Raw genomic sequence first — 57,671 nt, forward strand, 5'->3', positions numbered from 1 at the left:
ATCAATTCCTTCGATTCTCACCTCTGGTTATCTCATCGATGAGCAGGTGATCCCGCCCTCGACGATTTGTCTGCATAAGCCTTACACGCTGGATCAGTTAGAGACGGCCATCGCCACAGCTCTTCAAATGCAATGCCATTCCAGGAATTTCATAATCTAGACACGCGCGGACCTTGGGTGGATGAGATGCCACTATTCATCTGACCAGCATTCCAGCTGTAAAGCCCATGAAACAACAACTTACAGGCGAGAAACTAAATACTGGATATTTAGCAAATCGTACCTACGCTCTTCGCGGGGGATCCAATTTTTAAGGACGGTCGGGGGCTCGTCTCAGGGTACTCACGCAAGTACGCAGGAGCTCGACATGAACCGGACAAAGTTATCAACGGCGTTCGCTGTATCAGTACTGTTGTCTGCAATGGTTTTCCCCGGCCTCTCTCAAGCAGCCGACAAAACAGTCCCCAACATTGTGGTCATCATGGGTGACGATATTGGCTGGTCCAACATCGGTGTCTACAACCAGGGCATGATGGCCGGTCGAACACCCAACCTCGACCAGCTCGCGGCCGAAGGCATGCGTTTCACCGACTATTACGCCGAGGCCAGTTGCACCGCAGGGCGGGCCAACTTCATTACCGGCGAACTGCCGATCCGTACCGGGATGACCACTGTCGGGCAGGCCGGTTCTCCCATTGGTATTCCCGCCGAAGCGGTCACCATCGCCACCACACTCAAGTCCATGGGTTACGCCACCGGTCAGTTCGGCAAGAACCACTTGGGTGACTTGAACGAATTCCTGCCGACCGTGCATGGTTTCGATGAGTTCTTCGGTTATCTCTATCACCTCGACGCCATGGAAGATCCGGCGCACCCCAATTATCCGCAAGATCTTCTACCCACCGTCGGCCCGCGGAACATGGTTCACAGCTGGGCCACGACGACTGACGATACGACCGTGATGCCGCGCTGGGGCAAGGTCGGCAAACAGAAAATCGAAGACGCCGGCACCCTCTATCCGGACCGGATGAAAACCGTCGACGACGAGATTCGCGACAAGGCCTTCACCTTCATCGACAAGGCCAAGCAGGACAACAAACCGTTCTTCCTCTGGCTCAACCCGACCCGCATGCACATCGTCACGCACCTCTCCGACAAGTACCAAGCCATGCGCAACGCGCAAAATGGCTGGTCGGAACAGGAAGCCGGCATGGCACAGCTCGACGACATCGTCGGCGACGTGATGGCCAAGCTGAAAAAAGACGGCATGGATGACAACACCATCGTGATTTTCACCACCGACAACGGCGCTGAAAACTTTACCTGGCCGGATGGCGGCACCACGCCGTTTGCCATGGGTAAAGGCACGGTGATGGAAGGCGGTTTCCGGGCTCCGGCGATCATTCGCTGGCCGGGCAAAGTGCCTGCAAACCAGGTGGCCAACGGCATCATGTCAGGCATGGACTGGTTCCCGACCCTGGTCGCGGCGGCGGGCAACCCGAACATCACCGCCGAATTGCTCAAGGGCAAACAACTGGGCGATACCACTTACAAAGTGCACCTCGACGGCTATGACCAGACACCGATGATTACCGGCAAAGGTCCGTCCAATCGCCATGAGATTTTCTACTTCGGCGAGAGCACGCTGGGCGCAATCCGTATCGATGACTTCAAGTACCGCTTCATTGACCAGCCTGGTGGCTGGCTAGGGGCAAAAACCACGCTGGACATGCCGATCCTGACCAACCTGCGCCTCGACCCGTTCGAACGCGCCGGATGGCCGCAGAACATGGCGGCCAATGGCTCGCTGGAGTATTTCGAGTGGTTCAAATTCCAGTTCTGGCGATTTGTTTTTGTGCAGCAGCAGGTGGTCAAACTGGCTGAAACAGCGGTTGAGTTCCCGCCCATGCAAAAAGGCGCGAGCTTCAACCTCGAAGCAGTCAAAGCCAAGATCGAAGCGGCCCGGGCGGCCATGGGCAAATAAGCAGTTGAATTCGCGGGTGGCCAGCGCTCGCCACCCGTGTTTATGACGGACATTTGCTGAGGTGACCCCATGCAGATAAAAACATCCGCCCTGCCGGCCATTACCCTGTGTGCCCTGTGCAGTCAGCAAGCTTACGCCGGCGGCATCATGCTCTATGAAATCGGCACCGATAACGCCGGCCTGGCCAACGCCGGTGCCGCCGCCCGTGCTCAAGGTCCCTCGACCATCGCCAGTAACCCGGCGGGCATGAGTTATCTGCACGACACACAGATCACCGGTGGTTTGCAGATTCTCTACGGCGACCTGAGCTTCGATCGTGACTCAAACACCAACGGCACCGGCACTGGCAACGCCCTCGACCCGATTCCCGGTGGCAGCTTCTTCATCAGCCATCAATTCGACGACCACTGGAGCATTGGCTTCGGCCAGTACGCTGACTTTGGCCTGGCGGCCAATTACGACAACGACTGGTCCGGGCGCTACTTCGCACAAAACGCCAGCCTCGCCGGTTTGTCGTTTGTGCCCAGCGTGGCTTACCGCTTCAACGAGCAATGGTCGGTGGGCGTCGGCGTGAAAGCCATGTACGGCATGCTGCAAGCCCAAACCGCGATAGACCGCGAGCCTTTCGGCTTCGCCGACCGCAGCGACGGCCAGTTCAAGTACAAAGACAACGATTGGGGTTTTGGCGCGAACGTGGGGCTGATCTATGCCCCGCAACCCGGTACCCGTATCGGCCTGGCCTATACCAGCAAAGTTGATCTGGACTTCGAGGACGGGCTGGACGTCAAAGGCGACGGGCCTGCGCTGGAACGCCTGGACGGCCTGAACACCCAACTCGACATGACCGTGCCGCAAACTGCAACGCTGAGTCTGTTCCAGCAACTCGACCCGCAATGGGCCTTGCTGGCCTCGGTCAACTGGCAGGACTGGTCAGCGTTCGGCGAGATCGCGGTGCAAGTCGACACCACAGCGTTTGGCGCTCAAGCGACTACGATCGACGCCCATTTCAAAGACACCTGGCAACTGGCGCTCGGCGCGCAGTATCAGGCCACGCCGCAACTGCTGTGGAACGTCGGTGTGGCGTACGACAGCAGCGCCGTTTCGGATGGCAACCGAACGTTTACTGTGCCCATGGGCGAATCCTGGCGCGTTGCGACGGGAGCCACCTATGCGCTGAACAAAGTCACCGACATCAACGTCAGCTGGGCCATGGTCTGGCTCGGCGACATGCCGGTGGACCAGACCAAATCCACCTCAGGCACGCGAACTTCCGGTCAGTTCGACAATGCCTGGATTCAAGCTGTTACCGGCAACATGACCTGGCGTTTCTGATGCCTTACTACCGAAAAAACGACTTAATCCATGGAGCACACACCACCATGAACCTGTCCCGAAAACTGTTTATCGGCGCTGCATTGATCGGACTTCTGCTTGGAGGTTGCACCTCGAAAGTTACGGAACGAGACCAATACTCTGGCTTTCTACCCAACTACAACAACCTGGAAGAAGTGACCACCACCAGCGGCGAGAAGGCCATGCGCTGGGTGAGTCCGTCGTGGAACGCAAATGCGTACGACACGGTGGTGTTCAACAAGCTGGAACTCTATCCGGCGCCCAAACCCAACGAGCGGGTCAATCAGCAGACGCTGGACGAATTGCAGAACTACATGACCAGCAAGGCCAAAGGCGTGCTGGGCCAGAAATACCGGGTGGTATCCAATCAGTCCGCAGCACCGGCCGGGTCAAAACCTCTGATCCTGCGCGCAGCAATCACCGGAGTGAGTGCCTCCAACGAAGGCATGAAGTGGTATGAAGTGGTGCCGGTCGCGGCCGTGGTCGGGGCGACGCAGGCAGCCACCGGTCACCGGGATCAGGACACTAACCTGTTCATCGAAGCCGAGTTCATCGACGCGAAAACCAATCAGACCGTGGCCAAAGTCGTACGCAAGGTATTTGGCAGTCAGCTGTCGAACGAGAGCCAGAAAATCACCACGAAAGACTTTAAGGCCGCCATCGACAAATTGAATGCCGATCTCTGGGCGTTCATCCGCAGCTGAGCCCTGTTTCAACCGCCGACACACGTTGGCGGTTGAACAAGCCTCAAGCAGAGGGCAACTGACATGTGGACCTGTTCATCACTTCTATTCTCAAGATTGCAAATGCCGTTACTCGCCGCAGCGCTCATCACCAGCGTGCTGATGCTGAGTGCATGCGCGACGGTCGATGCCCAGACGACTGCGTACGTCGGGGTTGAGCATCCCGCGCCGACCCTGCCCAGCGAAGTCCAGGTACTGCGCGTAGAACCTACGCGATCCAATGTGCAACTGGGCGAAATCCTGATCGATGCCAGTGTCGACCCGGCGCCGCCCATCACTCAGGTCGAACAGAAACTGCGTGAAGAAGCGGCCAAGCTTGGCGCAGACGCGGTGGTCGTCGTTTACGACCACATTCAGCCCGTCGCCGCCTACGTGACTGGCCCGCTGTGGAGCCGTGACATTGAAACGATCCAGGGACGCAAGCTCAAAGGCATTGCCATCAAATACCGATAACGAGGTGAACAGCAATGAAAGCAATCCTGTCCTGGCTGACGCTCACGTTGGCGACTGTGCTGATCAGTGCCTGCTCCGCCGTGGGATCAACCGATGGCGGTGCCGGTGAAACCGAGATTCGCTCAGGGAAGATCGAGCAGATATCGCTGTCCCAGATGCAGACTAATCACGACAGTGGCGTCGGCGCCGTACTCGGTGGCCTCGGCGGACTCGGTATCGGTAGCCTGATCGGTCGCGGCACCGGGCGCGATGTCGCCATGGTTGCCGGCGCGCTCGCCGGTGCTGTTGGCGGGAATTACGCAGAGAAGAAAAAGTACGACCAACCGATAGAGGCGCAACAGATCATCGTGCGGGTCAAAAGTGGCGTGCTGGTATCGGTTACCCAGCCGATCAATCCATCCCTGGGTAAAGGCATGAATGTTTATATCCAAGGCTCAGGTAATGACGCTCGAGTGGTACCGCAAGGCGGTTAAGTTTCACTTAGGTGTTTGGTATTACTCCGAACAGTATGCTTTCAACAGTTACACTTGGAAATCACCGCATAAGTACCATGACAAGCAACCTCCGAAGACAAGAGATCGACAGGCCGACAACTGATGGGCATGGAAGGTTTGGCGCTGAAATCGCACTACACTCCACCAGAGCAGTAAACGATTTATAGGCGCCGCTCGCAACGCGGTTCGAACGGACTGCTTACCAAGGCCGACTCGCTACTCGCATGCGGCGCGAGCCTTCCTCACGACGGCAGGAATTCCAAGGTGATTCGATGCGCAATTTTCTCTCATGAACCATGTCGCTATCGGACTCATCGCCTTCGTCGCTATCTTCGGCGGCGCTCTTATTGGCATCTTTGCTGCGCGGACGTTGCCCGACCATCACCTCAGCAATGAGTCGCGCAATGCGATCTCCGTTTCAGCGGCGATTGTCGGCACGATTTCGGCCTTGGTGATCGGCCTGATGATCTCGACGGCGAACAGTTCGTTCTCGACACGGTCGAGTGAAGTATCCAAGATCGCCGTCGACATCGTCCGCATTAACCGAATGATGCTGCGTTACGGACCAGAGGCGGAGGATGCCCGCGTTAACCTGCGCAACTACGCGAGGGCGAAAATGCAGGAGTTGTTCCCGGCCGCGGGTGAACCGTCACAGTCAACCGAAGCGACTGTCGGGATGATGGAGGCGACACAAGAATCGATTCTATTGCTTGTTCCGACTGATCCGAGACAGCGCTGGCTGCGCTCGCAGGCGCTCACACTCTCAGACGATGTTTTACAGGCGCGCTGGCTGCTGGCGGAACAGCGTGCCAGCAACATTCCGATGCCGTTCCTGATCCTGTTGATCTTTTGGCTTAGCCTGGTTTTCGCCAGCTTCGGTTTGTTCGCACCTCGCAATGCCACGACTATCGCCGTTTTCTGCCTCTGTTCGGTTGCGGTTTCGGGAGGCATCACAATGATTCTGGAGCTGGACTCGCCCTTCTCCGGCCTCGTCCATGTCTCCGGTGAGCCGATGCGCCAAGCGCTGGCCGAGATCATCCGTTGATCAAATGCCGTCGCGGCAAACATCGTTGTACGAATGCTGTGGTTCATATTGAGCTCCTTCGCACTGCGTGAGTGTTCGAGAAGTTCTCTTAAACTTCCTTCCCGAAATCCGGATGCCCCCGCAGAAAGCGTAGGTATGAACAGCGAAAAATCCAGCAACAATTTTGATGTGAATTTGCAGCGGTTATTTCTAAAAGAAACTTTGAGGAAGGTGCTAAAAAGCCAGAGTGGCCGGATTGATCCAATCTATCCGGGCACTTTTATATCAACTGATCTTTCGTGCGAAACCTTGCCAGTACTTTTCCTTCACGTGTCGGCGCGACACTTTGCCGAGTTCCGAAGTCGGAAGTTTATTGACAAATATCAATGTTTTCGGCGCCTTATTAACCGCCGAGCCTGTTTTTGGCAGTATCAGGGTTGAGCATCGAATGGATAGATGTGACTCCACTCTCCGGCCATGTCGACCACCGTCCAGCCCTTGGAATTTGCTTCATCCAGCGCCTTATCGAGCCTGCCGATATTGGATTGGCGATCGTACGCCCACTCACGCTTGCTGTCGGTATGGTGCACCAGGCCCATGAAGCGCTTGCCCTTGCCGGCGGCGGTCCATTGCAGCATCTGCAGGTCGCCGTCGGAGTTGCCAAAGGCCAGCGCCGGACGCCGGCCGATGATCGAGTCGATGCTCTCCGGCTTGCCCGGGCCATCGTCGTTGTGCGCAAGCTTGGGGGTACGCAGGATAGAGGGATTGCCGTCACCAGGCTGGAACCGGGTCAGAAATGTGGTGCCGATCACCTGCTCTGGGGGGATGCCGTAGACCTCTTCGGCGAAGGCGCGCATGAACACTGTTTCGCCGCCGGAGACGATATAGGTCTTGAAACCATTGGCGCGCAGGTAGTCGAGCAGTTCCAGCATCGGCTGGAAAACCATCTCTGTGTATGGCTTGTCGGACTTGGGGTGGCGCGCCTTGGCCAGCCAGGCCTTGACGCTGGCGGTGAAGGCTTCGGTGGTCATTCCGGTGTTGGTGGTGCCGATGATTTTCAGCAAGCCGTCCATGCCGCTGGCGGCCAGTGCCTGGTGATCGTTTTCGAGCACGGCCTTGAAAGGCTGTTGCTCCTTCCACTCGGGGTGCTGCGGGGCCATACGCTTGACTTCTTCGAAGGAGAACAGGACCTGAAAATACATCGGTTGCTCGCTCCACAGCGTGCCGTCGTTGTCGAAGACGGCGATCCGTTCGGCCAGCGGCAGATAATCCTTGCTGCCATCCTTGGTCACGGCTTCGACAAAGGTGGTGATGGCCGCTTTCGACGGGCCTTCCTTCCAGGACGCCAAAGGCTCTGCGGCTTGCGCGAGTACGGGTAAAAGCAGGGCCATGGTCAGGCCGTAGAGCCAGTGGCCGGCAGAAGGTGCTCGTTTCATGTTCGGTCCTTGCGGATTGTCGTGGAATCCGGGTTGAGAGGGCGTAAACCATTCGCGGGCGGGCGCGGGATTTGAGCCTGTCGAACACTCTTGCGCAGCGCCGACAATACCTGCTTGCAATGTTGCAGCGCAGACTCCTGAGTGACTGTCGTTCCATAACGCATGTTGAAGAAGCCTAGCAGGCGTTTGGCCAATGCCGCAGACAACGGTAATTGCAGCAAACCCAGCGCCTGCTGTTTGCGTCGAGCCCATAGGTTAGGCCCCGAGAGCGGCGCAGGGTGGAAGTCGAGCTGGCCAGGTATTTGCCGGCCGAGGCCCAGCCAGCGCGCCTGGCGCTGGGCTCGGCGCTGCCAGTCCGTGCGCAGGCTGTGGCTCTTATTTGGACATCGACGGCTGAAACGAGCGTGACGAACGTCCAGTCGGACTGACTGCTCTTGGCCGCTCTCTGCCGGTCATGACAGGCGGGAGTCGGCCAGAAGCGGACTTGACTGACTTCCTCAGAGCGTGAAGTGGAACTACGTTTAAGTAAAATGGAGTTTTGTCGGATGGATAATCCCCACAGGGTGAACATTGCGGGTTTCACCCGCAGTACCTGGCTCAACCTGCCGGAAGGATTTCCGGAGTTGGCGAGCAGTTGAGCGCGCTACCGCCCGTCGAATAAGGGCCAGCCCGAATTACCGGCGCGGATTCCGCGGCTACGCTTCACTGCTAATGCTACCTACGCCCCGCAGTTCTGAGCGTGCCCATCGAACTTAAGCAGTTCCGAATGGAGCAAAGAGCTATGCGCCCCTTCAAGTTGATCGCGTTCCTTCCCATTGCGATTGTCGGCGCCTTCCTGGTATCGGCATCCGTGTTTGCCGAGCAAGTTACCAGCACGCTGGGTACGCCCAGTGCCACCATCAGTATCAGCGGTGCGCAACTGCCACCACCCGATCCCAAGTTTGGCGGCGTCATTCAGGACGACGCCCTGCATTCCAAACCGTGGTGGGCGCCGCGCGTGGTTCCGCCGAAAGGGGCGCCCAACGTGCTGTTGATCATCACCGACGACGCCGGCTTTGGCGTGCCCAGCACCTTCGGTGGCGTCATTCCGACGCCGACAATGGATCGCATCGCGCAGCAAGGGCTGCGCTTCAACCGGGTCTTCTCCACGGCGCTGTGCTCGCCGACTCGGGCCGCGCTGATCACCGGGCGCAATCACCACTCGGCAGGCTTCGGTGTGATCTCGGAGCAGTCGACCGGCTTCCCGGGCTACAACAGCATCATCGACCGGGACAAGGCGACGATCGGGCGCATCCTGCTTGACAACGGCTACTCGACTTCCTGGTTCGGCAAGGACCACAACACGCCAGTCTTCGCTGCCAGCCAGGCCGGACCATTCGATCAATGGCCAACTGGCATGGGCTTTGAGTACTTCTACGGCTTCGTCGGCGGTGATGCCAATCAATGGGAGCCAAACCTGTTCCGCAATACGACCCAGATCTATCCGTTTCTTGGCAAGTCGCCCGGCACCTGGAACCTGGTCACGGCCATGGCCGATGATGCGATCGACTGGATGACGCGTATCCATCAGATCGCCCCCAACAAACCGTTTTTCATCAAGTACGCGCCCGGCGCCACGCACGCGCCGCACCACCCAACCAAGGAGTGGGTAGACAAAATCAGCCAGATGAAGCTCTTCGACGAGGGGTGGAACAAAGTGCGCGAGCGCATCTTCGAAAACCAGAAGCGCCTGGGGGTGGTGCCAAAAATTGCCCAGTTGCCACCGTGGCCGAAAGAGGTGCTGAAGGAGTGGGACCAACTGACGGCCGAGGAGCAGAAGCTCTATATCCGTCAGGTTGAGGTCTTCGCCGCCTATGTCGCCTACAGCGACAGTGAGATCGGCCGCGTCGTCCAGGCGGTCGAGGATCTGGGCAAGCTCGACAATACGTTGATCATCTATATCAATGGCGACAACGGCACCAGTGCCGAGGGTGGACCACTTGGCACACCCAACGAAGTCGCCTTTTTCAACGGCATCAGTGTGCCGGTTGCGGAACAAATGAAGTACTACGACGTGTGGGGCACCGATAAAACCTATAACCACATGTCGGCCGGTTGGTCCTGGACCTTCGACACACCGTTTTCCTGGTTCAAGCAAAATGCCTCGCAGCTCGGCGGCATCAATCAGAACATGGTGGTGTCATGGCCCGCGCGGATCAAGGACAAGGGAGGCCTGCGCGAGCAGTTCGTGCATGTGATCGATGTGGTGCCAACGATCCTTGAGGCAGCCGCGATCCGAGCGCCCGACACGGTGGATGGCATCCAGCAGATACCGATCGAAGGGACGAGCTTTGCCTACACCTTCGACGCGAAGAATGCCAAGGTGCCGTCGCAGCACACGACGCAATACTTCGAAATGATGGGCCAGTGGGCCCTGTACAAGGATGGCTGGTTTCTGAGCACTAAGGTCAATCGTGCGCCGTGGGAAGCCTTTGGCCCGGCCAACGCGGATCCGTTGAACAACCAGGAGCTTGAGCTCTTTAACCTGAACACCGACTTCAACCAGACCAATAACCTCGCGGCCGGGAACCAGGAGAAGGTCAAAGAGATGAAGCAGATGTTCATCGCCGAAGCCAAGAAGTACCAGGTTTTGCCGCTGGACGCCTCCGTGGCTGCGCGCATCATTGCGCCGCGCCCAAACATCACCGCCGGACGCACGGAGTTCGTCTATACGAAGCCGATGACCGGATTGCCCCAGGGTGACTCGCCGCTGTTGCTAAACACCTCCTACACGATCAGCGCCGACATTGAAGTGCCGCAGGGTGGTGCCGAGGGCATGATCCTAACGTCTGGAGGACGGTTCTCGGGGTATGGTTTCTACCTGCTGAAGGGTAAACCAGTGTTCTTGTGGAATCTGATTGATCTGCAACGCCTGAAGTGGGAAGGCACTGAGGCGCTACCGCCGGGCCGGCACACGATTGAGTTTGACTTCAAGTACGACGGGGTGGGTGTGGGCACGCTCGAGTTCAACGACTTCAGTGGACTCGCCCAGCCCGGCACTGGCACGCTCAAGGTGGATGACAAGGTGGTCGCCACACAACGTATGGAGCGCACGCTGCCGATGATCCTGCAGTGGGACGAGGCGTTCGACATCGGTTCCGACACACTGACCGGCGTGAATGATGCGGACTACCAGCCGCCGTTCCCTCTGACGGCCAAACTGAACCAGTTGACGATCAAGGTCGATCGCCCGCAGTTGTCACCCGAGGACATCAAGAAGTTGCAGGCGGCAATGGAGGAGAAGGCAAAGCAAGATTGAGCCCGCTTCGGATGTGAGGAGCCCAGACCGTACCTGCCTGGGCGCGGATTTCACCCGTGGCCAAAGGGTTAGAAATGGTCACAACCTACAGAACCCAAGGGGGCGCAAATGCTTATCAGGAATCGGCGATTGGGCATCGCTTTAGTCGCAGTCGGGATGGTGTCTGCCGGCCTGGCTTTTGCGGCGTACCAGCACATTCGCGGTCCGTCGCCTTTGACCCTCGGTGATGGGGAAAATGGCCCCGTGGGTATGGTCTGGCTGCCTGCGGGTGAATTTTTGATGGGCAGCGACCATAAGCAGGCGCGACCTAACGAGGGGCCGGCCCACAAGGTTCGACTCGACGGCTACTGGATCGACCGCTACGACGTCACCAATGCCGATTTCGCCCGCTTCATTGCTGAAACCCATTATGTCACCACCGCCGAACGCAAACCCGAATGGGACGATCTGAAAGTCCAGCTGCCGCCAGGGACACCTGAGCCCGACGACAGTGTCATGGTGCCCGGGGCATTGGTTTTCGCGGGCACCGAAAGGCCTGTCGCCCTAAATGATTTCAGTCAGTGGTGGGCATTTGTCCCCGGAGCTGACTGGCGCCACCCATTGGGCCCCGACAGTTCAATTGAGGGCAAGGAAGCCCATCCCGTAGTGCAGGTTTCACTTGAAGATGCGCAGGCGTATGCAAAGTGGGCAAATAAGCGCCTGCTGACTGAAGCTGAATGGGAGTACGCCGCAAGAGGCGGACTGGAACAAGCGACCTATGCATGGGGGAATGATTTCGCACCCAATGGGGAAAAAATGGCGAACACTTGGGATGAGGTACAACCGTTTCCCGTGACCGGGTCCAGCAATAAATTCAAGATCGGCACCAAACCGGTAGGCAGTTACAGACCTAACGCCTACGGGCTATACGACATGTCCGGGAACGTTTGGCAGTGGGTCGCCGATTGGTATCGTGCCGATGCGTTTAGAGTCGGGCATCAGCCGGCAAGTGCGGTGGCTGTGAACCCGGTGGGGCCATCCGATAGCTATGATCCCGAACTCGGGGTTACCGCCAACGCACCGCAGCGTGTGATCCGAGGTGGTTCTTTTCTTTGTAGCGACAGCTACTGTACGAGCTTTCGAACCAGTGCCAGGCAGGGTGCAGATCCTATGAATTCCATGTCCCATCTCGGGTTTCGCTTAGCGATGAACAATGAGCAATGGGAAAAGAACCGCTGAATAAACACGTAGGTGGGTGCCATTCTCTACCGACAAGATTTGACGTAGCTGCGTGCAAAATAGAAGTTTTCACCAATCAATACAGAGACCGTCAGGCTGGGGCGACTTTTTTCTACACAATCGGCCATTTGTAGTCGTTGGCGAATGTCTGCAATGGGTCGATTCTGTTGAAAAAGTAGCTCCCCTGACTGGCCTCCGGCAAAATCTCTTCATTGGCCGGAGGGGGATCACACAGCATGATGGGACAGTTATCGAGTGGGCAGGAGCGACTGTTTTACTCGTTCAACCTTGAAGATCACATCCCAGCGAATCACCTTCTGCGCAGCATTGATCGGTGTCTCGATCTGAGCGACCTGCGCCATTATCTCGCCGATTTCTATAGCCCGATTGGGCGTCCGTCGATTGATCCCGAACTGATGATTCGCATGCTGATCGTGGGCTATTGCTACGGCATTCGCTCAGAGCGGCGGTTGTGCGAAGAGGCCCATTTGAACCTGGCGTATCGCTGGTTCTGCCGGTTGAGCCTTGAAGATGAAGTACCCAATCACTCGACGTTTTCCAAAAATCGACACGGCCGTTTTCGGGACAGTGATCTGTTTCGCTGGTTGTTCAATGAAGTACTGCGTCGCTGCATGGACGCCGGTCTGGTCAAGGGCGAAGGATTTGCCGTGGACGCCAGCATCATTAAAGCGGATGCCAGTCGCCAGCGCGGCGTACCGGGTGATGAACAGGTCAACTGGAGCGATCCGTCCCTGAGCACCCGCGCCGTGCGTGAGTACCTTGAAGCGCTCGATGAGGAGGCCCTGGCTGAAACACTGCCGAAGCGCCTATCGCTGACTGATCCTCAAGCCCGATGGACCGCTGCTCCGGGAGGTCCAGCGTTCTTCGCCTATTCCACAAACTATCTGATCGATACCGAGCACGGCGTCATCGTGGATGTGGAACCCACACCGGCTCATCGAACGGCCGAGGTCGAGAGCACCAAGACCATGATCGAGCGTGTCGAAGCGCAGTTCGACATCAAGCCGGAGCGCCTCATCGGCGACACCGCTTACGGTACAGCGCCGATGCTGGCCTGGATGGTGGAGGAAAAAGACATCGAACCGCATGTGCCGGTGTGGGACAAAACCGAGCGCAAGAACGACAGTTTATCGAGCAACGATTTCCACTGGAATGAAGAGGCTGAGGAATACCGCTGCCCGGCCGGCAACCCATTGCGCAGCGAATGGCGAGCCTTCAAGAATGAGCGTTCACACGTCACCAAAGCCCACACCATCATCTTCCGATCCCGGCAGACCGACTGCGCTACGTGTCCGATGAAAGCCAAGTGCTGCCCGAACACTGCGTTCCGCAAGATCGCTCGCAGCGTCCATGAAGCCGCTCGCGATGTGGCTCGACGCATTGCAGCAACGCCGGCATATCAGCGCTCTCGCCACGAACGTAAAAAGGTCGAAATGTTGTTTGCCCACCTCAAGCGCATCCTGAAATTGGATCGCCTGCGGCTACGTGGCATGAGTGGCGCGACGGATGAATTCACGCTGGCCGCTGCGGTGCAGAACCTGCGACGGCTGGCCAAATTTTCATCTCAAGGGCCACCAGTCACGGGATAGGTGCGCCTGCACCAAGCGAAAAACCTCAAATCAACCCAATAACAGAGCAGCAAAGGTCAACGAAGGGCCGAGAAACCACTCAATGTGGTGAGGAGGTTCTCCGAAGGTGGTCGTGCCTGAGTTCAGGCCAACTGAAAATCTGACTTTTTCAACGGAATCGGTCGGTTTCAGCCCTTCGCGACGGGCAGTAATCGGCCACGAGCAGCCGGTCGGCCAGCATCGCATCGACGCCACGTTCGCCAGCCATTAAGGGATGGGGGCGAAAATAGAAGCCTCGGAGGGCCAACCTTCGGGGCTTTGCATTTCTGCACTGGAACAGAATTACACCGCGATTCTAAAGGGGTAAGGCACCGTACTCAGGGCCAATGAAACCGGGCACTTCCTTACTTTGGAATACCCGGTTTTAACCTGCTTTACACGGTCAGTGGTACAAAAATTGGTACAAGCTTCATTCCCTCCCTAGGCGCCGCTCAAACTGCCTAGAGAGGACTGTCACCTTCTCGATTTTTTACGCGCTGCTCAACGAAGAACTCCACATGCCCTCTGGGGCTGCTCGGCAATGGCCAAGCATCGACCTGTCGGGCGATTGCCAGAAATGCTTGGGCGCACTTGGAGCGTGGAAAGTGTTCGTAGACGGCTCGCCGCTTCTGCACGGCCCTACGCACGCACTCATCGTACGGAACCGCTCCCACATACCGCAGGGCTACGTCGAGGAAGTGATCGGTGACCTTGGTCAATTTAGCGAACGAGGCGCGACCTTCCTGCGGGCTCTGCGCCATGTTGACTAGCACCCGGAAACGGTACATTCCGTAATCACGATTAAGCAATTTGATCAGTGCGTAGGCATCACTGATCGAGGCAGGTTCGTCACAGACCACCAGTAAGACTTCGTGGGCCGCCCGGACAAGACTGACCACCGACGAGCCGATGCCCGAAGCGGTGTCGATCACCAGCACATCGAGACTGTTATCGATTTCACTGAAGGCCTGGATCAGGCCTGCGTGCTGAGCCAGAGATAAATGCACCATGCTCTGGATGCCTGAAGCCGCGGGGACGATTCGCACCCCGCCCGGACCCTGCATCAGTACATCAGATAGCTCACAGCGACCTTCAATTAAATCGGCAAGCGTGTACTGCGGGGAAAGCCCCAACAGGTCATCGATATTCGCCAAGCCAAGATCGCCATCTAGCAATACTACGCGCCTTCCAAGTTCCGCAAGCGCCAATGAAAGGTTCAAAGCCACAGTCGTCTTGCCGACGCCACCCTTTCCGCCGGTCACGGCGATGACTTGTACAGTATGCACACCATCCATGTTATCGATTCCCTTCCGTGTGCAACGCGTGCGAGTTGTCGCTATCCATCCCAAGATATGCAATGGTAACTGAAAAATGCAGACTCTTGGCTCCTAGCTATCGCATGACCGCCGACTTGATGCTTCCCGGATGGCAGGCAAGCGGAGTCAAATATGGTTGTACTGAGTGCGAAAATCACGTTTTCCTGGCGCCTGAAATCAATTGTTGGCCGTTAATTCTCAGCCACCTGCCCGCGATGCTTGCGTGATCACAGCATCGGCACGCTCAACTTTGAGGCGGTTAAGGTCGCAGGGCATTGCAACACCTGCATGCCGATCTTTAATGTCGACCAGCAGCTGGCGATTCAGGATCTGCATACCAGCAAACCGGAAAATTCGAGCACCTGCACGACTGACCCACCCTCACCTATTGCGCTGAGCGTCGGCGGACAGCAATTAGCTGTCGCGCCGAATCCATCTGGAGGCCAGCTCGATACCGCGTTGCCTGGCTTCGCCAAATGTGCTCCAGGTGCCTATTTCCTCGCCGAGCTTTATCGGCTTATCCCTGCCCTTCAGCAAAATAACGATCCCGATGGGGGCTGCGTTTGAGGTCTCACCCCAAAAGAAATCGATCGTCGCCTGCTCCCCGCTGGAATGGACGTAATCCACCGGTTCTGGCCGGTCAGTCACCAAGCGCATATCTATCTCCCTGATGCCCGGATCTGGGCAATCAAGCAATAGCCCATAAATTCAGATGACGCCAATCGCCTGACCCACCCTCACCTATGGCGCTAAGAGCTTATCCATTACCTCGGTCATACCAATTGTTGGCCAGCTCAATCCCGCACATTTTTGCATCGTCAATGCTCTGGAATGGGCCGTCAGACTCACCTATCAGGCATTCGCCCCTTGGGTCTAGTTGCGCCACCACCCGCACGCCGACGGGTACGGGATCGTTATCAGCGCCCCATTTGAAGCGCACAAGTGCCTGGTTGCCGCTGGCGTGTGAGTGAAAGAACCCCGGCGACCTATCGATAGCCATAGATGAACCCTCTTTGATCCGGACTGATTACGGATCATCAACCAATAGCCCACTTAAACGAATCATGCCAGCCGGCAGGGCATGACCCGGCATAGGACGCCCCATGTGGCGCCGAACCATCGCTGCGATGTAGTTGGCACTTCAGCGGGGCGAAATAAGAAACCCATCTATTCCGACGTTACCGGTTTACCAGAACGACTCGGCAAGTGGTCAGATCGCTCTTTAGTGACACGATGTAATAAAGAAACGTTGTAGTCGTAGGTCGATATCAACGGTGCGGGTCCCTCGTGCCGAGCCATCTCGAGCCATTGTCTTGTTCGTTCAACATCAAAGAATTCGTTCTTGAACTTCATCTTCGCAACCAGGTTCGCTGAGACCCTAAAGTGTCCACACCCAGACGAGCATCTGACCTCTGACCAGCTGCTAGTGATGTGGGCAGTTTTAGAGGCTGCCTGGCAAATTAAACATTGCATGTTCGATCTCCTTTTCGATGACCAACTCACTGTAGCCGAACACCGGCCAAGGTTCCTCCATGCCCACAGAATACAAAATCGCTGAGCCACTGAAGGTTGTGCGCTCGACGGTGACGAAGCTGGTGATCACCGGCGCGCCGCGGCTCGACTCGATCACCGTGTTCCTCGAGGACTTCGGCAGACGCGACTGCCCGACCGAGTCCAATCCGAACTACCAGACTGCCCAAGGCAAGATCACGATCAACTGCCGGGACAAGAGTTGGAATGCTTATTGGGGTGGCATGGGGCCGCGCACCGTCGCGGAGTTTGTTGCCGATTGTGGTTGGGACTACGTCCTGAACTGCCTGGATCGAGGCATCGTTGACCTTGGCGGAGGCAACTACGTTTATGAAAAGGAGGATGCGATGGCCTATAACGGTAGCTCAGTGAAGGTAGAAATACTGAAAGAGTCTGCTGCGTTTTGTAAACATCAAGGCAAGCAACTTTTTGTACAAAGCTCCACTGCCAGACCGTATAACCCCTACTCTTCGTTTGCTGGTGCCGAAGTTCAATTCAGCTGTAAATAAACAGTTTGCCTTGCCGAACAAACACTTCGAGTGGGACTGGACGGAAGCTGTTTTGCCACATACCGGCCAGTCCCTCAATCACGGCGTGAGTCAGTGTCCGAAACGGGTCGTTCACTGCCGGTCATGTTTGCAAAGGGGGCGGGTCAAATCCGGCGCAGATGGCTGGTTAGGTCGAATGCAAATGGGTGGTCAAGTCAGTGTAATTGCCCAGGCGTCAGCGGATCTGGAGAAGTGGCTCGAGCCAGCGGCGAGTTCAGCTAGTCTTCCCGCACCAGTTACTCAAGGACGATACCCATGTCAGATAACTCTGAAGCCAACATAGCCACAGCAGACGCACTCACACTGGTCCTGCACAACCAGCACGCCATATGTGCGGCCATTGAGGAGGTGACCAAGTGGCTTTCTGAGAATGGAGTGGGGAGCGTTGCCGCTAACGCAATTGCGGCCATGGAAACGCTGGACCGGAATGCTCAAGACATCACAGGCGCCATCATGCGACTACGGCAGTTATAGGTATGCCTGAGCTGATACGCGCAAATGCGAATTTATTTGCGCTTTCCGCTTGATAAGTAACACCCATAGTGCAACAGTATTAGTAGGACACCCTAACTGATACAGGCACCCATCATGTTCATCCGCGCATACCTCCGAGCATCCACCGAAGAACAAGACGCCAGCCGCGCCCAGACCTCACTTGAGCAGTTCGCCAGCGACCATAAAAAGGTCATCGCGAGCGTGTATCTGGAGAATGCCAGCGGCGCCTCCGCAGACCGGCCCGAGTTGCTGCGTCTTCTCAAAGATGCGCACAAGGGTGACGTGCTGCTGGTGGAGTCGATAGACCGGCTCTCCCGCTTGCCAGTGGAGGACTGGCAGAAGCTCAAGGCCACGATTGATTCCAAGGGCCTGCGCATCGTCGCGCTCGATCTGCCGACCAGTCACCAGGGAATGCAGGATACGAAGGACGACGAGTTCACCGGGCGGATGCTGGGCGCGATCAACTCGATGCTGGTGGAGATGATGGCCGCCATTGCGCGCAAGGATTACGAGCAACGCCGCGAGCGCCAAGCCCAAGGTATTGAGAAGGCCAAAGTTGCCGGTAAGTATCAGGGCCGGCCGATCGATGAAGATCTGCACAAGCGCGTTACGGAACTGCTCGGTGCAGGCCTTGGCATCCGCGCAACAGCCAGGCACGCCAACTGCTCAACCACCACAGTCCTCAGGATCAGGGACTTGGCCAGCGCCTGAAAACACTAGTAAAAAGGCTTTGCGGTCATCTGTGGCGACCTAAAAGCCAGCACTGCGCTGGCAGCTCCGATCTGCGTTGGCGATATGACAACAGACCCGATGGAGTCGCCCCACGAGGGAATCATCACAATTTCCCAGCGGGACGATAAGACACCATCGCAATGGGGGAACCCGCATGGCACTCACTCCGGAGTGCCTAAGCGCCGCCGTGCTGATCACTTTCAAGAGAAGCTTGAGCATGACATGGTTCGAATCCAGAACCATTCAGCTGTTTTCAGCAGTCGCTACAAAGAAATCGATGATTTCGGAGCCCCTAAAGGGCGAGAAGATTTCATAGTTTCTTAAACAGTACGCGCGTGGATCATCACCAGGAGGCCCGTCTACGGCATAGCCAGTTGGACGGACCGGCCTATTACCAAAAAATTGGTTTGGTGCTGACCATCGTTTACACCCAGATTGACGAATGCACCCAAATAGAGGGACCGGCAGAGAGCGGCCAAGAGCGGACGTATACATCGAGCCGACCATTTGCTGTCATTAACGACTGAGCCAAACACGTGACGCAGAATCCCCCGGACCATCGGGTGACCGGATTCATGATCATGACCGGGCGCAGGTCCTGGATGAAAAAGTACTCCTAGTCGGCATAGCGTGCAGGCAACTGACTTTTACTACCCCAACACCAGTAAGCCTTACCCAGAGAGTTGGCTTTCAGACGCAGGCAACATCAGCCCAATTGAGCCTGGATCTGTTTCACTACGCCCTGCATCGCCGGCAAGTAGCGACGAGCGGCTTCCTCAATGGGCATCGCTTTAGCGATGTACACCAGATTCAGGCAGCCCATCACCTGTTCCTCGTGCATGACCGGGATGGCAATGGCGGCGATCTTGCGTTCCAGGCCCCAGTGCGAGTTGTTTTCGCCATACCCCTTGGCCAGGGTGTGCTCCACCAGCCGATCGACAAAACGACGATCCGCGGCCAGCACCGATTGTTCATCTTCGCGGCTGATCATCAATTCGATCAGCTCTTCCCGCTCGGCGGGTGGGCAGAACGCAAAGTACGCACGCCCGGTCGCGGTCATTAGCAAGGGCAGGCGCCGGCCAACCATGGAGCGGTGAAACGACAGGCGGCTGAAGCGATGAGTGGTCTCGCGAATGACCATGGCATCGCCGTCCAGCGTGCACAGGTCGGTGGGCCAGATGACTTCCTGCAACAACTCTCCGAGCAAGGGCGCGGCGATGGAGGAAATCCATTGCTCATCGCGAAAACCTTCACTGAGTTCGCGCACTTTCAACGTCAGACGATAACTGTCATCCGACTCGCTACGCCGCACATAACCTTCAGCCTGCAAGGTCTCCAACAGCCTGCGCACGGTGGTGCGATGCAGCCCGCTCTGCTCAGCCAGTTGCGCGGTGCTGGCGCCGCCGTCGAAGCGGTTCAAGCCATTAATCAGTGCCAAACCTCGCATCAGGCCACGTACGGCTTTGTATTCGGTCTCGCTCATGGCTGGATCCTTTATCGTTGTAAATCAATCATGTGCACTCAGCGCACACCAACAAGAGTTGTCGTTGTCGACCAGCCTTGTGATTTCCATACTACGCCCAATAAGAAATCCAAAAGCGCTGTACGGAGATGACCATGAGTTCTGCACCCACTCCTTCCTCATTGGACCTGACCACCGATGTCGCGATTGTCGGCGCCGGCCCGGTTGGCCTGATGATCGCCAACTATCTGGGTCAATGTGGCGTGAACGTCACCTTGGTGGAAAAGCTCGAGAGCCTGATCGACTATCCCCGCGCCATCGGTCTGGACGACGAAAGCCTGCGTACTTTTCAAGCAGTCGGCTTGGCCGACAACGTGCTGCCGCACACCACGCCGTGGCACGCCATGCGCTTCCTGACTCCCAAGGGTCGCTGCTTTGCCGATATTCAGCCGAAAACCGACGAGTTCGGCTGGTCACGCCGCAACGCGTTCATTCAACCCTTGGCCGACCGTGTTTTGTTCAAAGGTCTGGCGCGTTTTGCCAACGTCAAGGTGTTATTCAGTCGCGAACTCGAAGGCTTCGAACAAAGCGACAGTGGTGTGGCGCTCACCCTCAAAAATTCAGAGGGTCGCGGCGAACGCTTGCAGGCCAAGTACCTGATTGGCTGCGACGGCGGCAACAGCCTGGTGCGGCGCAGCCTGGACATCAGTTTCGAAGGCAAGACCGCACCCAATCAGTGGATCGTGGTCGACATTGCCAACGACCCGCTGGCCACGCCCCATGTTTATCTATGCTGTGACCCCGTGCGTCCTTACGTGTCCGCCGCCCTGCCCCATGGCGTGCGTCGATTCGAGTTCATGGTGATGCCCGGCGAAACAGAGGCAGAGCTGAGCAAGCCCGAGAACATGCGCAAGCTACTGGCCAAGGTGTTGCCGAACCCGGACCACATCGAGTTGATCCGCAGCCGCGTCTATACCCATAACGCTCGTCTGGCCGGTCGGTTCCGTCAGGGCCGGGTGCTGCTGGCGGGCGATGCCGCGCATATCATGCCGGTGTGGCAAGGCCAGGGGTACAACAGCGGCATGCGCGATGCCTCGAACCTGGCGTGGAAGCTGTCGCTGGTGATCAAGGGGCTGGCGGCCGACAGCCTGCTCGACAGCTACGAACAGGAGCGCCGCGACCACGCCAAGGCAATGATCAATCTTTCCGTGCTCGCCGGCCACGTGTTGGCACCGCCGAAACGCTGGCAAGGCACCCTGCGCGATGGCGTGTCGTGGCTGCTCAACTACCTGCCGCCGGTCAAACGCTACTTCGTGGAAATGCGCTTCAAACCGATGCCGCAATACACCCGGGGCGCCTTGATCGTGCCGAGTGAAAGGGGCTCGCCGGTAGGCAAGATGTTCATTCAGCCGAAGGTGTTGACTGACGCCGGCAACACTGTGTTGCTGGATGAAGTGATCGGCGAAAACTTTGCGATTATCGCCTGGGGCTGCGATCCGACCTGGGGCCTGACGCCGGCGCAAATTACGCAATGGAAAGCCCTGGGCACACGCTTTATTCAAGTGTTGCCGGATGTCCAGCTCAGAGCACCGAGTGATGCCGGCCCCGACGTGATCCGCGTCGGAGACAGCACCGGTCGTCTCAAGGAATGGTTCGCTCGCGGCACTTCGTCCATCGCCCTGGTGCGTCCAGACCGCTTCCTCGCCGGCCTGGCCATCCCCCAAACCGTTGACCATGCCTGCGATGAATTGGCCCGGGCGCTCAAAGTCCTGCCGCAACCGGCTGCGAAAGCTGTTGTCAGCAAGGTGGCTTGACATGAGCGCTTATTTGCACTGCTTGTCGCACACCCCCCTAGTGGGCTACGTCGATCCGACGCCCGACGTGCTGGCCGAGGTCGATGGGGTAATCGCTGATGCCCGTGAGCGCATCGCCCGCTTTGAGCCGGAGCTGATCGTGCTGTTCGGCCCCGACCACTACAACGGCTTTTTCTACGACGTGATGCCGGCCTTCTGCATCGGCATGGCGGCCCACGCCATCGGCGATTTCGATACGGCCGCCGGCCCGTTGGACGTGCCCAAAGCACTGGCCGAATCCTGCGCCCAGGCTGTGTTGGATGCCGGTGTCGACGCCGCTGTGTCTTATCGCATGCAGGTCGACCATGCGTTCGCCCAACCGCTGGAACTATTGCTGGGTGGCTTACAAGGCTGCCCGGTGATCCCGGTGTTCATCAACTCTGTCGCCGTGCCCCTGCCGGGCTTCAAGCGTGCCCGTCTGCTCGGTGAATCAATTGGCCAGTGGGCGCAGTCGCTGAACAAACGCGTGCTGTTCCTGGCTTCCGGAGGGTTGTCCCATCAACCTCCGGTGCCGGAACTGGCCAAAGTCGATGCGCGCATGGCCGATCGGCTGATGGGCAGCGGTCGCCAATTGCCGGCTAATGAGCGACAGGCGCGCCAGGAACGAGTCATCCAGGCTGCCCGGGACTTCGTTGAAGACCAACGCAGTCTGCACCCGCTTAATCCGGTTTGGGACCAGCAGTTTCTCGACACCCTTGATCAGGGCCGCCTGAGCGACCTCGATGCGCTGGGTAATGACGAGCTGTCGGCATTGGCCGGCAAGTCCACACATGAAGTGAAAACCTGGGTCGCCGCCTTCGCCGCCCTTAGTGCCTTCGGCCCGTATCAAACCGAAGGTCGCTATTACCGTCCGATTCCCGAGTGGATTGCAGGCTTCGGCACCCTCGGCGCACAGCCGCTGAGCAACCATCATTGAATTCAAGGAACACTGCCATGACAGCCACTGCATTCACCGAAGCTTCCACCAGCCGCTTTGCCCGTATCAAGGAAGGCGACCTGGACCTGCAACTGCACTACAACGACGTTGGCGAAGGTGCCGAAACCGTGGTCATGCTGCACGGCTCCGGCCCGGGCGCCAGCGGCTGGGCCAACTTCCATCGCAATATCGAGCCGCTGCTGAATGCCGGTTACCGCGTGATCCTGATGGATTGCCCAGGCTGGAGCAAAAGCGACACGATCGTCAGCGAAGGCTCGCGCTCGAACCTCAATGCGCAAGCGCTCAAGGGCCTGCTCGATGTGCTGGATCTGGACCGCGTACACATCATCGGCAACTCGATGGGTGCCCACAGCACCGTCGCCTTCGCCCTGGAATATCCTGAGCGGATCGGCAAACTGATCCTGATGGGCGGCGGTACCGGCGGCCCAAGCGCGTTTGTTCCCCAGCCCACTGAAGGCATCAAGCTGATCGGCGCGCTGTACCGCGAGCCGACCATCGAGAACCTGAAGAAGATGATGAACGTCTTCGTTTTCGATGCCAGTGGCCTGACCGACGAACTGTTCCAGACCCGCCTGGACAACATTCTGGCGCGCCGCGATCACCTGGAAAACTTCGTCAAGAGCAGCACTCTCAACCCCAAGCAATTTCCGGATTTCAGCCACCGCCTACACGAAATCACCGCCGACACCTTGCTCGTCTGGGGCCGCGAGGACCGCTTCGTGCCCATGGACACTGGCTTGCGCCTGCTGGCCGGCCTGCCCAAGGCGCAGCTGCACGTGTTCAACCGTTGCGGCCACTGGGCGCAGTGGGAACACGCCGAGAAGTTCAACCGCTTGGTCCTGGACTTCCTGAACCACTGATCACCGAGGCTGACATGAATCTGACTCAAGACACACTGCAACAGCTCGCCGCCGACCTGCGTCAGGCCGAAGCCCATGGCGAAGCCATCGGGCCGCTGCGCGAGCAGATCGGTGAAGACAACGCAGCCGCCGCGTACACCATCCAGCGCCTCAACGTCGACCACGGCGTGGCCAACGGGCGCCGCGTGATTGGGCGCAAAATCGGCCTGACCAACCCCAAGGTCCAAGCCCAGTTGGGCGTGGACCAGCCAGACTTCGGCACGCTGTTCGCCGACATGTGCTACGGCGACAACGAAACCGTGCCCGTAGGTCGCGTATTGCAGCCCAAGATCGAGGCTGAAATCGCCTTGATCCTCGAACGTGATCTGCCCCGCGCCGACACCAGCTTTGCTGAAGTAATGGCGGCCACCGGCTGGGTGGTCCCGGCGCTGGAGATCGTTGGCAGCCGAGTACAGAACTGGAACATCCGCTTCGTCGATACCGTGGCGGACAACGCCTCCAGCGGCTGCTTTGTGCTGGGCGGTCCGGCCCGGCGCATCGACGGGCTCGACCTGCGTCAGGCCAACATGCGCATGACCCGCAACGGCGAAGAAGTGTCCAGCGGCAGTGGCGCCGAATGCCTCGGGCATCCGCTCAACGCGGCCGTCTGGCTGGCCCGGACCATGGCTCGCCTCGGCGATCCGCTGCGGGCGGGCGACATCATTCTGACCGGCGCACTCGGGCCGATGGTGGCGGTGGCCGGTGGTGATCGTTTCGAAGCTGAAATTGAAGGCATCGGCCGAGTCGGTGTGGACTTCACGGTAGACAGTAGCGCCGAGTGATCGGCGACTTGCGTGCACATGAGGCAATAACAATGAATAAACTCAAAGTCGCCATCATCGGTTCCGGCAACATCGGCACCGACCTGATGATCAAGATACTGCGTAACGCCAAGCATTTGGAAATGGCGGTCATGGTCGGCATCGACCCGGCCTCCGACGGCCTGGCGCGCGCCCAGCGCATGGGCGTGGCCACCACCCACGAAGGCGTTGAAGGCCTGACCCGCATGGACGTGTTCAAAAACATCGACTTCGTCTTCGATGCTACTTCGGCCGGCGCCCATGTGAAGAACGACGCCTTCCTGCGCTCGATCAACCCCGGCATCCGTCTGATCGATTTGACGCCCGCCGCCATCGGCCCGTACTGCGTGCCGGTGGTCAATCTGGAGCAGAACCTCGACCAGCTCAACGTCAATATGGTCACCTGCGGTGGCCAGGCGACGATTCCGATGGTCGCGGCCGTGTCGCGCGTGGCCAAGGTGCATTACGCCGAAATCGTCGCCTCGATTGCCAGCAAATCCGCTGGCCCTGGCACTCGGGCCAACATCGACGAGTTCACCGAAACCACCTCCAAAGCCATCGAAGTAATCGGCGGCGCAGCCAAGGGTAAGGCGATCATTGTGATGAACCCGGCCGAGCCACCACTGATGATGCGCGATACGGTGTTTGTGCTGTCCGAGGCGGCCGATCAGGCCCAAATCGAAGCGTCCATCCTGGAGATGGCGACCGCTGTGCAGGCCTACGTGCCCGGCTATCGTCTCAAGCAATGGGTGCAGTTCGACGTCATTCCCGAAGAGGCGCCGCTGCACATTCCGGGCCTGGGCACGTTCTCCGGGCTCAAGACCTCGGTGTTCCTCGAAGTCGAAGGCGCCGCCCATTACCTGCCGGCTTACGCCGGCAATCTCGACATCATGACCTCCGCTGCCTTGGCCACCGCCGAGCGCATGGCGCAGTCGATGCTGAACGCCTGAGGAGACTGACATGACTTTTAATCCTGGCAAAAAACTCTATATCTCCGACGTGACCCTGCGCGATGGCAGCCACGCAATTCGCCACCAGTATTCGATCCAGAATGTGCAGGACATCGCCCGCGCCCTGGACAAGGCCAAGGTCGACTCGATTGAGGTCGCCCATGGTGACGGCCTGCAAGGCTCGAGCTTCAACTACGGCTTCGCGGCGCACACCGATCTGGAATGGATCGAAGCGGCGGCCGATGTCATCAGCCACGCCAAAATCACCACGTTGCTGCTGCCCGGTATCGGCACGGTGCATGACCTGAAAGCGGCCTACAACGCCGGGGCCCGGGTGGTGCGCATCGCCACCCATTGCACCGAAGCCGACGTCTCGAAACAGCACATCGAATACGCCCGCGAGCTGGGTATGGATACCGTCGGTTTCCTGATGATGAGCCACATGATCCCGGCCGAGCAGTTGGCCGCTCAGGCGAAGTTGATGGAAAGCTATGGCGCCACCTGCGTGTACATGGCCGACTCCGGTGGCGCGATGAACATGCAGGACATCCGCGACCGTTTCCGCGCGTTCAAAGCCGTGCTCAAGCCGGAAACCGAAACCGGCATGCACGCGCACCACAACCTGAGCCTGGGCGTGGCCAACTCGATCACCGCGGTCGAGGAAGGCTGCGACCGCATCGACGCCAGCCTTGCCGGCATGGGCGCCGGGGCCGGCAATGCCCCGCTGGAAGTGTTCATCGCCGCCGCCGAACGCCTGGGCTGGAACCACGGCACCGACCTGTACACGCTGATGGACGCCGCTGACGACATCGTGCGCCCGTTGCAGGACCGGCCGGTGCGGGTCGACCGCGAAACCCTGGCGCTGGGTTATGCCGGGGTTTACTCAAGCTTCCTGCGCCACGCCGAAATCGCCGCTACCAAGTACGGCCTCAAGACCCTCGACATCCTCGTCGAGCTGGGCAAGCGCCGGATGGTCGGTGGTCAGGAAGACATGATCGTCGACGTGGCGCTGGATCTGCTCAAACGCTGAACCGTGCATCACCCCCGGCTGGTCGCCCACGCAGCGGCCGGACGGGTTTGCTTTGCCCACTACAACAATAAAACGGGTATTCCATATGACATCGCTAAACGTGATAACACCGTTACACATGGCGCGGACCATCGGTCTGTGTTTCCTCGTCGCCCTGATGGAAGGCCTGGATCTGCAAGCCTCGGGCATTGCAGCTCAAGGTATGGCGGCAGCTTTCCAACTGGACAAGCTACACATGGGCTGGGTCTTCAGCGCCGGGATTTTCGGCCTGCTGCCCGGCGCCTTCCTCGGCGGCATGCTCGCGGATCGCATCGGTCGCAAACGCGTGCTGATGGTGTCGGTGGCGCTGTTCGGGCTGTTCTCGCTGGTCACCGCCATGGCTTGGGACTTCAACAGCCTGTTGGTTGCCCGCTGCCTCACGGGCGTGGGCCTGGGCGCCGCGTTGCCTAACCTGATCGCCCTGAGCAGTGAAGTGGCGAGCCCGCGCCTGCGTGGCACAGCCGTTAGCCTGATGTATTGCGGCGTGCCGTTGGGTGCTGCGCTCGCAGCTACTATTGGCATCGCCGATCTGGCCGGTGGCTGGCAAGTGGTGTTCTATGTCGGCGGAGTGGTGCCGCTGTTGATTGTGCCGCTGTTGGCACTTTATCTGCCCGAGTCGGCACAGTTTCTCCAGCGCGGCCAGAACGTCGCTCCGGTCGGCGTGGTCCGGGGCCTGTTTCGTGAGGGCGCGGCAATGCCGACCGCGTTGATCTGGGTCAGCTACTTCTTCACGCTCATGGTGGTCTACATCCTGATCAATTGGCTGCCCAGCCTGTTGATCGGCCAGGGCTTCAGCGGTACCCAGGCCAGCTGGGTGATGCTGGCGCTGCAAATTGGCGCAGCGTCCGGCACCTTGCTGCTGGGCTGGGTCATGGACCGCTTGCCGGCCTGGGCGCTGTCGGCGCTGATCTATCTCGGCATTCTCGCTTCGCTGACCGCCCTGGGTCTGGCCAGTCAGCTGCAGAGCATGCTGGTGGCCGGGTTCGTTGCCGGCTTTTTCGCCACGGGCGGGCAATGCGTGCTGTATGCCCTGGCACCGCATTTCTATCGTCCGTCCGTGCGTGCGACAGGTGTCGGCTGCGCGGTCGCCATCGGCCGATTGGGCGCCATGAGCGGCCCGTTGGTGGCCGGCAAGATGCTCGCCTTGGGCACCGGCACCACCGGGGTGATGCTGGCCTCGGCACCGGGGATTGTCATAGCGGCGCTGGCGATGTTTTACCTGTCAGTGCGGCGCAACGGCTCGCAAGCCGACTGACTTTCTACCCGTTACACCCCGCGTCGCGATGGGCGCGGGCTTATTCCAACAACAATAAAAGTGAACACTGCCATGCTCAGGAATTCTCTTGGGGCGCTCAGCGCCTGCGCCTGCGTTTTATCCCTTGGTCAGGCTTGCGCCAGCGGTTTTGTCGACGACAGCCACGCCGATCTGGTGATGCGCAACTATTACTTTGACCGCAATTACGTGAATGCCACGCCTCAGGCCGCCGCCCGCGAATGGGCGCAGGGCTTCATTCTCAATGTGCGTTCCGGTTTTACGGAAGGGCCGGTGGGGTTCGGCCTTGATGCTCAAGGTTTGCTGGGTGTGCGCCTGGATTCCTCACGCGCTCGCACCGGTACCGGCCTGCTACCGTTTAGCGCCACCACCCGTGAGCCGGCCGATGAATATTCGGAGCTGGGCCTGACGGCCAAAGTCAGGGCGTCGAAAAGCGAGCTGCAATTGGGCACCATCAGCACGTTCCTTCCGATCGCTTTCGCCAGCCCTACTCGCCTGCTGCCACAGACGTTTCGCGGCGCGTACCTCAAGTCCCAGGAAATCGACAAGCTGACCCTGCACGTCGGCTGGCTCGACCGCATCAACCTACGCGACTCCACCGACTACCAGAAAATGTCGGTGGCCTCGCCCAACGGGCGCTTCAACGGTGCGGCTGAGTCCGACCGCTTTTCCTTCCTCGGAGGCGACTACGCCTGGTCACCGCAACTGACGCTGAAGTACTACCACGCAGAACTCGCGGACCTGTACCGCAAGGACTTCTATGGCTTTGTCGACAATCGGCCGATGGGCCCCGGCAGCCTGAAAAGCGACTTCCGCCTGTTTGTCACGGGTGAGGACGGCGCGGCCAAAGCAGGCACAGTGGACAACCGCAACGCCGCCCTGATGCTGACGTACAGCCTGGGAGCCCACAAATTCGGCGCCGGCTACATGCAACTGAGCGGCAAGACAGGCATGCCGTACCTGTTAGGCACCGAGCCGTTGGTGATCACCGAGGGTTCCCTGAGCTCCGACTTTCTGAATCCCAAGGAGCGCAGCTGGCAGGTGCGCTATGACTACAACTTTGTCGCACTAGGTTTGCCCGGACTCAATGGCGTGCTGCGCTACGTCAGCGGCGATAATATCGAGTTGCCCAAGTTGGGCGGCAGCAACCTGAAAGAAAGCGAAAAGGACATCGAACTGAACTATGTGCTTCAGGGCACGCCTCTCAAAGGCCTGGCCCTGCGGGTGCGCAACGCCTGGTACCGCAACGACTTCAGCGCCCAGGCCAGCCATCGGGATGACAATGAGCTGCGGGTGAATGTCGATTACACATGGAAGTTATGGTGAGTTCTGGCCGGTTCCCGGGTAAGGCGCCAATACTTGCATCACGAAGATGCGCGTACACCGTCACTGGATCAAGCCGCCTCCATATGCCAGATTCATGGTTTGCAGGTAGCGCCAAGCGCTTGCTGCGGGTCGATTTCGGCTCGTCGTGACCGGCAGAAATCGGCCGATTCTGTTGAAAAAGTCCATCCGGCCATGCCGCTCGTGCATTGCTCGGTGAAAACGCCTTTTTTGCACGCTGCTACTTGAAATCTGAGCCCGGAAGCCTCTGCCAAAAGTAAAGATTTCAATCTCGGACGCGTACTTTTCTGCTGCGTAAACCATGGCCGACTTTTTCAACAGAATCGGCCAAAAACCGCCATTCAATCTGTATTCAGTTCCACAAGATACGTCGCTGCTCGACGATGGTTACTCCCCCTGGTCCCTGCGCCCTGCACAAAAGAGATGCGCAAAACCCAGCAGTGCCGTGTCCACGAAACGCTCATTGCTAGTGCCAGCGGGGAACTGCATAACGCCATGGATTACCAGCGACGCCAGTCCGTGCATATGTGACCAGCCAGCAAGGGCAGCTCCCCGTACCTCCCGGCTTTCAACGTCAAGCCTGAGAATCTCGGCGATGATGCGCTTGTTTTCACCAAATGCGTCTTCGCGGGCCACGCGAAGCTCCGGGATCATTTCTCCAGAGGCGAATTCAGGGCCGAACATGAGTTGGTAAAGCGCCGGGTTGCTCCGCGCGAAGCTGAAGTAGGCCATCCATGCCTCTCGAAGTTTCTGCTCCTGCGTGGCGGCTAAATCCCTGGCAGCTAGCACCTTGGCAAGTTCTCGAAAACCTTGGGCGGCAAGATGCCCGAGGAGGTCGGCCCGGTTTGCATAGTGGTGGTAGGCGGCGGTGGCGCTGACCCCGACCCTTTCGGAAACGGCGCGTAGCGAGAGCTTGGTGGGTCCCACCTCTTCGAGCATTTCCCAGGCGGCACTCAGCAGCAGCGGCGCAAGATTTCCCACGTGATAGGTATCGCGTGTTCGTACGTTCGTTTTCGCCATCATCTACTCGATTCCAGAAAGTGGTGGATAGGCCCTACGGGCGAACGTCTTCATGATGGAATCCTAACATGGCTAAGTATCTTGACACCGATAAGATCAGAGCCTAGCCTCAGTTCACAACAAGTCTAAGGAGAAGCCATGTTCCTCTCTGTTTTCCGATCGAAGACCTCGAATCCTCTTTAGCACCCCGCCGCCGGGCAGAGCGTGCATCGGATCGGTGATGCCGATGTTGCATCTGAACCGGACGCCAAGCGTCGGCTCAACCACGGCTCGCGATTGGCCGCGAAGGTCTGTTCTGCCACCCCAGACCACCAACCCCAACCCCAACCCAGTGACCAATAGGAAGTGAAAATGTCTGAACTCAAACTACACCCCCAAGCCACCGTGTCCCTCCAGCGCTGGCACACCATGATGGCGCAAGGCGACCTGAGCGCTTTGCCTGACCTGCTGGACTCGCAGATCGTTTTCCGCTCCCTGGCGCACACCCCATATTCTGGAGCGCCCGTGGTATCGACGATCCTCAATACCGTGATTAAGGTGTTCGAGGACTTCACCTATCACCGTGAACTAGCGACTGCCGACGCTCTCAGCGTGGTGCTGGAGTTCAGCGCCCGTGTCGGCGGCCGGGAGGTTAAGGGCATCGATATGATCCGCTTCAACGAGCAAGGCAAAATCGTCGATTTCGAGGTGATGATCCGACCTCTGAGCGGCGCGCAGGCTCTGGGTGAGGAGATGGGGCGGCGCCTGGGCGCTTATCTGGCAGCCAGCAAGAGCTGACCCACGGTGGTCCCAGCTCCGTTGAGGGGAAGGAAGCGACCCTATTTCCTCGGTATGGGTTCGAGGACATGGTGATTGCAGATCAAACGTGATGAGTCTATCGGAGCACCTATCCAGGCTCTTATGCTGGACTCTCGGGGTAATTCAATAGGGTCAGCATTCAAACTCAATACGATTACCTGAGTTTGCGGGATGATTGAAGTCACACTCAGCATCCCGTTTTTTCTGGCCACTTTTGATTTTAGTAGGTTGCTCTTACGGTTAACAGAGGAAAACCATGTCGAGAATAAATGTGATATCCGGTGACTTTCTCGCAGGCGACGCCGAGTTTCAATCAGGGCTGTTTACCTTAAAATCCGTATTAAAACCGTCTCTTAAATTAACGATACCCATATCAAACATAAAGGAGTTGGAAGCAGCAACCGAAGAAGTCGCAAAAAATCACGCAGGCATTATTCGATGGGGCCTGGCTGGAGTATTACTTTTAGGGCCGGTCGGGCTGGCTGCAGGTTGGTTGCTATGTAATAAACAACGGGAAATAACTTTCTTCGCAATGTTTAAGGATGGCCGCTACCTTCTTGCTACAACAGATACTGACACTTACTCCAAGATATCCCAATCCCCACAAGTAACACGCAACTACTTTCCCCCTTCAAAGGCAGCCGCTATAGAGGCAGGCCATCGTGTCCCCCCAGTGCTGGCAAACCATGATTGCGCAAGGCGACCTGAGCGCTTTGCCTGACCTGCTGGACTCAGAGGTCGTTTTCCGCTCCCTGGCGCCCACCCCGTATCCTGGAGCGCTTTCTCAGAGTCAGTTCTGAGTGTCAGCAAAGGGTCGATCTCTGCCGGTCATGGCCACGAAGCGTGCTGGTCAGATCGAATGCAAATGGGTAGGCGATTCTGTGCAATTGCCTAGCGGTCGCACCGTAGTGTCCACTGGACGCTTCAGTGTTCGACTTCAGCCAGACCGATCATCTGCTGCAACGCGCCTATCAATCGCCCATACGTGAATTGAAGGAGGCGAGTTGATCCGCACCGGAGTTCCGGGTTCGTTGCAGGCTCATACCCATCATACTGGTTGATGGGTAATTTTCGCCCCGAAAGTGTTTGGAATAAAAAGCCCCGCCTGAGCATTGCCCGGCGGGGCTTTCTTTTGCCTGCTGCTGCCATCCTGCTGTCACAGCTGAACCGATCTGTCAGGAAAAAGTCTTGAGAGGCCCGAATTATATGGTGTCCCAGGGCAGGTTCGAACTGCCAACCTTCCCCTTAGGAGGGGGATGCTCTATCCAATTGAGCTACTGAGACACATGTCGCCCGCGAGAAAACGCGGTGCGATGGACGGCGTGCATGTTAACGGGCGGGCCTGCTTTTGTCATGTCGTCCTTAGCGTTTTTTAAGTGTAGGCAGGCGCCCATCGACGGCGAGGGATTTGTTTACCGTGCAAATTGCATCACCGCACAAAGCCATCATTGCAAATTGCAATGCCTGCATTTCCCTGAAACGTCCTAATTTGTTGTTTTTAAAGGATTTAATAGGCGCTAGACTCCTGGCACGTCGGCTGCTTCTTTGTTCTCAAGAACAACGGAGGCCAGCTCATGAACAGCGCCCTTTTACTCTCGAACGCAATCGCTCTGGCGGTTCTGCTGGGTTTTCATTTTGCCCCCGAGAGCGGCGCAGAGCCAGTCGCCCAACGCATACCCCATTACCTTCAGGTACAGAGAGCGCCGCAATTGGCGGTGCTGAGCGATCAGCATGGCTTTGTCGGGCAAGAAATGAGTCATGTCCTGCTACCGGCGCAGTCTTCCGAACGCATGGTATTTTGAACAACCCCATCAGGAGCACAGTATGTCCAAATCAGCCGCAGGATTTTTCATCCTGGCCCTACTCAGCGGCATTCTTTATTTGTCACTGGCCCAGGACTCGGTTGTCACCCTACCCCTGATTGCCTGCGGCGTTTTCAGCGCGCTGTTCGTGCTGGCACTGATCGCCGGCCGCAAGATCAAGTTTGACCCGGTCTTGCGCTGACTCGCAGCAGATTCAAAAAGATGGGCAGCTCAGCTCGAAGTCGCCCTCGTAATATCCGCCGCACCACGTCGCAGCATTTCGTCTGCATACGCTTTCGAGCCACCTCAATGAAACTGTCCCTGCCGGACCGAGAGCTCCGCACCGCCATCCATCCTGAAATAGCTGCCCATGACGTAGTTGCCACTAGTAAATCGGCCATTTGCCACTATCCTGTACAAGCAAGGAATCGTGATCGACCACGCATAACATGAACCTTCAGGCGTCTTCGGACACTACCTGTCGGCAACAGGACGCGGCCAGCGATACGGATAGGGCAAACTTTTCAAAACCAGTCCGCATTTCTGATAATTGGTGCTGGCATAACGCCGGTAGCCAGTTCAATATTTGTCACAGAATTGACGCCAATGAACTGGCTACTTTGAGGCATGATGCGAGCCTCTATCAATTCAGGTTGAACATTTGGCCAGAGTCCTTGTCCTATCAGACATCGTGCGGCCAATCCCGAGAACCGCTCCCCTGAACTAACCGGTTAAATATATGCGCCCATTGAAACAGGCAATTTATTCCAGCCGTACGGCTGACAAGTTCGTCGTACGTCTGCCAGACGGAATGCGTGAACGCATTGCCGAGGTGGCTCGCAATCATCATCGCAGCATGAACTCCGAAATCATTGCGCGCCTTGAGCAGAGTCTTATTCAGGAAGGTGCACTGGGCGAAGAGCTGAGCATGCGCCTGGACAGCCCGGAGCTGTCACTGCACGAACGCGAACTGCTGCAACGCTTCCGCCAACTTTCCCATCGCCAGCAAAACGCACTTGTTTCGCTTATTGCCCACGACGCCGAAATGGCCGCAGACGCCTCCTGATTCATCCGAAAGCTCAAGCCAGCATAATCGCTGGCTTTTTTTTGCCTGAAATTCGAGCACAAAAAACCCGCCGATTGGCGGGTTAATTACACTTGTAGGAGCCAGGCTTGCCGGGGAAGGCGACCCTGAGATCGCCTTCCCCGGCAAGCCTGGCTCCTACAAGGACGATATTATCGACCGATTCGCGGGTTTCCGGCAGATGGAAATCAGAGCAGGAAGATCGTCGCCAGCCCAAGGAAGATGAAGAAGCCGCCGCTGTCGGTCATCGCCGTGATCATCACGCTGGCACCCATCGCCGGGTCGCGCCCCATCTTCGCCAGGGTCATGGGGATCAAGACTCCCATCAAAGCCGCCAGCAACAAGTTGAGCGTCATGGCGGCAGTCATCACCACGCCAAGCGACCAACTGCCGTACAGCAAATAGGCAACAACACCGATCACGCCGCCCCATACCAGGCCATTGATCAGGCCTACGGCCAATTCCTTGCGCATCAGGCGCGAGGTGTTGCCGGTGCTCACCTGGTCCAGCGCCATGGCGCGAACGATCATGGTGATGGTCTGGTTACCCGAGTTGCCACCGATACCCGCTACGATCGGCATCAACGCCGCCAGCGCCACCAGCTTCTCGATCGAACCTTCGAACAAACCGATCACGCGGGAGGCAATGAACGCGGTGATAAGGTTCACCGCCAGCCAGGCCCAGCGGTTACGCAGGGATTTCCAGACCGACGCGAAAATGTCTTCTTCTTCACGCAGACCCGCCATGTTGAGAACTTCGTTTTCGCTCTCTTCACGAATCAGGTCGACCATTTCATCGATGGTCAGACGGCCGATCAACTTGCCATTCTTGTCGACCACGGGCGCCGAGATCAAGTCGTAACGCTCGAACGCTTGGGCAGCATCGTAGGCATCTTCGTCCGGGTGAAAACTCACCGGATCGCTGGCCATGACTTCCGAAACCTGTTTTTCCGGGTCGTTGACCAACAGACGCTTGATCGGCAATACGCCCTTGAGCACGCCGTCGTAATCGACCACAAACAGTTTGTCCGTGTGGCCGGGCAGCTCCTTGAGCCGACGCAGGTAGCGCAAGACCACTTCGAGACTGACGTCCTCACGGATCGTCACCATCTCGAAGTCCATCAGCGCACCGACCTGCTCCTCGTCATAGGACAACGCGGAGCGAACGCGCTCACGCTGTTGACCATCGAGGGTTTCCATCAGCTCGTGGACGACGTCGCGCGGCAGCTCGGAAGCCAGGTCAGCCAGTTCGTCGGCATCCATGTCCTTGGCCGCGGCCAGGAGCTCGTGATCGTCCATGTCGGCGATCAGGGTTTCACGAACCGAGTCGGAGACTTCGAGCAGGATGTCGCCGTCGCGATCAGCCTTGACCAATTGCCAGAGCGTCAGACGATCGTCCAGCGGCAAGGCTTCAAGAATGTAGGCGACGTCGGCGGAGTGCAGGTCATCGAGCTTGCGTTGCAGCTCGACGAGGTTTTGCCGGTGAACCAGGTTCTCGACCCGGTCGTGATGCGGACCTTCCTGGCGATGAGTCAGGTCTTCGACCACCCGCTGACGCTGCAACAGCTCAACAACTTGAGCGAGGCGGTCCTGCAGGCTTTCTTGCGTTTTCTTTACTTCAACTTCGGACATAGGCGAACTCCACTCCCAGCAGCGGGGCACGCCGGAAGGATCAATCAGTCAATTCATGATTGGAAAAACGGTTTACTGAGTTACTACTGGGTAAGTCCATGGAGGTATTCCACAAGCCCCGGCGGGGCTGACGGGCGCAATGATACACCGCCCGACGGTTTTAAACGTTAAAAAATCTCGGCTGAAACAAGTGCTTGCGAGACAAACCTGAGCGCCATCCTGATCCATGAAAATGCGACGACTCATTCTGAAAAGAAAACACACCAGCACTGAAAAATGTAGCGGCTACCCTTGAGTCAGACCGTCATGGAGGACGTTTGATGCGATTGAATGCACATTGTTTTTTGCTGATCACCCTGCTCTGCCTGCCGCTCGAGGCCTTTGCTGCAACCGTTCACCGATGTGAGGCAGCTAACGGTCGTATTACCTTCACCACGTTGAGCTGTGGGACCGGTGAGAGTCTTTCACTCCAGGAAGTGCGCACCTTCACACCCGGCAACGCGCTAGCCCTTTTGCCGGAAGCGGACACGCGCGAAACATCAGGTATGAAAATCAAAAGGAGAGAACCAACGGTCGTCGGCCAGACCGAGGACAAATGCGGGAACGTGATCAACGCGCGGGAGCGACGGGAAGCGATCATCAATCAACGGGTGGTTGCCGGCATGAGCCAGCAGGATGTCGAAAGCGCGCTAGGCAAACCCGACAAGGTTACTGTTCGCAATTCGACCACGAGCTATCGTTACGATTTCAAGCGAGGTCGTAGCGCACAAGTCGAGTTTGATGAGAAAGGATGTACCCAGTGAAAAGCCAAATCCCGGACGGCAAAAAGCCCGCGTAAAACGCGGGCTTTTTGGTGTTTGGTGCACTCGACAGGATTCGAACCTGTGACCGCTCGGTTCGTAGCCGAGTACTCTATCCAGCTGAGCTACGAGTGCAATTTGTGTTTTTAGACCAGATCACAACTGGTTGAAACAGAGTAGCTCACATTACTGCAAACAACTCTTAAATGGTGCACTCGACAGGATTCGAACCTGTGACCGCTCGGTTCGTAGCCGAGTACTCTATCCAGCTGAGCTACGAGTGCATTTGTTGCCGCGCATTATAGGCCGTCAAATCTTTTTGTAAAGCGCTTTTTTCTAGTAATTTCAACAACTTACCGAAGAAGCCAGATTACAACGTACTACGCAAATAATGGCGGAGAACGGGGGATTCGAACCCCCGACACCCTTTTGAGGTGTACTCCCTTAGCAGGGGAGCGCCTTCGGCCACTCGGCCAGCTCTCCGCAACACGGGGCGTATATTAACCAGCTTCTTCCCCGTTTGCAAACATAAAAAACGATAAAAATTAATGGCTTGGTTCTTCGTCCTTCTCTTTCTTTATACGCAGGTAAATTTCCTCACGGTGGACCGCAACCTCTTTCGGGGCGTTGACACCGATACGCACTTGATTTCCTTTAACGCCGAGCACGGTCACGGTGATTTCGCCATCACCAATAATCAGGCTTTCTGCGCACCGACGAGTCAGAATCAGCATACCTTTCTCCTCACGCATTTCATTTCAGGGACAACAGTCTGCAAAAAAAAGGCACTCGACCTACAACCTGAACGATCGCAGCCCTACATGCCTGAGTATTGACTAGCGCGGGCAAAAGAACAGCTTCAGGCCGCACCATTCAAAAAAACAAAAGGGCGCGGTCAGACCGCGCCCTTCAGCAAACGCATCACTCGCCCGTGCGGGCCGGCGCGTCCAGTTCGAAAGCCGTGTGCAGAGCGCGCACAGCCAGTTCCAGGTACTTCTCTTCGATCACCACGGAGACTTTGATTTCCGAGGTCGAGATCATCTGGATGTTGATGCTTTCTTTCGCCAGGGATTCGAACATGCGGCTGGCCACGCCTGCGTGGGAGCGCATGCCGACACCGACGATCGAGACCTTGGCGATCTTGATGTCGCCAACGACTTCACGGGCACCGATCTCGCGAGCGGTGTTTTCCAGCACGGTTTGCGCGGCCTGGAAGTCATTGCGGTGCACGGTGAAGGTGAAGTCGGTGGTGTTATCGTGCGCAACGTTCTGCACGATCATGTCGACTTCGATGTTCGCGGCGCTGATCGGACCGAGAATCTTGAATGCAACGCCCGGGGTGTCTGGCACGCCACGGATGGTCAGCTTGGCTTCATCGCGATTGAAAGCGATGCCGGAAATGATCGGCTGTTCCATGGTTTCCTCTTCATCAATAGTAATGAGGGTGCCCGGACCCTCCTTGAAGCTGTGCAGTACGCGCAGCGGAACGTTGTACTTGCCGGCGAACTCGACCGCACGGATCTGCAACACCTTGGAACCGAGGCTGGCCATTTCCAGCATCTCTTCGAAGGTGATCTTGTCCAGGCGCTGAGCCACGGACACCACACGCGGGTCGGTGGTGTAGACACCGTCGACGTCGGTGTATATCTGGCATTCGTCAGCCTTCAAGGCTGCCGCCAGCGCCACGCCGGTGGTGTCGGAACCGCCACGACCGAGGGTGGTGATGTTGCCGTGCTCGTCGACGCCCTGGAAACCGGCGACAACCACCACGCGACCTGCTTTCAGATCACCGCGAATCTTCTGGTCATCAATCTGCAAGATACGCGCTTTATTGTGTGCGCTGTCCGTCAGAATCCGCACCTGGTTGCCGGTGTAGGACACCGCAGGCACACCGCGCTTGATCAGCGCCATGGCCAACAAGGCAATCGTCACCTGCTCACCGGTGGAAACGATCACATCCAGCTCACGCGGAACCGGTTGGCCGTCACCACTGATTTGCTTGGCCAGATCGATCAGACGGTTGGTTTCGCCGCTCATTGCAGACAGCACAACCACCAGGTCATCGCCGGCATCGCGGAATTTCTTAACCTTGTCGGCGACTTGCTCGATTCTCTCGACAGTGCCGACCGAGGTGCCTCCAAATTTCTGTACGATCAAAGCCATTTCAAAGCCGCCTCTGCCCATGAAGGGCGCCCAAATTATCACTCAAACAGCGTTCCGGCCCGCCACTAGACTGCGGGCCGGACACACTGCCTTATAAACCCTGCTCTACAAATGGAACGGTCAGGGCCAATGCCGCATCCAGTGCGCCGGCGTCAGTACCACCGCCCTGCGCCATGTCCGGACGACCACCGCCCTTCCCGCCCACTGCCGCAGCGGCTTGCTTCATCAAATCACCGGCTTTGAGTTGGCCAGTCAGGTCTTTGGTTACGCCTGCAACCAGAACGACCTTTTCCTCATGGACACTGCCGAGCAGGATCACTGCGCGGCCGAGTTTGTTTTTCAGTTGATCGACCAGCGCCAGCAGTGCCTTGCCGTCCTGACCGTCCAGACGCACGGCCAGCACTTTCACACCTTTGACGTCCAGAGCAGAGGCCGACAGATCGTCGCCCGCCGCGCTGGCAGCCTTGGCTTGCAACTGCTCGAGTTGCTTCTCCAGCAGACGGTTGCGCTCCAGCACAGCCGACAGCTTGTCGATCAGGTTGTCGCGGCTGCCCTTGACCAGGTTGGCCGCTTCCTTGAGTTGTTCTTCGGCAGCGTTCAAGTATGCCAGCGCTGCGGCGCCGGTGACCGCTTCGATACGACGCACGCCCGAAGCCACACCGCCTTCGCTGATGATTTTCAGCAGGCCGATGTCGCCGGTACGGTTGGCGTGGATGCCACCACACAGTTCGACGGAGAAATCGCCGCCCATGCTCAGCACGCGCACGCTGTCGCCGTACTTCTCGCCGAACAGCGCCATGGCGCCCTTCTGCTTGGCGGTGTCGATGTCGGTTTCTTCGGTCTCAACGGCGGAGTTCTTGCGAATCTCGGCGTTAACGATATCTTCCAGCGCCTTCAACTGCTCAGGCTTGATGGCTTCGAAGTGGCTGAAGTCGAAGCGCAGGCGCTGGCTGTCGACCAACGAGCCTTTCTGCTGAACGTGGTCACCCAGCACTTTACGCAGCGCGGCGTGCAGCAAGTGAGTGGCCGAGTGGTTCAACGAAGTGGCGTGACGTACGTCGGCTTCAACATGGGTTTCAACCGGAGCACCGATCAACAGGCTGCCCGAAGCCAGTACGCCGTGGTGCAGGAACGCGCCGCCGGTTTTGGTCGTGTCACGCACGTCGAAACGCGAAGCGCCGGCTTGCAGATAACCGCAATCGCCGATCTGACCACCGGATTCAGCATAGAACGGGGTCTGATCAAGAACGACCACGCCCTCTTCACCTTCGCTCAATACGTCGACCGATTGCCCGTCTTTATAGAGGGCAACGACTTTCGCCGAACCGCTGGTGGCTTTGTAACCGGTGAATTCGGTGGCCACGTCAACCTTGACCAGGCTGTTGTAGTCCAGGCCGAAGGAACTGGCGGAACGGGCACGGACGCGCTGGGCTTCCATTTCGCGCTCGAAGCCTTCTTCGTCGATGGTCAGGCTGCGCTCGCGAGCGATGTCGCCGGTCAGGTCCATCGGGAAACCGTAGGTGTCGTAGAGTTTGAACACCACGTCGCCCGGCACCACGTCGCCTTTGAGCTCGGCCAGATCCTGCTCGAGGATTTTCAGACCGTGCTCCAGGGTCTTGGAGAACTGCTCTTCTTCGGCTTTCAGCACGCGTTCGATGTGCGCCTGCTGGGATTTCAGCTCAGGGAACGCTTCGCCCATTTCGGCGACCAGGGCCGCAACGATCTGGTAGAAGAAGCTGCCCTTGGCGCCCAGTTTGTTGCCGTGACGGCAGGCGCGACGAATGATCCGGCGCAGCACGTAGCCGCGGCCTTCGTTGGACGGCAGCACGCCGTCGGCAATCAGGAAGCCGCAGGAACGAATGTGGTCAGCCACGACTTTCAGGGAAGCCTGGGCGTCGTTGGTGCAACCGATGGCCTTGGCCGATGCGCTCAGCAGGCTCTGGAACAGGTCGATTTCATAGTTCGAGTGTACGTGCTGCAGTACGGCACTGATCCGCTCCAGGCCCATGCCGGTGTCGACCGACGGTGCTGGCAGCGGGTGCAACACGCCGTCGGCGGTGCGGTTGAACTGCATGAACACGTTGTTCCAGATTTCGATGTAACGATCGCCGTCTTCTTCCGGCGAACCCGGTGGGCCACCCCAGATGTCAGCGCCGTGATCGTAGAAAATCTCGGTGCAAGGACCGCACGGGCCGGTATCGCCCATGGTCCAGAAGTTGTCGGACGCGTATGGCGCGCCTTTGTTGTCGCCGATGCGAACCATGCGCTCGGCCGGAACCCCGATTTCCTTGGTCCAGATGTCGTACGCCTCGTCATCGCTGGCGTAGACGGTGACCCAGAGCTTTTCTTTTGGCAGGTTCAGCCACTTGTCGGAGGTCAGGAAGTTCCAGGCGTAGGTGATCGCGTCGCGCTTGAAGTAATCACCGAAGCTGAAGTTACCCAGCATTTCGAAGAAGGTGTGGTGACGGGCGGTATAACCGACGTTTTCCAGGTCGTTGTGCTTGCCGCCGGCGCGCACGCATTTCTGGCTGCTGACGGCGCGGGTGTACGCGCGCTTTTCCTGGCCCAGGAAGCAGTCCTTGAACTGGTTCATCCCCGCGTTAGTGAACAGCAGGGTTGGGTCGTTGCCCGGAATCAAAGAGCTGGAGGCTACACGGGTGTGGCCTTGCTCTTCGAAGAAGCGAAGGAAGGCTTCACGGATTTCTGCGCTTTTCATTAGGTTCTTCCACGGAGGCTGCGGCCAAAGGCCTGTGCGAAACGTCAACAGACGAAGCGACGGCAAAGGGCCGCATTATATCGGCCCTGCGCGCGGGGTACAGCGTGTTTATACGATAGAAACGGTCAATTGGACGGCTAACGCGGTCAGTTGCGCGAAAACTCGACGAATGTCGCGATGACTTGCTCGATTTGCGCGCGGTTGACGTCCATGTGCGTGACCATTCTAAGACGCCCGGCGGCGCTGAGCTTGATCCCGCGCTCAGCGGCAAAGGCCTTGATCGCTTCGGCCTTGTCGCCCATTTGCACGTAAACCATGTTGGTCTGGACTGGCTCGACGTCGTAAACGGCGTTACGAAGTCCGTCTGCCAGAAGTTGAGCGTTGGCATGGTCATCGGCCAGACGCTGGACGTTGTTATCCAGCGCGTACAAACCCGCCGCCGCCAGAAGACCCGCCTGACGCATGCCGCCACCGACCATTTTGCGCAGTCGACGCGCCTTGCCGATCAGCTCGACCGAGCCGCACAACACCGAGCCGATCGGCGCGCCCAGACCTTTGGACAAGCAGACCGACACCGAATCGAAATGCCGGGTGATCTCGCGGGCGTCAACGCCCAGCTTCACCGCCGCGTTGTACAGCCGCGCGCCGTCCAGGTGCAGGGCCAGACCGTGTTCACGGGTGAAGCTGCGAGCCCGGGCCAGATACTCAAGCGGCAAAACTTTGCCCTGCATGGTGTTTTCCAGCGCCAGCAAACGGGTACGGGCGAAATGGAAGTCGTCCGGCTTGATCGCCGCCGCTACCTGGGCCAGATCCAGCGAACCGTCGGCCTGCACTTCCAGCGGCTGAGGCTGGATCGAACCGAGCACTGCCGCACCGCCTCCTTCGTACTTATAAGTGTGGGCCTGTTGCCCGACGATGTATTCGTCCCCGCGCTCACAGTGCGCCATCAATCCCAGCAAATTGCTCATGGTGCCCGTCGGTACGAACAGCGCCGCCGCAAAACCCAACCGATTGGCAAGCTCGGCTTCCAGATGATTGACCGTCGGATCTTCGCCGTAGACGTCGTCACCGGTGGCCGCCCTGGCCATCGCGTCGAGCATCCCTGAGGTCGGTTGAGTGACGGTGTCGCTGCGAAGATCGATAACGCTCATGAATCTGGCCTCGGTAAGCAGGGGAAAATCCCGTTCAGGATGGAATTACTGCGGTCATGGCGACGAATAATCAACCCCGGGCTTAGGAAAAGACGTATTACGCTTTCGACAAAGCGCAATTCATGTGGGAGCGGGCTTGCTCGCGAAGGGGCCGGCACATTCAACATCCTAGTCGACTGACACACCGCTTTCGCGAGCAAGCCCGCTCCCACAGGTTCCGCGTATTGTTTGCCGACTTTGGCCATGCACAGGCAGAAAATATGTGTTAAAAACGCTCCGCCGCCAGACAATCTGACGGCAAACGTTCTCAGGGCGGGGTGCAACTCCCCACCGGCGGTAATTGCGCGCAATGCGCATAGCCCGCGAGCGCTTGGCGACAGCACGGCTTCGGCGGTGACTGGCGACAAGGTCAGCAGACCCGGTGTGATCCCGGGGCCGACGGTCATAGTCCGGATGAAGAGAGAACGGGATTGGCGCCAAAGGGCCGTCCGCGGGCATTCGTGCGAGCGTGCGCACCCTTAAATCCCATTCGATTCATATGCCCTGTTTTTTACATAAACAGGAGTCAGAACATGCAACCCACCGCAATCGATAGCAAAAGCAAACACCATCAGGGCGAGCGCGTCGCGTTCATCCAGGCCTGCTGGCACAAGGAAATCGTCGACCAGAGCCGTCAGGGCTTCGTCGCCGAAATGATTGCCCAGGGTTATCAGGAGTCGGACATCGATTTCTTTGAAGTCGGCGGCGCCTTTGAAATTCCGCTGCACGCCAAGCTGTTGGCCAAATCCGGTCGTTATGCCGGCATCGTGGCTGCTGGTCTGGTGGTTGACGGCGGGATCTACCGTCACGAATTCGTTGCCCAGTCGGTGATTAGCGGCCTGATGCAGGTACAGCTGGAAACCGAAGTGCCGGTGTTCTCGGTGGTGTTGACCCCGCATCACTTCCACGCGGGCGAAGAGCACCAGAAGTTCTTCTTCGAGCACTTTGTGCATAAAGGTCAGGAAGCGGCGAAGACGTGTGCGGATACGCTGCAGAAGATGCGGGCGTTGCGTCGTAGTGAGCCTCGCGCGGTAGCTGTCTAAACCCCGAGTGAGGTCTTTGACTTCACTCGATTCAAATGTGGGAGCGGGCTTGCTCGCGAAAGCGGTGTATCTGTCGACAATTATGTTGACTGATACACCGTCTTCGCGAGCAAGCCCGCTCCCACATTGGTTATGCGGTGAAGTTAGGCGAGGTTATCGTCGGTGGTCGGCACGATCAGGATGCCGGCGCGCAGGCCGTTCTTGACCTTGGGGTTCGGGAAGATGATCCGGGCGCCCTCTTCCTCGATGATCCAGCGGGTCTGGGCGATATCTTCGGCCAGCAGATAACCCACTTCCAGTTCCGAAAAGTTTTCGATGTCCGCCGGCAGGTTCAGGCGGAAGCTGTCGCTGTGCTTGATGATTTCCCGCGCCACGCTGAACAGCTGCAAACCGTCCAGTGCCTCTTCGGTCAGTTCCGGCTCGGTGCCTTCGATGATCTGTTTGAGGCGGGTTTCCAGCAGGGAGACGTTGACGCCGTCGTTCTGCCCGAACGGCCGCGCCTTGCCCAACTCCAGGGTGAAAGCCTCGGCGCCGAGCTTGTCGTAGGTGTAGGAACTGAAAACGATGGACGGCTTGTTTTGCAGCAGCACCGCTTCCATGCCGGCGGCGCGCAGGCGGGCCAGCTCCTGACGGGAATGCGGGCGACCTTCTTTCCACGGATACAAAGCGAACTGCTCGATCTTCGAGCCACGAATCGCCGTGTGCAGGTCGTAGTGCAGACGCTCACGCTCCGGCAGGCTGAAGAAACTCGCCGCCAGCCGCTCCAGTTCACAGGCGCGCAGGGCTTCGGAGCCGCTGGTTTGTTCGTGACGGCCGTTGAACAGCCGATTGACGTCCTGCTCGATGAAGCGCTCGCCTTTGCGAATCGCTTCCGGGTTGCCGAACAGGAACAGAATGCGTGCGCGCGGCTTCAAGTCGCCGCGGGCGATGTCATGCAACAGGCGATCAAGCAACTCGATCGGCGCTGTTTCGTTGCCATGGATGCCGGCCGACAGCAGCAGGTCCAGGCCGTTGTCGCGAGCTTCAGGTGGCCGGACTTCCAGCGCACCTTCGCTCAACCAGCGCATCCGCACGCCTTCGACAGTCAGTTGAGTCTTCTCCGCCGGTTCGCGGCCGGCGAGGGTCAGTTCAAGCAGTTTGCCGAGGGCGAGCATAGAGCGGTTTCCTTAGTGGTCGTGTGCGCAATCCGGGCCGTGCACGTGGTCTTCGTCGCCGACTTCAGCCGGTTCCATTTCCAGTTGCAGACTTACCAGATTAGTCGCCAATGGGCGCAGCAGCAGGTTGGCGTATTCAGCGTCACCTTCTTCGACGTCCACGCCGATCAGCAGTTGGCCGCGGCCGTCGTGCTGAATCCACAGCTCTTTGCCTTGCCAAATGACCGCGACGCGGGTGCAGGAAGTTTCCAGTTGCGTGCCGTCGGTGTCTTCAAGGATCAGCTGCAGGGTATCGCTCATGTGTTTTACGCTCTCGACGTTCAATTGATCTGGAATGGATAAACCGCGCCCAGTTTAAGGATTTGCGTCAGTTCATCCAGTGCCGTCCGGCACTCAAGCAACAATTGCGGGTCCGCGAGATCGGTTTCGGCCATGCGGTCGCGGTAGTGCTTGTCGACCCATTCGGTCAGCGTGCCGTACAACGGTGCGGTCATGATAACCCCTGGGTTGACGGCCGCCAGTTCGGTTTCATTCAGCGCCACGCGCAAGCGCAGGCACGCCGGGCCACCGCCGTTCTGCATGCTTTGCTTCAAATCAAAAACTTTGACTTCGCGAATCAGGCCGCCAGAGCTGGTCAAACCTTGCAGGTATTGCCAGACGCGCTCGTTGCCACGGCATTCTTCCGGCACGATCAACAGCATCGAGCCGTCAGGACGCGACAGCAGTTGGCTGTTGAACAGGTAGGAACGCACCGCGTCTTCCACGGTGACCGCAGAACGCGGTACGCAGATCGACTGAAAATTCCCGCCGACCTTGGCGAGTTTGCCTTGCAGCTCGGCCAGCATCTGGTCGGTGTCGAGGAACGCGTCCTCGTGATAGAACAGCACTTCGCCGTTACCCACCGCGATCACGTCGTTGTGGAACACGCCCTGATCGATCACCGAAGGATTCTGCTGGGCGTAGACCACGCCGTCATCGCTCAGGCCGTGCAGGCGGGCAACCGCTTGCGAGGCTTCGAGGGTCTGGCGCGCCGGGTACTTCTGCGGCGCCGGGTAGCGGGTATCGAACGCGCTGCGACCGAAGACAAAGAACTCGACGCCGGCTTCACCGTATTCACGGCAGAAACGGGTGTGGTTGGCCGCGCCTTCGTCACCGAACTGCGCCACCGCGGGCAACGCGGCGTGGTGAGCGAAGTGCTTCTGGTCAGCGAACATGGCGCCCAGCACGCGGCTGGTGGTCGGGTGTTCGATGCTGCGGTGGTATTTGCAGTTGAGGTTGGCGGCGGTGAAATGCACGCGACCGTCGGCCGTGTCGGCACTCGGGCTGACCGTGGCGGCGTTGGCCACCCACATGCTCGACGCCGAGCAGTTGGCAACCAGCAGCGGCATCGCGTCTTTGGCAGCACGCTCGATCACTTGCGCGTCGGTGCCGCTGAAACCCAGGCGGCGCAGGGCGGCGACATCAGGACGTTCCTGCGGTGCGAGAACGCCTTGCTGAAAGCCCATTTCCATCAGCGCTTTCATTTTCGCCAGGCCTTGCAGCGCGGCTTCCTTCGGGTTCGAAGACTGCTGGCTGTTGCTCTGGGACGCGACGTTGCCGTAGGACAGGCCGCCGTAGTTATGGGTCGGCCCCACTAGACCGTCAAAATTGACTTCATAGGATTTCATCAGCGAGGCTCCACGAGAATCTGTTGTTATAGGCTTCAGTAACTATCTTTGAGACCGGGTCGCGGCCTTCGCGGGCAAGCCCGCTCCCACAGTGTCTGCGTCGAACACAACATCTGTGAACGCCGCTAAACCTGTGGGAGCGGGCTTGCCCGCGATTGGCCGTTACGCCATCTTCACGCCTGGCGTAAGGGCCGCCGGCAAGGTCAGGCTCGGCGTTTCCAGCGACGCCACCGGGTACGCGCAGTAATCTGCCGCGTAGTAGGCGCTGGCGCGATGGTTGCCCGAGGCGCCGACGCCGCCGAAGGGTGCGCTGCTCGCGGCACCGGTCAGCTGTTTGTTCCAGTTGACGATACCGGCGCGGCTTTCCAGCCAGAACTGCTGATAACGCGCTTCGGAATCCGACAGCAGACCGGCCGCCAGGCCATAGTCGGTGTCGTTGGCTTCAGCGATCGCCGCTTCAAAATCAGCGTAGCGGATCACTTGCAGCAGCGGGCCGAACAGCTCTTCGTCAGGACGATCGGCCACTGCGGTCACGTCCAGAATGCCCGGCGTCAGCAGCGCGGCTTGCGCCTGAGGCTGAGTCATTTCCAGCAGCGCCACGGCGCCGTTGGCCAGCAGATGCTCCTGCGCGTCCATCAGCGCTTTCGCAGCACCGAGAGAAATCACCGAGCCCATGAACGGCGCCGGTTGCTGATCGAATGCACCGACGTCAATCGTCGCGCTGACCGCCACCAGACGCGCCAACAGTGTGTCGCCCCAGGCGCCTTGCGGCACCAGCAGGCGTCGGGCGCAGGTGCAACGCTGACCGGCAGAGATGAATGCCGACTGGATGATGGTGTAAACAGCCGCATCGAGATCCGCGACTTCATCGACCACCAGCGGGTTATTACCGCCCATTTCCAGCGCGAGAATCTTGTCCGGACGACCGGCAAATTGTTGGTGCAGATGATTGCCGGTGCGGCTCGATCCGGTGAAGAACAGGCCGTCGATGCCGGGGTTCGCCGCCAGGGCGATACCGGTTTCGCGAGCGCCTTGCAGCAGGTTCAACACGCCTGCCGGCAGACCGGCTTCGATCCAGCACTTGACCGTCAGCTCGGCGACTTTCGGCGTCAGTTCGCTCGGCTTGAACAGCACACTGTTACCAGCCAGCAGCGCCGGTACGATGTGACCGTTCGGCAAGTGGCCCGGGAAATTGTAAGGCCCGAACACCGCGACCACACCGTGTGGCTTGTGGCGCAACACGGCGGTGGCGTCGCCCAGCGGGCCGCTCTTCTCGCCGGTGCGTTCGCGGTAGCTTTGCACCGAGATCGCAATCTTGTTGACCATGCTGGTCACTTCAGTCGCTGCTTCCCACAGCGGTTTACCGGTTTCTTCACCGATGCAGCGTGCCAGTTCGTCAGCGTTGTTTTTCAGCGCCGCGGCAAAAGCCTCCAGCACGATGATGCGCTCATCCAGCGTACGACGGGCCCAGGCTGGAAACGCCTGACGCGCGGCTTGTACGGCCGATTCAACTTGGGCGGTGGTAGCGCCCTCGCCGGCCCACAGCACCTGCTGGGTCACCGGATTCAGCGACTGGAAGGCTTCACCCTGACCGGCCAGCCATTCACCTGCGATGTATAGCGAATTCATTATTTCGACTCCCGTGCAGCAGACAACGGAACGGCGCGCACTTGATCGCCGGCGTTGAGTTGAAGACGTTTGGCGGTCAGCGGATCAACGACCAAAGTGCCCGCGGCGAAGCGGGCTGGCGCGGCAGTCATCCGGCAGTCTTCGCGCTTGCGGTTGTGAATCAGGAACGGCGTGGCGTCGTCACCCGGCGTGCCAATGGCCAACACCAGCGCCTGGCTGTCGCGCACGGCACGGATCTTGACGGTTTCGCACTCCACCGCCGGGCCCGCGTCGAAGATGTCGACGTAGCCCTGATAGCTGAAACCTTCGCTCTTGAGCATCGACAGCGCGGGCTCGGTGTCAGGGTGAACCTGACCGATCACGTTGCGCGCATCCGGCGACAGGAAGCAGGTGTACAGCGGGAATTTTGGCATCAGTTCGGCGATGAACGCCTTGTTGCCCACGCCGGTCAGGTAATCGGCCTGGCTGAATTCCATCTTGAAGAAGTGTCGACCCAGGCTTTCCCAGAACGGCGAACGCCCGGCTTCGTCAGATACGCCGCGCATCTCGGCGATGATCTTGTTGCCGAACAACTGCGGGAACTCGGCGATGAACAGCATCCGCGCCTTGGCCAGCATGCGACCGTTGAGGCCGTTGCGGTAATCGGCGTGCAGGAACAGCGAGCACAATTCAGAGTTGCCGGTCAGGTCGTTGGCCAGGAACAGCGTCGGGATTTCGCGATAGATGTTCAGCTCTTGCGAGGCACTGACGGTCAGGCCGACGCGGAAGTTGTACCAGGGCTCACGCAGGCCGACGGCGCCGGCAATGGCGGAAATGCCCACCACGCGGCCGTCATCGTCTTCGAGCACGAACAGGTAGTCCGCATCGCCCCGCCCGGCTTCGCCGCGGAAGGTCTTCTCGGCCCAGCCGACCCGATGGGCCAGACGCTCTTCGTTGGCCGGCAAGGTGGTCAGGCCGGTGCCGGTGCTGCGGGCCAGGTCGATCAGAGCGGGTAAATCGCTGCTGCGTACGGGACGAACGATCATGCTATCTCCTCAAACGGGCCGCTTGCGCCACCCGCGAAACACTTGCTGCTGTCCAGGTTGACAAGCAGGCGTTAAACCGCCACCAGGCGCACGCTCGCACCTTCACCGACGCCCAGGGCTTCGGCTGTTTCCAGATCCAGAGTCACGGGTTTGCCCGGCGCGTAATCGAGCTCGAGCAATACGGCGCGGTAATCCTGCAACTGGGCATTGGCCACCAGGTACTGACGACCGGCGCCTTTGACCGGCTCGCCGATTTTCACCGGAACCACACGGCTCTGGGCGATCGAACGAATCCCCGAGACGCGGGCATGCAACGTCGGGCCGCCGTCGAAAATGTCGATGTAGTGATCAGTCTCGAAGCCTTCGCGCATCAGGATGTCGAAGGTGATCTGTGCGCGTGGATGCACCTGGCCCATCGCTTCTTGCGCAGAGTCCGGCAGCAGCGGCACGTAGATCGGGTAATGCGGCATCAGTTCGGCGAGGAAGGTCCGGCTCTTCAAACCGCACAGACGCTCGGCTTCGGCGTAGTTGAGGTCGAAGAAGTTGCGACCGATGGCATCCCAGAACGGTGAGTCGCCGTTTTCGTCGCTGTAACCGACGATCTCGGTCACCACGGAATCGGCAAAGCGCTCCGGATGGCTGGCCACGAACAGCAAGCGGCCACGGGAATTGAGCTCGGCCCAAGGCGAACCCACCAGCTCGCGCTGCACGTAGAAACTGGTCAGCAAACTGTTGCCGGTCAGGTCGTGGCACTGGGAAAGCACGTGAATCTTGTTATGAATCTTCAGCTCGCGGGAAGCGTGCACGAAGGTTTCATTGCGGAAGCTGTAGAACGGTTCCGAATAACCGGCCGATGCAACGATGGCAGAACAGCCCACCAGTTTGCCGGTGGCGGAGTCTTCGAGAACGAAAAAATAGCTCTCTTCACCGTTGAAGCTGACTTCGGCGGCGAACGACGCTTCGCTCGCGGCGATCTTGTCGCTCAGGCGTTCAACGTCATCCGGCAAGGAAGTGACACCAATCGGGCTGTCCGCAGCCAGACGCTGTACCTCGCCCAGATCAGCCATTTGCGCGGGGCGCATCACCAGCATGGTGTCACTCCTTTCTCATACTCTTTGAGGAAAATAAGCCGGGCTGTCATTGCTGACACTCGGACCAATGTGGGAGCGGGCTTGCTCGCGAAAGCGGTGTATCAGTCGACATTGTTGCTGTCTGACCCACCGCTTTCGCGAGCAAGCCCGCTCCCACATTTGATCCGGTCCGGCATAAAAATTGGGTTCGACGCCTGAAAGGTCAGGCGTCGAAGGTTCTATCAGGCTTGCGTCAGTTTTGCCGCAGCGCGCTCGAAACGGTCCAGACCTTCGTCGATATCCGCGTCTTCCACCACCAGGCTTGGGGCGAAACGCACCACGTCCGGGCCGGCTTGCAACACCATCAGGCCTTCACGCTCGGCGGCGTTGAAGATGTCCTTGGCCTTGCCCTTCCAGGCATCGCTCAGCACGCAACCGATCAACAGACCCATGCCGCGGACCTTGGTGAACAGGCCGTATTTCTCGCCGATCTGTTCCAGGCGAGCCTTGAACTTGTCGTGCTTGGCATTGACGCCGGCCAGCACTTCAGGGGTGTTGATCACGTCGATCACCGCTTCGGCGACTGCGCACGCCAGCGGGTTGCCGCCGTACGTGGTGCCGTGGGTGCCGACGACCAGGTGTTTGGCCAAGTCTTCGGTGGTCAGCATCGCCGCGATCGGGAAACCGCCGCCCAGGCTCTTGGCGCTGGTCAGGATGTCCGGAATCACGCCGTATTGCTGGTAGGCGAACAGCTTGCCGGTGCGGCCCATGCCGGTCTGCACTTCGTCGAAGATCAGCAGCGCGTTGTGCGCGGTGCACAGGTCACGGGCGCCTTGCAGGTATTCGAGTTCGGCCGGGATGACACCGCTTTCGCCCTGGATCGGCTCCAGGACCACGGCGCAAGTCTTGTCGGAAATGGCGGCTTTCAGCGCGGCCAGATCGTTGTACGGCACGTGGGTGATGCCGGTGATTTTCGGACCGAAACCATCGGAGTACTTCGACTGGCCACCAACGTTCACGGTGAACAGGGTACGGCCGTGGAAGCTGTTGAGCGCGGCGATGATTTCGTACTTCTCGCTGCCGAACCGATCGAAACCGACACGACGGGCCAGCTTGAACGCGGCCTCGTTGGCTTCGGCGCCGGAGTTGCAGAAGAACGCACGCTCGGCAAAGGTCGCATTGATCAGCTTATGGGCCAGGCGCAGGGCCGGCTCATTGGTGAACACGTTGGACACGTGCCACAGCTTGTTCGCTTGCTCGGTCAATGCACCGACCAGCGCAGGATGTGCGTGGCCCAATACGTTAACGGCAATCCCGCCGGCGAAGTCGATCAGCTCGCGGCCAGACTGGTCCCAGACGCGGGAACCGGCGCCACGCACAGGAATGAAAGCGGCAGGCGAGTAGTTGGGAACCATTACCTGGTCGAAATCGGCGCGTTCTACCGCAGCGTGCTCAACGGACATCGGAGTCTCCTGAAAAGGAACACTCGCCGGAAACTGGCGAGCTTGGTGAGGATTGTAAGGACAGTTTTCAGCCCGGCCTTGCCGCCAAGCGACAACTTCTTATAGCGCAAACCCCGGTTTTTCCCGGGTTTACGGCAATGCGACAAATAGGGTCGCAAAGGCGCAGTTTAAACCGGCGGCGCAGTTTACAGGCGGGGTTGTAGAGCGGTGCGGTAAATATGTACCGCACGCCGTCCTTCATTGCCTGTTTTGCTGGAGGTCTCTCCGATCGCTAAGGGACTAGCGCAATGAATCAGCAAGAACTCGAAACGACTGCTCCGCCGGACGCTCACTTCCATCACGCGTTCAACAATCTGCCCGACTGGCTGTTAAAAGCCTCGCCCGCTACGCGCAATGCGCTGAAAAGCGCGCGACTGCAAATGCCGGACTGGCACACCCGTGCAACCCGCCAACACCACCAGTCAGTGAAAAGGCTCAACGAGGAGCACTGGACACAGCGCAATCGTCTGGAAGCGCGGTTATCGAGACTGCAAAACGCCCGGGACTTTGCCGAATCACTGCTCATTGCTGCACTGAAAACCCGCTTCGGTCTTGAGCTGGACGTCAAGACCACCTTCCTGCGCCTGTACATTCCTCAGAACATCCCCTGGTTTCCGATCAAGTCCGGTGCCACGCGCACCTGGACGGTGTCGCTGCTTGATGCCGCGCTGCACAATTTCGAAGCGTCGGAAACCAAGGCAGACGCTTATGAATCCGCCTCGACATTTATCACCCAGCCCTCCCCCACCGGGCAGTTCGACACGCTGCCCGCGATCAAGCGCCGCCTCTCTATTCAGGACTTCACCCGGCTGTGTCGGGAACTGGATATCGGCGGCCAATACGAGACTTACGTGAAAGAATTTCTCGGGTTGAGCCAGTCGGTGGCCGGCGCGGTACTGGAATCGAACGTTGTCAGTACACACAAAGCCGCCTTTCGAGTCGCGCTGGAACAGGCGAATATGCGGGGAGACCTGCCGATCGACTTGCGGCTGGATTTTCGGGAAGGCCCCGAAGGCATGCAGCACAATGATCAACTACTGCACGGTCATGACTTGAAGATCATGTCCTCATTGCTGACCGGCATTGTGGTGTTCGCGCCCGACCTTGAACGCTCGCGGCAGGCAACGCCGATCGTCGTCTATATCCCCGATGATCCGGAGCATCCACTCAAACACTATCCCGACTCATTGACGTTCATCAAAGACCTGACCCGCAAGCTACGTTCTCCCGCTTACCAGGCGTTCTTCAGTCGTTTTGTCGATCATCAGGAACGCGGGTATTTTTTTGCCGACCTGTCCCGGCGCCTGAGCACCGTGACCTGGCATGAGCGCCCGTACGGCGATCCGCTGCCCAGTTGGCGAGATACCCCCATCGACAAACCCAACCTGCAGTTCTCGGTGACCCCGATCAAGACCGGCCTGTGGACTCACCTTTACCAATGGCAAGTGAACAAGATCCTCAATGACGCACGCACCCTGGCCGTCTCCACCGCCAGCGCCGACCGTGCTGCACGCTGGGCGCTGTGGGATGCAATCAGTAAAGTGGCGACCACGATTCTCGAAGTCGCAGCGTTCGTGGCCCTGCCCTTTGTTCCGTTTCTGGGTGAGCTGATGTTGGCCTACATGGCCTATCAGTTACTCGACGAAACCTTCGAAGGCATTGTCGACTGGGCCGAAGGCCTTAAGACCGAGGCGCTCGGACACTTGATAACGCTGCTTGAATCCGTGGCGCAACTCGGCACATTCGCGGTGGGCGGCGCCCTGGCGGCGGGTGCGTTCAGCCGCCTAATGTCCAGCGAAGCCGTGGCCCTGTTCTCCTCGCTCAAACCGGTCGAAACCGTCGGCGGCAAAACCCGCTACTGGAAACAGGATCTCGCGCCTTACGCGCAGTCTGTCGATTTGCCGAACAGCGCCCGACCCGATCCGCTCGGCTTGTATCAGCATGACGGCAAAACGTTGCTGCGCCTCGAGGACCGGCTCTACGCCGTCAAATCCAGTGGCGAATCCGGTCGTTATCAGATCGAGCATCCCGAGCGCGCCGACGCCTATCAACCGCCGTTGCGGCACAACCGGCATGGCGCCTGGCAGACCACACTGGATCAACCCTTGACGTGGGACCGGGACACCGTGATGCGCCGCCTCGGGCACAGTGTCGAGTCGTTCAACAGCGCCGAGCGCGAGCAAATCCTGCGCATCAGCGGTTTCCACGACAATGTATTGCGCGAGACCCATGTCGAGAACCAGCGCCCGCCTTCGTTGCTGACCAACACCATCAAGCGCTACACAATCGATCGCGATATTCAGGCGCTGACCGAGCAGCCCGCGCACCCCGACCACTATCAAGCGCTGAACCAACGCCTGTCACTGTTCGAGTCCCGCTACCGCGAACTGGAAAAAACCGATGATCGTCAGGTTCTGCTGTTGCAGGGTGAAGTTCAGGGCCTGCCAACAGACATCGCGCAAGAACTGGTGGACAACGCCTCCGGCACCGAGCTGACGCAACTGAACGACGGGCGCGTTCCGCAACGCCTGAAAGACGTGGCCGTCAAAGCAATGGAAGCGGTACGTGTCGCCAGGGCTTATGAAGGTTTCTTTCTCGACGGCATGGACACGGCGGACACTCACCGACTGGCCTTGCACAGCCTCGAATCGCTGCCCGGCTGGCCGGCCGGACTGCGCATCGAAGTCAGGGAGTTTTCCGAGACCGGGCCATTGCGCGACAGCATTGGACCGGGTGACGCGCCGTTGCTCAAGACCCTGGTCCACGCGGATGACGGCACTTATCAGGTTCACGGCGACAGCGAGCCCGCCGTCGATTTTTATCACGCCTTGCTTCAGGCGCTGCCGGAGACGGAGCGCACGGCACTGGGGCTTTCTGCGGAGGACGCCGAAACGCTTAAGCGGCGCATCGCCGAGCGCGCGATCAATCAACCGGAACTGCGCACGCTGTTCGCGAAAAATCCTCTTCGAAAACCCTTCTACGATCCGGCGACCATGCGCTTGCCCGGTGGCACGGAAGGTTACCGCCGAAGTCATGGCCAGACGCCAACACTCAATGATCGGGTTCGCGAGGTTTATCCCGGTTTGTCCGAGGAGGAGCTGCGCTCCGTCGTCTCCGATCTGCAACGCCACCCCAGTGGCGCGCGATCAGAGCTTTCACGCCTGCGCCGTGAACTCGAACAGTTGCATGACGATCTGGAACGCTGGGTCAGCGATGCTCCCGTTATTCACCACGAAACCCGACTCCCGCTCAGCGATCCAGAAATGCAGGCAATCCGAAACAATCGTCGGTTGCTGGCCCGGGAAATCCAGCGCAGCTGGCGACGCCAGTCCGACCGCGACTTCGATGTGCCGGAGGGCGCCGAACGTTATGTACTGAGGTTCGCGGAACCTGTTCCGGGAGATCTGCCAAACCTGACGGCGGACTTCAGCCATGTCTCGCTGCTGGCACTTGAAGGTCATCATGGGATGCAAGGAGTACCCGGCTTTTTATCGCAATTCACCGGGCTGCATCGACTGGAGTTGCGCCGTTTCTCGCTGAATTCGCTGCCCGAGGCCATCGGGCAAATGGCCAATCTTGAGGCATTGGTACTCAGCGAGTGCGCAATCAATATCGATGCCGTCGCGTGGTCAAAGCTGTCATCGATGAACAAACTGATGATGCTGGATCTCTACCGGAATCCGATCGAAGGGGTGCCTCGGATCGATTCACTGCCAGAACTCGTTCACCTGGACCTGAGCCATACCGGGTTGACTGCCATCCCCGGCGGCGCCCTGCAAAGCACTCGTCTCCAAACACTCTTGTTGATGAACAACAACATCAGCGAGTTGCCTGCCGAACTGTTCGAGAGCCCGGTGTATGAAAAGCGCGGCGTGCATCTTGCTGACAACCCGCTCAACGACCAGGCACGCGACCTGATCAAGCAGTATTACTTCGAGACTTCGTACGATCTTGATGTGTCGGCGCCCGATGCAGATGTTCAACGCGTCAGCGCGCTGTACCCCAACCTGGAAATCGAACAGGCGAGCGAGTTCGTCTACGAATTGCCCGGCACCTTGGCCGAGGGCCGAGTCGAACTGACAAAACTCGAAGCTGAACTCTCGCAATTGAGCGACGACCTCTCCGCCTGGACGGCTGACGTGCCGGCTCGGCACCCGCTGACAGGCGAACCGTTCACGGCCGAGCAATTGTTTATAGAGCACGCCAACCGCGACGAATTCAAGCAAGCGCTGGAACAATGCTGGCGCCATGAATCTGAACTGGATGATTTCAATGATTCGCTTGAGCCAACCTTCGAACTGCTTATCGTTGAACAGATCAACGGCGAATTGCCTGCCCTCAATGCCGACTTCGGCCATGTGTCCACGCTGGAGTTGCGAAGTGTGAATGGCGTGACGCGCATCGGGCGTTTCCTGGAGTCATTCCCCAACCTGCAAACGCTGCGTTTGCGCGAATGTTATCTGGGTGACATTCCCGATGCTGTGTTCAAGATGGGCCAGCTGCGCTCACTGTCACTTGCCAATTGTCGGATCAGTTTGTCAGCGGAATCGGCAAACGCGCTGGCCGGCATGGAGCATCTGGACTACCTCGACCTGGGTAACAACCCGCTGGGACATACACCTGACTTGACGCAGATGCCGGACCTGTCGACCGTTCTGCTCAACGATACCGGCATTACCGACATACCGCCCGGACTGCTTCAACTGGAGGAACTGGACTGGGCCGACCTCAGCATGAATGCCATCACCGAAGTCCCTAGCGACCTGATGGAACTGCCAGTGGAAACGGCGGAAAACATCACCTTGCGCGGCAATCCGTTTTCCGAGGAAAGCCTGGGACAGCTGATCAACTATTTCGAACGCACCCGCGTGGACTTTGGGGTGGAAGAGGTGATCAACCAGGGTGAAATGGACATTTCGACGTCCGAAGGGTCCGAAATCGAGGCTTGATTCGGCGACGGTCTTGCGGCGTGGGTTACTTGATTACCCACGCTCGGCCGGCACCGACGACAACTCGAACGGGCTGCTGCTGCGTCGCTGGTTGCGATCTTCCCGCGGCGTGGCGCCGAAGAAGTTGCGGTAGGCGCTGGAGAAATGTGGCCCCGAAGAGAAGCCGCACGACAGGCCGATCTGGATGATCGACTTGCTGGTTTGCATCAACATCTGCCGGGCCTTGTTCAGGCGCAATTCCAGGTAGTACTGGCTCGGCACACGGTTGAGGTATTGCTTGAAGATCCGTTCCAGCTGCCGACGGGACACGCACACATGCTGGGCGATTTCGTCGGTGGTCAGCGGTTCCTCGATGTTGGCTTCCATCAGCAACACGGCTTGGGTGAGCTTCGGATGGCTGGAGCCGAGGCGGTTCTGCAGCGGGATGCGCTGGCGTTCGCCACCTTCACGAATGCGCTCGACCACCAGTTCTTCGGATACGGCGCCAGCGAGTTCGGCGCCGTGGTCACGGGCCAGCACGGCCAGCAGCAAGTCGAGAACCGACAGGCCGCCGCACGCGGTCAGGCGATCGCGATCCCAGTCGAACAGGTGACTGGTGGCGATGACTTTCGGGAAACGTTCGGCGAAATCGTCCTGCCAGCGCCAGTGCACGGCAGCGCGATAACCGTCGAGCAAACCCAACTGCGCCAACGGATAAACACCGGCCGACAAACCACCAATCACGCATCCGGCTCGCACCAGTTGTTTCAACGCACTGCTGAGCGCCGGCGCGAGTGTGGTCGGCGGCTCATCGGCGAGCAGGAACAGTTTCTGGAAGTTTTCGAGCTTGCCGGCCCAGGGTTCACCCGGCAATTGCCAGGCGCCTTCGCTCGACGGTTCGGCCTGCAAGAACGACAGTTCGTAGACCACGTCCGGATGCACACGCTGGGCAACACGCAAGGCCTCCTCAGCCAGCGCAAGCGTCAGTGCTTTAGTGCTGGGCCAAATCAGGAAACCAATTCGATGGGCAGTCATGGCGGGCAATCCGAAACGAAAACAGTGATGAAGGCATGGGCCAATGCTAGCCCGTAAATGAACGCAAATCTCAAAACCAACGGAGATCAGATGTGGGAGCGGGCTTGCTCGCGAAAGCGGTGGATCAGTCGACATCAGCGCTGGATGTCACACCGCTTTCGCGAGCAAGCCCGCTCCCACAGGGGATCGGGGTCAGCCTCTAAATTGCGAAGCATGCACTATCCGGGTGCACAACGGCAGTCCTGATTACTTCAGGCTGCCCGAGAGGAATTGTTGCAGACGCTCAGACTGTGGATTGACCAGCACCTCACGCGGGTTGCCGCTTTCTTCGACGACACCTTTATGCAGGAACACCAGCTGGTTCGACACTTCACGGGCGAAGCCCATTTCGTGGGTCACCACCACCATGGTCCGGCCTTCCAGCGCCAGGGCCTGCATCACCTTCAGCACGTCGCCGACCAGTTCCGGGTCGAGGGCCGAGGTCGGTTCGTCGAACAGCATCACCTCTGGTTCCATCGCCAGCGCACGGGCAATCGCCACGCGCTGCTGTTCGCCGCCGGACATGTGGCCCGGGT

At 58.7% G+C, this 57,671-nt stretch carries 48 protein-coding genes, 4 tRNA genes and 1 riboswitch (2 of these 53 running past the window's edge); of the genes, 30 read left to right on the forward strand and 22 right to left on the reverse strand.

Annotated elements, in window-relative coordinates:
* From ACA073_RS19490 to ACA073_RS19520, 7 genes are all read left to right on the forward strand, one after another.
* Nucleotides 1-160, forward strand: the final stretch of a protein-coding gene (locus ACA073_RS19490; protein WP_497398742.1) for a response regulator. 344 nt of this gene lie to the left of the window's left edge; 160 of the gene's 504 nt are visible here — the last part of the coding sequence; its start codon lies off the left edge, out of view; its stop codon occupies nucleotides 158-160.
* A gap of 207 nt (nucleotides 161-367) precedes the next feature.
* Nucleotides 368-1,984, forward strand: a complete 1,617-nt coding sequence (locus tag ACA073_RS19495) for an arylsulfatase (protein ID WP_497398744.1) — start codon at nucleotides 368-370, stop codon at nucleotides 1,982-1,984.
* A gap of 69 nt (nucleotides 1,985-2,053) precedes the next feature.
* A complete protein-coding gene (locus ACA073_RS19500) occupies nucleotides 2,054-3,316 on the forward strand; it encodes an OmpP1/FadL family transporter (protein WP_497398746.1) in 1,263 nt (420 codons plus the stop codon).
* A gap of 47 nt (nucleotides 3,317-3,363) precedes the next feature.
* Nucleotides 3,364-4,041, forward strand: a complete 678-nt coding sequence (locus ACA073_RS19505) for a DUF3313 domain-containing protein (RefSeq protein WP_497398748.1) — start codon at nucleotides 3,364-3,366, stop codon at nucleotides 4,039-4,041.
* 63 nt (nucleotides 4,042-4,104) lie between these two features.
* On the forward strand, nucleotides 4,105-4,533 hold the full coding sequence (locus ACA073_RS19510; RefSeq protein ID WP_497398750.1) for a YajG family lipoprotein: 429 nt from the start codon (nucleotides 4,105-4,107) through the stop codon (nucleotides 4,531-4,533).
* A gap of 14 nt (nucleotides 4,534-4,547) precedes the next feature.
* A complete protein-coding gene (locus tag ACA073_RS19515; RefSeq protein ID WP_497398752.1) occupies nucleotides 4,548-5,006 on the forward strand; it encodes a glycine zipper 2TM domain-containing protein in 459 nt (152 codons plus the stop codon).
* A gap of 310 nt (nucleotides 5,007-5,316) precedes the next feature.
* The gene (locus ACA073_RS19520) at nucleotides 5,317-6,072 is read left to right on the forward strand and encodes a bestrophin-like domain (RefSeq protein WP_497398754.1); all 756 of its coding nucleotides are present in this window, start codon (nucleotides 5,317-5,319) and stop codon (nucleotides 6,070-6,072) included.
* A gap of 410 nt (nucleotides 6,073-6,482) precedes the next feature.
* Here the strand turns inward: ACA073_RS19520 and ACA073_RS19525 are convergent, their stop codons facing one another.
* Nucleotides 6,483-7,487, reverse strand: a complete 1,005-nt coding sequence (locus tag ACA073_RS19525) for an HAD family hydrolase (protein ID WP_497398756.1) — start codon at nucleotides 7,485-7,487, stop codon at nucleotides 6,483-6,485.
* Between the two features lie 781 nt (nucleotides 7,488-8,268).
* Between ACA073_RS19525 and ACA073_RS19530 the strand changes: the two genes are divergently transcribed.
* From ACA073_RS19530 to ACA073_RS19540, 3 genes are all read left to right on the forward strand, one after another.
* Nucleotides 8,269-10,785: an arylsulfatase gene (locus ACA073_RS19530; RefSeq protein WP_497398758.1), complete on the forward strand. Its 2,517-nt coding sequence runs from the start codon at nucleotides 8,269-8,271 to the stop codon at nucleotides 10,783-10,785.
* A gap of 129 nt (nucleotides 10,786-10,914) precedes the next feature.
* Nucleotides 10,915-12,003: a formylglycine-generating enzyme family protein gene (locus ACA073_RS19535; RefSeq protein WP_497398760.1), complete on the forward strand. Its 1,089-nt coding sequence runs from the start codon at nucleotides 10,915-10,917 to the stop codon at nucleotides 12,001-12,003.
* A 236-nt stretch (nucleotides 12,004-12,239) separates the two neighbouring features.
* Nucleotides 12,240-13,613: a transposase gene (locus ACA073_RS19540; protein WP_497398762.1), complete on the forward strand. Its 1,374-nt coding sequence runs from the start codon at nucleotides 12,240-12,242 to the stop codon at nucleotides 13,611-13,613.
* A 479-nt stretch (nucleotides 13,614-14,092) separates the two neighbouring features.
* Here ACA073_RS19540 and ACA073_RS19545 read toward each other — a convergent pair whose 3' ends face one another.
* Entirely contained in the window at nucleotides 14,093-14,926 is an 834-nt protein-coding gene (locus ACA073_RS19545) for a MinD/ParA family protein (protein WP_497398764.1), read from the reverse strand.
* A 240-nt stretch (nucleotides 14,927-15,166) separates the two neighbouring features.
* Between ACA073_RS19545 and ACA073_RS19550 the strand changes: the two genes are divergently transcribed.
* From ACA073_RS19550 to ACA073_RS19565, 4 genes are all read left to right on the forward strand, one after another.
* Entirely contained in the window at nucleotides 15,167-15,514 is a 348-nt protein-coding gene (locus ACA073_RS19550) for a hypothetical protein (protein ID WP_497398766.1), read from the forward strand.
* A 965-nt stretch (nucleotides 15,515-16,479) separates the two neighbouring features.
* Nucleotides 16,480-16,986 (forward strand): phiTE_072 family protein, encoded by a 507-nt coding sequence (locus ACA073_RS19555; protein ID WP_497398768.1) that lies wholly within the window; start codon nucleotides 16,480-16,482, stop codon nucleotides 16,984-16,986.
* Between the two features lie 294 nt (nucleotides 16,987-17,280).
* Complete coding sequence (locus ACA073_RS19560; RefSeq protein WP_461953650.1) at nucleotides 17,281-17,499, forward strand: hypothetical protein; 219 nt, start codon at nucleotides 17,281-17,283, stop codon at nucleotides 17,497-17,499.
* Between the two features lie 114 nt (nucleotides 17,500-17,613).
* Complete coding sequence (locus ACA073_RS19565) at nucleotides 17,614-18,231, forward strand: recombinase family protein (protein ID WP_497398770.1); 618 nt, start codon at nucleotides 17,614-17,616, stop codon at nucleotides 18,229-18,231.
* 727 nt (nucleotides 18,232-18,958) lie between these two features.
* Here ACA073_RS19565 and ACA073_RS19570 read toward each other — a convergent pair.
* A complete protein-coding gene (locus ACA073_RS19570) occupies nucleotides 18,959-19,735 on the reverse strand; it encodes a DNA-binding transcriptional regulator (RefSeq protein ID WP_497398772.1) in 777 nt (258 codons plus the stop codon).
* 134 nt (nucleotides 19,736-19,869) lie between these two features.
* Between ACA073_RS19570 and ACA073_RS19575 the strand changes: the two genes are divergently transcribed.
* The 8 genes from ACA073_RS19575 (at nucleotide 19,870) to ACA073_RS19610 (ending at nucleotide 28,821) form a co-directional block, all read left to right on the forward strand.
* Complete coding sequence (locus tag ACA073_RS19575; protein WP_497398774.1) at nucleotides 19,870-21,528, forward strand: bifunctional 3-(3-hydroxy-phenyl)propionate/3-hydroxycinnamic acid hydroxylase; 1,659 nt, start codon at nucleotides 19,870-19,872, stop codon at nucleotides 21,526-21,528.
* A 1-nt stretch (nucleotide 21,529) separates the two neighbouring features.
* Entirely contained in the window at nucleotides 21,530-22,483 is a 954-nt protein-coding gene (gene mhpB, locus ACA073_RS19580) for a 3-carboxyethylcatechol 2,3-dioxygenase (RefSeq protein WP_497398776.1), read from the forward strand.
* 17 nt (nucleotides 22,484-22,500) lie between these two features.
* Nucleotides 22,501-23,364, forward strand: a complete 864-nt coding sequence (locus tag ACA073_RS19585; RefSeq protein WP_497398778.1) for an alpha/beta fold hydrolase — start codon at nucleotides 22,501-22,503, stop codon at nucleotides 23,362-23,364.
* A gap of 14 nt (nucleotides 23,365-23,378) precedes the next feature.
* Entirely contained in the window at nucleotides 23,379-24,185 is an 807-nt protein-coding gene (gene mhpD, locus ACA073_RS19590; protein ID WP_497398780.1) for a 2-keto-4-pentenoate hydratase, read from the forward strand.
* A gap of 32 nt (nucleotides 24,186-24,217) precedes the next feature.
* A complete protein-coding gene (locus ACA073_RS19595; protein ID WP_497398782.1) occupies nucleotides 24,218-25,153 on the forward strand; it encodes an acetaldehyde dehydrogenase (acetylating) in 936 nt (311 codons plus the stop codon).
* A gap of 10 nt (nucleotides 25,154-25,163) precedes the next feature.
* On the forward strand, nucleotides 25,164-26,183 hold the full coding sequence (gene dmpG, locus ACA073_RS19600; RefSeq protein ID WP_497398784.1) for a 4-hydroxy-2-oxovalerate aldolase: 1,020 nt from the start codon (nucleotides 25,164-25,166) through the stop codon (nucleotides 26,181-26,183).
* An 85-nt stretch (nucleotides 26,184-26,268) separates the two neighbouring features.
* Entirely contained in the window at nucleotides 26,269-27,477 is a 1,209-nt protein-coding gene (gene mhpT, locus ACA073_RS19605; RefSeq protein WP_497398786.1) for a 3-(3-hydroxy-phenyl)propionate transporter MhpT, read from the forward strand.
* A gap of 72 nt (nucleotides 27,478-27,549) precedes the next feature.
* Nucleotides 27,550-28,821 (forward strand): OprD family porin, encoded by a 1,272-nt coding sequence (locus tag ACA073_RS19610; protein WP_497398788.1) that lies wholly within the window; start codon nucleotides 27,550-27,552, stop codon nucleotides 28,819-28,821.
* Nucleotides 28,822-29,226: 405 nt separating this feature from the next.
* Here ACA073_RS19610 and ACA073_RS19615 read toward each other — a convergent pair whose 3' ends face one another.
* On the reverse strand, nucleotides 29,227-29,859 hold the full coding sequence (locus ACA073_RS19615; protein WP_497404155.1) for a TetR/AcrR family transcriptional regulator: 633 nt from the start codon (nucleotides 29,857-29,859) through the stop codon (nucleotides 29,227-29,229).
* A 351-nt stretch (nucleotides 29,860-30,210) separates the two neighbouring features.
* Here ACA073_RS19615 and ACA073_RS19620 point away from each other — a divergent pair, with 351 nt between their 5' ends.
* Nucleotides 30,211-30,636, forward strand: a complete 426-nt coding sequence (locus ACA073_RS19620; protein ID WP_497398790.1) for a nuclear transport factor 2 family protein — start codon at nucleotides 30,211-30,213, stop codon at nucleotides 30,634-30,636.
* Between the two features lie 277 nt (nucleotides 30,637-30,913).
* Nucleotides 30,914-31,378 (forward strand): hypothetical protein, encoded by a 465-nt coding sequence (locus tag ACA073_RS19625; protein WP_497398792.1) that lies wholly within the window; start codon nucleotides 30,914-30,916, stop codon nucleotides 31,376-31,378.
* Between the two features lie 486 nt (nucleotides 31,379-31,864).
* Here ACA073_RS19625 and ACA073_RS19630 read toward each other — a convergent pair.
* A tRNA-Arg gene (locus ACA073_RS19630) sits at nucleotides 31,865-31,941 on the reverse strand.
* Between the two features lie 290 nt (nucleotides 31,942-32,231).
* Here ACA073_RS19630 and ACA073_RS19635 point away from each other — a divergent pair.
* From ACA073_RS19635 to ACA073_RS19645, 3 genes are all read left to right on the forward strand, one after another.
* Entirely contained in the window at nucleotides 32,232-32,459 is a 228-nt protein-coding gene (locus ACA073_RS19635; RefSeq protein ID WP_497398794.1) for a hypothetical protein, read from the forward strand.
* A 22-nt stretch (nucleotides 32,460-32,481) separates the two neighbouring features.
* Complete coding sequence (locus tag ACA073_RS19640) at nucleotides 32,482-32,661, forward strand: PA3371 family protein (RefSeq protein ID WP_461953645.1); 180 nt, start codon at nucleotides 32,482-32,484, stop codon at nucleotides 32,659-32,661.
* Nucleotides 32,662-33,198: 537 nt separating this feature from the next.
* Nucleotides 33,199-33,525, forward strand: coding sequence for an Arc family DNA-binding protein (locus ACA073_RS19645; RefSeq protein WP_003178899.1), 327 nt, complete (start codon nucleotides 33,199-33,201; stop codon nucleotides 33,523-33,525).
* A 206-nt stretch (nucleotides 33,526-33,731) separates the two neighbouring features.
* On the opposite strand, the gene mgtE is transcribed toward ACA073_RS19645, so the two are convergent.
* The gene (mgtE, locus tag ACA073_RS19650; RefSeq protein WP_497398796.1) at nucleotides 33,732-35,174 is read right to left on the reverse strand and encodes a magnesium transporter; all 1,443 of its coding nucleotides are present in this window, start codon (nucleotides 35,172-35,174) and stop codon (nucleotides 33,732-33,734) included.
* 320 nt (nucleotides 35,175-35,494) lie between these two features.
* Here mgtE and ACA073_RS19655 point away from each other — a divergent pair, with 320 nt between their 5' ends.
* Nucleotides 35,495-35,977 carry a cell envelope protein SmpA gene (locus ACA073_RS19655; RefSeq protein ID WP_497398798.1) on the forward strand — a complete coding sequence of 161 codons (483 nt, stop codon included), beginning with the start codon at nucleotides 35,495-35,497 and terminating at the stop codon, nucleotides 35,975-35,977.
* 55 nt (nucleotides 35,978-36,032) lie between these two features.
* On the opposite strand, the gene ACA073_RS19660 is transcribed toward ACA073_RS19655, so the two are convergent.
* From ACA073_RS19660 to ltaE, 7 genes are all read right to left on the reverse strand, one after another.
* A tRNA-Arg gene (locus ACA073_RS19660) sits at nucleotides 36,033-36,109 on the reverse strand.
* Nucleotides 36,110-36,181: 72 nt separating this feature from the next.
* A tRNA-Arg gene (locus ACA073_RS19665) sits at nucleotides 36,182-36,258 on the reverse strand.
* Between the two features lie 108 nt (nucleotides 36,259-36,366).
* Nucleotides 36,367-36,457, reverse strand: a tRNA-Ser gene (locus ACA073_RS19670).
* A 62-nt stretch (nucleotides 36,458-36,519) separates the two neighbouring features.
* The gene (csrA, locus tag ACA073_RS19675) at nucleotides 36,520-36,708 is read right to left on the reverse strand and encodes a carbon storage regulator CsrA (protein WP_002554426.1); all 189 of its coding nucleotides are present in this window, start codon (nucleotides 36,706-36,708) and stop codon (nucleotides 36,520-36,522) included.
* Between the two features lie 187 nt (nucleotides 36,709-36,895).
* Nucleotides 36,896-38,137: an aspartate kinase gene (locus tag ACA073_RS19680; RefSeq protein ID WP_008033100.1), complete on the reverse strand. Its 1,242-nt coding sequence runs from the start codon at nucleotides 38,135-38,137 to the stop codon at nucleotides 36,896-36,898.
* A gap of 91 nt (nucleotides 38,138-38,228) precedes the next feature.
* Nucleotides 38,229-40,853, reverse strand: coding sequence for an alanine--tRNA ligase (alaS, locus tag ACA073_RS19685; protein ID WP_497398800.1), 2,625 nt, complete (start codon nucleotides 40,851-40,853; stop codon nucleotides 38,229-38,231).
* Nucleotides 40,854-40,999: 146 nt separating this feature from the next.
* The gene (ltaE, locus tag ACA073_RS19690; RefSeq protein WP_497398802.1) at nucleotides 41,000-42,004 is read right to left on the reverse strand and encodes a low-specificity L-threonine aldolase; all 1,005 of its coding nucleotides are present in this window, start codon (nucleotides 42,002-42,004) and stop codon (nucleotides 41,000-41,002) included.
* A 299-nt stretch (nucleotides 42,005-42,303) separates the two neighbouring features.
* Nucleotides 42,304-42,474, forward strand: a riboswitch (FMN riboswitch).
* Nucleotides 42,475-42,576: 102 nt separating this feature from the next.
* Here ltaE and ACA073_RS19695 point away from each other — a divergent pair.
* A complete protein-coding gene (locus tag ACA073_RS19695) occupies nucleotides 42,577-43,086 on the forward strand; it encodes a 6,7-dimethyl-8-ribityllumazine synthase (RefSeq protein WP_497398804.1) in 510 nt (169 codons plus the stop codon).
* A 143-nt stretch (nucleotides 43,087-43,229) separates the two neighbouring features.
* Here ACA073_RS19695 and astE read toward each other — a convergent pair whose 3' ends face one another.
* From astE to ACA073_RS19730, 7 genes are all read right to left on the reverse strand, one after another.
* Nucleotides 43,230-44,240 (reverse strand): succinylglutamate desuccinylase, encoded by a 1,011-nt coding sequence (gene astE / locus ACA073_RS19700; protein ID WP_497398806.1) that lies wholly within the window; start codon nucleotides 44,238-44,240, stop codon nucleotides 43,230-43,232.
* Between the two features lie 12 nt (nucleotides 44,241-44,252).
* A complete protein-coding gene (locus tag ACA073_RS19705) occupies nucleotides 44,253-44,540 on the reverse strand; it encodes a hypothetical protein (protein WP_008033108.1) in 288 nt (95 codons plus the stop codon).
* Between the two features lie 20 nt (nucleotides 44,541-44,560).
* Nucleotides 44,561-45,907 (reverse strand): N-succinylarginine dihydrolase, encoded by a 1,347-nt coding sequence (astB, locus tag ACA073_RS19710; RefSeq protein WP_497398808.1) that lies wholly within the window; start codon nucleotides 45,905-45,907, stop codon nucleotides 44,561-44,563.
* Nucleotides 45,908-46,069: 162 nt separating this feature from the next.
* Entirely contained in the window at nucleotides 46,070-47,539 is a 1,470-nt protein-coding gene (gene astD, locus ACA073_RS19715; protein ID WP_497404157.1) for a succinylglutamate-semialdehyde dehydrogenase, read from the reverse strand.
* Nucleotides 47,536-48,561 (reverse strand): arginine N-succinyltransferase, encoded by a 1,026-nt coding sequence (gene astA, locus ACA073_RS19720; RefSeq protein WP_497398810.1) that lies wholly within the window; start codon nucleotides 48,559-48,561, stop codon nucleotides 47,536-47,538. The genes astD and astA overlap by 4 nt, the downstream gene beginning before the upstream one ends.
* Nucleotides 48,562-48,632: 71 nt before the next feature.
* Nucleotides 48,633-49,652, reverse strand: coding sequence for an arginine/ornithine succinyltransferase subunit alpha (aruF, locus tag ACA073_RS19725; RefSeq protein ID WP_461953635.1), 1,020 nt, complete (start codon nucleotides 49,650-49,652; stop codon nucleotides 48,633-48,635).
* A gap of 221 nt (nucleotides 49,653-49,873) precedes the next feature.
* Nucleotides 49,874-51,094, reverse strand: coding sequence for an aspartate aminotransferase family protein (locus ACA073_RS19730; protein ID WP_253430855.1), 1,221 nt, complete (start codon nucleotides 51,092-51,094; stop codon nucleotides 49,874-49,876).
* 287 nt (nucleotides 51,095-51,381) lie between these two features.
* Here ACA073_RS19730 and ACA073_RS19735 point away from each other — a divergent pair, with 287 nt between their 5' ends.
* Entirely contained in the window at nucleotides 51,382-56,082 is a 4,701-nt protein-coding gene (locus ACA073_RS19735; protein WP_497398813.1) for a dermonecrotic toxin domain-containing protein, read from the forward strand.
* A gap of 33 nt (nucleotides 56,083-56,115) precedes the next feature.
* On the opposite strand, the gene argR is transcribed toward ACA073_RS19735, so the two are convergent.
* Both argR and ACA073_RS19745 read right to left on the reverse strand, forming a co-directional pair.
* Nucleotides 56,116-57,096, reverse strand: coding sequence for a transcriptional regulator ArgR (gene argR / locus ACA073_RS19740; protein ID WP_497398815.1), 981 nt, complete (start codon nucleotides 57,094-57,096; stop codon nucleotides 56,116-56,118).
* 246 nt (nucleotides 57,097-57,342) lie between these two features.
* On the reverse strand, nucleotides 57,343-57,671 hold the final stretch of the coding sequence (locus tag ACA073_RS19745) for an ABC transporter ATP-binding protein (protein WP_461953631.1). 436 nt of this gene lie beyond the right edge of the window; only the last 329 of its 765 coding nucleotides appear in the window; its start codon lies off the right edge, out of view — the gene reads right to left on this strand; the stop codon is at nucleotides 57,343-57,345.

This window comes from Pseudomonas sp. LBUM1670, from assembly GCF_059695695.1.

Excerpts from the sequence above, each read along its gene's own strand:
- ACA073_RS19495 (WP_497398744.1), top strand. The coding sequence starts at position 368 with ATGAACCGGACAAAGTTATCAACGGCGTTCGCTGTATCAGTACTGTTG.
- ACA073_RS19500 (WP_497398746.1), top strand. The coding sequence starts at position 2,054 with ATGCAGATAAAAACATCCGCCCTGCCGGCCATTACCCTGTGTGCCCTG.
- ACA073_RS19505 (WP_497398748.1), top strand. The coding sequence starts at position 3,364 with ATGAACCTGTCCCGAAAACTGTTTATCGGCGCTGCATTGATCGGACTT.
- ACA073_RS19510 (WP_497398750.1), top strand. The coding sequence starts at position 4,105 with ATGTGGACCTGTTCATCACTTCTATTCTCAAGATTGCAAATGCCGTTA.
- ACA073_RS19515 (WP_497398752.1), top strand. The coding sequence starts at position 4,548 with ATGAAAGCAATCCTGTCCTGGCTGACGCTCACGTTGGCGACTGTGCTG.
- ACA073_RS19520 (WP_497398754.1), top strand. The coding sequence starts at position 5,317 with ATGAACCATGTCGCTATCGGACTCATCGCCTTCGTCGCTATCTTCGGC.
- ACA073_RS19525 (WP_497398756.1), bottom strand. The coding sequence starts at position 7,487 with ATGAAACGAGCACCTTCTGCCGGCCACTGGCTCTACGGCCTGACCATG.
- ACA073_RS19530 (WP_497398758.1), top strand. The coding sequence starts at position 8,269 with ATGCGCCCCTTCAAGTTGATCGCGTTCCTTCCCATTGCGATTGTCGGC.
- ACA073_RS19540 (WP_497398762.1), top strand. The coding sequence starts at position 12,240 with ATGATGGGACAGTTATCGAGTGGGCAGGAGCGACTGTTTTACTCGTTC.
- ACA073_RS19545 (WP_497398764.1), bottom strand. The coding sequence starts at position 14,926 with ATGGATGGTGTGCATACTGTACAAGTCATCGCCGTGACCGGCGGAAAG.
- ACA073_RS19555 (WP_497398768.1), top strand. The coding sequence starts at position 16,480 with ATGCCCACAGAATACAAAATCGCTGAGCCACTGAAGGTTGTGCGCTCG.
- ACA073_RS19560 (WP_461953650.1), top strand. The coding sequence starts at position 17,281 with ATGTCAGATAACTCTGAAGCCAACATAGCCACAGCAGACGCACTCACA.
- ACA073_RS19565 (WP_497398770.1), top strand. The coding sequence starts at position 17,614 with ATGTTCATCCGCGCATACCTCCGAGCATCCACCGAAGAACAAGACGCC.
- ACA073_RS19570 (WP_497398772.1), bottom strand. The coding sequence starts at position 19,735 with ATGAGCGAGACCGAATACAAAGCCGTACGTGGCCTGATGCGAGGTTTG.
- ACA073_RS19575 (WP_497398774.1), top strand. The coding sequence starts at position 19,870 with ATGAGTTCTGCACCCACTCCTTCCTCATTGGACCTGACCACCGATGTC.
- mhpB (WP_497398776.1), top strand. The coding sequence starts at position 21,530 with ATGAGCGCTTATTTGCACTGCTTGTCGCACACCCCCCTAGTGGGCTAC.
- ACA073_RS19585 (WP_497398778.1), top strand. The coding sequence starts at position 22,501 with ATGACAGCCACTGCATTCACCGAAGCTTCCACCAGCCGCTTTGCCCGT.
- mhpD (WP_497398780.1), top strand. The coding sequence starts at position 23,379 with ATGAATCTGACTCAAGACACACTGCAACAGCTCGCCGCCGACCTGCGT.
- ACA073_RS19595 (WP_497398782.1), top strand. The coding sequence starts at position 24,218 with ATGAATAAACTCAAAGTCGCCATCATCGGTTCCGGCAACATCGGCACC.
- dmpG (WP_497398784.1), top strand. The coding sequence starts at position 25,164 with ATGACTTTTAATCCTGGCAAAAAACTCTATATCTCCGACGTGACCCTG.
- mhpT (WP_497398786.1), top strand. The coding sequence starts at position 26,269 with ATGACATCGCTAAACGTGATAACACCGTTACACATGGCGCGGACCATC.
- ACA073_RS19610 (WP_497398788.1), top strand. The coding sequence starts at position 27,550 with ATGCTCAGGAATTCTCTTGGGGCGCTCAGCGCCTGCGCCTGCGTTTTA.
- ACA073_RS19615 (WP_497404155.1), bottom strand. The coding sequence starts at position 29,859 with ATGGCGAAAACGAACGTACGAACACGCGATACCTATCACGTGGGAAAT.
- ACA073_RS19620 (WP_497398790.1), top strand. The coding sequence starts at position 30,211 with ATGTCTGAACTCAAACTACACCCCCAAGCCACCGTGTCCCTCCAGCGC.
- ACA073_RS19625 (WP_497398792.1), top strand. The coding sequence starts at position 30,914 with ATGTCGAGAATAAATGTGATATCCGGTGACTTTCTCGCAGGCGACGCC.
- ACA073_RS19635 (WP_497398794.1), top strand. The coding sequence starts at position 32,232 with ATGAACAGCGCCCTTTTACTCTCGAACGCAATCGCTCTGGCGGTTCTG.
- ACA073_RS19640 (WP_461953645.1), top strand. The coding sequence starts at position 32,482 with ATGTCCAAATCAGCCGCAGGATTTTTCATCCTGGCCCTACTCAGCGGC.
- ACA073_RS19645 (WP_003178899.1), top strand. The coding sequence starts at position 33,199 with ATGCGCCCATTGAAACAGGCAATTTATTCCAGCCGTACGGCTGACAAG.
- mgtE (WP_497398796.1), bottom strand. The coding sequence starts at position 35,174 with ATGTCCGAAGTTGAAGTAAAGAAAACGCAAGAAAGCCTGCAGGACCGC.
- ACA073_RS19655 (WP_497398798.1), top strand. The coding sequence starts at position 35,495 with ATGCGATTGAATGCACATTGTTTTTTGCTGATCACCCTGCTCTGCCTG.
- csrA (WP_002554426.1), bottom strand. The coding sequence starts at position 36,708 with ATGCTGATTCTGACTCGTCGGTGCGCAGAAAGCCTGATTATTGGTGAT.
- ACA073_RS19680 (WP_008033100.1), bottom strand. The coding sequence starts at position 38,137 with ATGGCTTTGATCGTACAGAAATTTGGAGGCACCTCGGTCGGCACTGTC.
- alaS (WP_497398800.1), bottom strand. The coding sequence starts at position 40,853 with ATGAAAAGCGCAGAAATCCGTGAAGCCTTCCTTCGCTTCTTCGAAGAG.
- ltaE (WP_497398802.1), bottom strand. The coding sequence starts at position 42,004 with ATGAGCGTTATCGATCTTCGCAGCGACACCGTCACTCAACCGACCTCA.
- ACA073_RS19695 (WP_497398804.1), top strand. The coding sequence starts at position 42,577 with ATGCAACCCACCGCAATCGATAGCAAAAGCAAACACCATCAGGGCGAG.
- astE (WP_497398806.1), bottom strand. The coding sequence starts at position 44,240 with ATGCTCGCCCTCGGCAAACTGCTTGAACTGACCCTCGCCGGCCGCGAA.
- ACA073_RS19705 (WP_008033108.1), bottom strand. The coding sequence starts at position 44,540 with ATGAGCGATACCCTGCAGCTGATCCTTGAAGACACCGACGGCACGCAA.
- astB (WP_497398808.1), bottom strand. The coding sequence starts at position 45,907 with ATGAAATCCTATGAAGTCAATTTTGACGGTCTAGTGGGGCCGACCCAT.
- astA (WP_497398810.1), bottom strand. The coding sequence starts at position 48,561 with ATGATCGTTCGTCCCGTACGCAGCAGCGATTTACCCGCTCTGATCGAC.
- aruF (WP_461953635.1), bottom strand. The coding sequence starts at position 49,652 with ATGCTGGTGATGCGCCCCGCGCAAATGGCTGATCTGGGCGAGGTACAG.
- ACA073_RS19730 (WP_253430855.1), bottom strand. The coding sequence starts at position 51,094 with ATGTCCGTTGAGCACGCTGCGGTAGAACGCGCCGATTTCGACCAGGTA.
- ACA073_RS19735 (WP_497398813.1), top strand. The coding sequence starts at position 51,382 with ATGAATCAGCAAGAACTCGAAACGACTGCTCCGCCGGACGCTCACTTC.
- argR (WP_497398815.1), bottom strand. The coding sequence starts at position 57,096 with ATGACTGCCCATCGAATTGGTTTCCTGATTTGGCCCAGCACTAAAGCA.